Genomic DNA, 57,671 nt, shown 5'->3' with positions numbered 1-57,671 from the left:
CAAGGTTTGGCTTTGGGTGGCGAAATTAATACCTCAGCCATGTTTTTAGTTGAACACCACCCTGCTAAGCCGCTACTGGCTGGCAGTTTAGTGGCAGCCAGCGGTGCTTTGGGTATGTTTCTAGGTGCGGGAATCGCTGCCCTTTTGCAGCACAATACTATTTTATGGGCATGGCGGATTATCTTTGCCATTGTTGCCCTGGTATCGTTATGGGTTTGCCATCTACGCAAACGCTTATGTGAATCTCCCGAATTTCAAAGAAATACGCTTTCTATTAAAGAAATTTGGCCAATGCACTGGCGCGGGCTGTTTAATATTGCCATTGTGGGGGCTTATGTCGGTGTAACGGTCTATCTATGCAATGTATTTTGGGTATCCTTTGCCATCGATCAACAATTATGGAGTAAAACACAATGTGCTTGGACGGGTTCGATAGCGCAATTGCTCTCCGCTCTGCTTGCTGTGCCCATTGCCTATTTTTCTAAGCCATCATCTGTATACCATTTAATGCGGGCAAGCATGATGGTGATCACTTTAGCCGCTCCCCTCCTTTTTTTCTTTACGAGTAGTCTTATGTCAGTAGGCGTTTTGCTATCCGTTTTAGCTTATGCTTTGGCAAATGCCTTGCTTTGCTCCTCGCTCTATTATTTGCTTTATCTGCAATTGCCAGCCCAATATCGATGTCGTGGGGTTTCAACCGTTTGGGCTCTTGCTGCTAGTTTGGGGGCTGTAAGCTTGCCTGTTGCCGAGCAAGCAGTCCAGTTTGGGGCAATTTGGCTACCTGGCTTTTTAGTCAGTACAGTAGCTATTTTAAGTTTCTTTCTACTGCGCAAATACGAATATCAATATAAAAGCGCGCTCAACCTAGAAAGCATGGGTGGACAAATTTAATTCGAATACCCAGTCCTGATTTGGCCAGCTAATCTACAAATTATTTCATGAAAATGCAGTCTAGCCGTTATTAATACTATTGAACTACTGTTTATTTTCTGTTTATATGGATAAAAATAGGAATTGAATAGTAAGGAAGAGCTATGGCTGTGCCATTGAAGGCGTTGCGGATTAGCCAGCTAACTAAGGCTGAAGGACAAGAAATTACCCCATCAGGCCATGCTGTTGAAGGAGTTCAATTTACGGATATTGATGGCTCCGTAAAGAAAGGATTTTTCAAACCCCTTGCCGCTGATTATCCCGATCTTTTAGCCAAATATTCTGTTGCTGTAAGCGTTGCGATTCGTCTCGCCTTAGGGGATAGGGCTGCTGAAGACAGGCTTGTTTTTGATGAAACAGGTCAAAAAATAGTGGGTACGGTTTCGATTGCATTACCTGGTTATAAGCCTTTACTCAGTAAAGGAAGTAAATCAGTTCCTGAGGATCCACAGGAAAAAGAGCTTGTCTGCCCTTCGAAAGAAACCTTAATCAAACATAATGTTGCGGAGTTATTGATCGCCGCTTGGCGATATAAATGCGATGACCGCCATCCCGATAATTTTAGTCTGTACGGGTTAATCGATTGGGACATGTTTCTTTACCACATCACGCGCATCATGAAAGGGGGGCGGCTTATTGATGGATTTTTAAAACCGATTCCCAAAAAAGGAATGAGTTTAAAAGATCACGAATTAAATACGTTTCCCAATGTGCAAAACAGAACACATTGGCCAGCTAACGAAAGGCCGGGGAATTTTAACTACTATAAGCATCACTTAGCCGCCGAAGCATTTAAATCATTAGCGGGATCTACCGATTTCCAGGAACAAATGTTTGAGGCCCTGCTGAAGGAGTTACTTACTTTTGATCCAGAAATGTTGCGTGTACGCCTTGAAGAATATTTAGGTGATTTAACACTCGACTACAGTTCACTTGATTTTGCGAAAAAAACAGAGTGTGAGCAAGAATACCCCAGCATATTTAATAGCGAAACTGACAAGAAACTTTTTATTGATCATATGGTTGCTGTTTTTCAGAAAGAATTCGGCGAGTTTCGTGCGGCTGTTATCTATTATCAGGGTTGTAAAGATAACGGACATGGGACTGCTGTGTCTAGTTTTGCTAATTTTTTGCGCAATAAACCCTCAGCGTTTAAAAGGATTTATGAGTGGGCAGAAATGCAGAATCAAAAAATGGCAGAGCAATGGAAAAAAGCAGAAGGTAAATCGTTAAACACTGACTCCATTTTAGATGCTTACCATGTTGCCCCAGAGGGGCGCTACAACCTTGCAAGGATGAAAAAACATTACCACAAGATTTGGCGGGATTCACATTTTCTGGCGCTGAGTTCGTGCCTGGAGGAGGCAAAACTTCTCGCCAACAAATTGGCAAATGAGCTTAGGGCGGTGCCTATTCCAATGACTAAAAAAGAGCAACAAAGTGCGGTGTTCGATCCGAGTTTAGCAGAGGCTTGGATGCTTTTAGGCGAGCCGGAAAAAATGACGGAATCCTTGCAACTCGACTGTCATCCGGAAAATAATCTGCGGCGGGGGCTTATTGTCTTAGAGCAGTTTATCGAAGACCTTCATAGATGCTGCAGTGCTTACTACAAAATAAAGTTGGAGGAACTGACATCAGATAAAAATAATGCTTTCCTTGAAGAAATGATAAAGCTTATTCATGGCTGTGAAAAGGAGCTTTATTCAATTTTAGGCAAAGAGGATTTAAGTGTTTGGGCTCGCGATTTCACTACCATTGCTGATGATTTGCAGCGAATATATGGTGGATTAAATTTCCAAAGGCATTTATTTTCAAAAGACCAAGCTCTTGGTGCTGACGCCGAGCACGATTATCCTGCATTACTCAAGCGCAAGCACACTGATGAAGAGGTAGTAACTGCCTGCTTGACGGCATTATTTGAGTGGGCAAATAAACTTCCTGAGGGGCAACTCGATAAGTATATCCAGGCAATTATCGAGCAAGAGTATCAACCGAGTTTCTATAATTTTCTTTCAAACCGTAAGCGTGCAAGTTTAGTGCTAGGATTTTTATCCAGTTCAACGAGAGATAGCGGTGCTGATCGGTTGGGGACTATCTTAAGTGTGGGAGGCCTTGAAAGTAACTCTTTAAATACTCGCTTAATTGCCAACTTAATTCCGCAAATGCTCGCAGATACCGAGCAAGTTGATGTGAATTTGCTTAGTGTGCGCACTGCTTGCAATAAAGAAGAATTTGATAATTTTTATTATGCACAAAAGGCAAGGGAATTTGTGTTAAATGATCCGCGATTTAATCATATCCACGCAAAACGAAATGTCATCTTATTGCAGGAAGCAATGTATGATTGGGTCGCTAAATTGCCCAGAGAAAAGTTTCAAGCAATAGTCCTTTCCGCAGTAACCACTTATGAAGGGCCATGGTATTCGTATTATTTGAGTAATCGGGCAAGAGGAGAGACTGTTCGAAGTTATTTTGATGAAAAAAAATACCCTAATCTTAGCAATGAAAGAATCCTTGCGTTTATCTTTGCAGAAGGGGGGATAACCTCATCGTCTCTAAACCCGCTGTTATTTAAAATGATTTTAGCGGCGATGAAGGAAGATGTTAAAAAAACAAAAACGGTTTCTAAAGCGGCAAGTTCGGATTGGCGAGAACCCAGTAGCGATGTAGACAGAAAAAGAATTGAAGCGAAAAAAGCAATGCAGGACTTAAAGTACAATATCGTAATGCAAGCTGCCGTAAGTGAAGGCCCTTCCCCGTGTCCTTTCCTTACCTCTTTAGAGCCTTATGCAAAGGAGCGAACTTACACGATTGCTACTTCAGTTGATTGTGGCTCATACAGTGCGGACACAATACTTCAAACCCATGACGGGTTAGAGTTCAAGTCGCTCCACTAGGGAACTGCTATTCTTTTAAAATGACAGTACAACCTTTTTCAAGGTATCATTCATAACCAATTTATTTTTGATCCCAATCTTATGCTGAGTGATTATTTGAAAACGATGCCCCAATTTGTGGCGCCAAAATTAACCCTAACCCATTTTGCTGGTTTCATGGCTAATGTACAGATTCCATTGATAAAAAATGCGCTAATTCGTCTTTTCATTCAGCAATATGGTGTAGACATGAGTGAGGCAAAGGAAGAAAATCCTGAAGCCTACAGCACGTTTAATGATTTTTTTATCCGTCACTTAAAACCGGAGTGCCGGCCATTAGCACAGGCTGATATTGTCTCGCCTGTCGATGGTTTTGTCAGCGAACTTGGTGCAATTAAAAAAGGTCAAATCTTACAAGCAAAAGGCCGTTACTATACTGTTAGTGAATTATTGGCATGCGATGCAGGATTAAGTAAGAAATTTACGCAGGGCTGTTTTGCAACACTCTATCTTTCCCCTAAAGATTATCATCGCATTCATATGCCCCTTGATGCAAAACTCGTCAAGATGATTTATGTGCCAGGCAAATTATTTTCTGTACAACCTACCACTGCACGTGTGATTCCCCATTTATTTGCCCGTAATGAGCGCTTGGTTTGTTTCTTTGAAACAAAGGCAGGCCCCATGGCCATGGTATTGGTTGGGGCAACGATCGTGGGTGCTATTGGTACGCGTTGGCAAGGTGATGTTAAGCGTTCAAAGCACAAGCGCCATATTGACTTCGCTGAATTCAACAATTCGTCAATCCTTGTTAAGCAGGGCGAAGAAATGGGCTATTTTAAATTAGGCTCTACGGTGGTGCTCTTGTTTGCAAACAGCGAACAGGTGCATTGGCTAAACCATCTGCGTGCCGGCGACAAGATTCGCTATGGGCAGGCTTTTGGAAAAATAGAATAAAATAATGGTACCGAGAAGAGGACTCGAACCTCCACGGGGTCACCCCCACTAGCACCTGAAGCTAGCGTGTCTACCAATTCCACCACCTCGGCAATAGCTGGCTAACATACTTAAGATCGGTCTAGCTGTCAATATTTTGTTTTCAGTATTAGCCCGTTTCACTGAACAGTGGCCTTAAGAGGCTCTCTAGAAACCGGGATTTCTGGGGCTACATTACCTACCTGAGTTTTAAATTTGTCTAAACTCTCCTGTGCTTGCTGTGCCGCCGCTGCAACATTTTTCTCTGTGTCACCGGCAAAAAACTGCGGGCGATAGGTTTTAGGTTGAGGCGTTACCGCAAGGGAGAGCAACCACTCGAGTCCGCTTAAGACTTTTTCTATGAACGGTTGCACCCAACTTTTAAAATCATTAAGTTGAGACAATTGGCGCAGATTATTTTCATTAAGGTCGGTTTGCATAGCGGTTATGCACTTAGCGGCAAAACTTGTGGGTTCCTCGTACCCTTTTTCTAAATTTAAATAATTCAATATATGATTATTTAAATCACCTTTAACTTTAGAAAGGATATTGGTAGTAACTACACTGTCAGCTGAGCTTAGATAAGTATCAACAGTCCCTACCATTTGGCGAACTATGCTGACTTCCTCTGAGGCATTCCTCTTAGTAAGTTCTTTGACCTTCAAGGTCTCGGCTTCAAGTGCTGACGTACGTTGCAGCACCCGTCTTTTGAATTGTTCTAGCTCTGATTGACTTGGCAATTGATAAGTGAGAACCTCATCGTGATTGGGTCTACTGAGCGCTTTAAGTTCCGTTTGAGGAAAATCAGGCATTTTGCTCATTTGGCGCCGTAAGTCCTCTGTATTCGCTATTTCCTTGGGATGTCCAGGTATCACGGCTTTGGCCCCCTCACCCGAAGGTTGGAGAAGAGGACAAGCAGATACCGCTTCCCTGTATTCTTCCGCTTTTTGATTTGTTTCATGTAACAGAGCTATAATTTTTCTACATTCTTCAAGATAAGTATTGTTTACTGTAGCAACTTCCCGCTCTAATTCCGTTTTTAGTTCAGTTAGCACCTCTTTACTTTTCTTCGCATCTGATGCAATTTTAGTTGCCCTCATCCTTTCATCAGAAAATGCATCGACAGTTTTCTTGATGCTAGCTTTTATAGATTCAAGGTCTGGTGTTTTAATGTCTTGATATCGGGAGCATTTTCCAATCCCACTAACCAAAGTTTCTAAATCATCAACTAGGGAACGAATCTCTCGTGCCTCCTTCGCTATAAGCTCCTGCCTCTTCTTCTTCGTCCCTTCGATCTCAGTGTGTATACCCTCTATAATTTTACCTAGCTCTGTTTTGATTTCTTCAAGCTGATTTGAGGCGTTTCCTATGGCTTGAACTTGACCTTGGAGTATTTCGCTTAGCTGTAACTGGCTTTGAGATCCGGATAATTGTGCGAATTCAGCCTCTTTGCGTTTCACAACTTCATCAAATTCAGCGGATCTTTCTTTATAGCTCTTCACCAAGCGGGCAAGTTCACGATTCTCAGACCATTGTGGCTTTAAACTTACTTCAGCCTTAGCATTGGGTACCGGACTATCAGACGGGGTCTGACCGGTGAGCAACTCCTTAGCTGTCTTTATTCCCTTTTCTATGCTTCCCATGAAAGTGGTAGCGTTTTCTCCTTCTCGAGTAGGTGCCAGACCAGGTTCTTCTAGTGATTTAAGTGTGCTGTCAAATCCTGCGGTCATACTTTCTATTTTACTGAGAAGAAGTCCATAGCTATTTTTCTTCTCCTCGAGTATGCCAGTTAACTCTCGTACTGCCTGTTTACCTGTTTTTTCCTCCAGTATCGCACCTTTAGCTAAACTGTCATTCTGAATAACCTCAGCTTCAGAGGCAACAGCAGGTATTTCAGTGGGTATGGGCAGTGGACCCTCTTCAGAATGAATAGAGATAGTGCTTTTGGCCTCTCTTATGGTTTGGGTAGGAATCCGAGTAAGCGTTTCTTTAGAGGATACTGGAGGAGACTTTTGTAATGCGTCAACTTCATCAAGCTGTGCAAGTCTCTCAGTTATGTTTCTAGTGGCTTCGTCGATTCCTTTGTATGCGCGAGTGATATTTTCGAGGTATTCCTCTGCTTTTTCGACTTCTACTTCGCGGATTCTAGTGCGAGTCACTTTGCCTTTCTCTACCAGCCCATTGGGTAGTTGCCGATCTTGTGACTTGTATTTTTCCCAAGCTTCATTAAATTTTGTCATATCGATGGGGGTGGTATTTGTTTTTTTACGGTAAAACCAGTCGCGCAGGGGAGAAAACTCTTCCTCGAATTTTCCATAATTCTCAAGCTGTTGTTGGATTTCTAAGTTAAATTTTTTAATATCCTTTAATCGTCCTTGAATATACGGATCATCGGATAATTTGCCTTCCTTAAGCCCCCTTTCTTTTTCCTCAGTTTTTAGTTTTTCCTCAGTCTGTGCAGCATGCTTCAGCAACTCATTGATTGCCTCCTTTTTTTCTGTTATTTGTCTAACAAGCACTCTGTATTTCTCGTTTAATTCGTTAATGGTTTTCCTTTGTTGCAACTCGTCAAGGGTTGCGCTGCTGAACCTGGGTTTTTGTAGCTCTTTAAGTGCGTTGGGAGTGATTCCTGCGCTTTTGAATTCACCAATGGCTTTCTCGTCCAGAGTAATCCCTCTTTGTATTGTTGTGAGCGTTTCTCTACTAATTCCTGCTTTTTCAAATTCGCTAATGGTTTTTTGGCTAAGATTGGCCATCTTGCTTAATTCGTCAAGCGTTTCTTTGCTTGCCACTTTTTGTTGATACTCAGAAAGCGTTTCTGATGAGTAATAACCTGGCTTTTTACCTTGCTCTATTTCGATCTGCTGTTTAATTTCTTGTAACTCAGTGAATTGTTGCTCTATCTTTTGTAATTCCTTTAGAGCCTTCATACTCAGTTTAGTCTCATGTAATTCTTCAATGGCCTCTCTACTGACCTTACCTTTAAATTCATTAATGGTTTTTGCATTAATTGTTGCGAGATTTGATATATCAGAAAGTCGCATTCCTCTCTCTCGGAATTTATCAATTCTTTTTTGTGAAACGCCTGCTATCCTTAATTCTTCAAGAGCATCAGCACTGTATGTTCTGTTGTATACGATTACAACTGGTTTTTGCAATTCTTTAATTTTTTCTTCTGGAACACCAGCCTTCCTCATTTTTTCGAGCTCTTCAGTGCTGCGTTCGTGCACTACGGAGTTTTCTATTACTGCTTCCCTCTTATGGGACTTCTTACGCGCTTTGGTAGTGCTTTTGGTCACTGTAGGGCTTACCTCAGCAACGGGAGTTGGACCGTAAGTTGCGTCCATGAGGCGACGATATTCATCCCCCAGGCTAATCATGCCGGCAGTTGGATAAACTTTGCCAGTCGATTCTTCAAGCTGCCGAAGGTATTTTTTGAGTGTACCTACATAGACTTCAGCATTGGCCTGCATCTCGACTTTTTCCGGCATGGTTATTTCAGAGAAAACGTCGACTATTTTCTCTTTTGCTTTAAACAACCCACCAACCAAACCAGTAACAACTTTTTCTGCGACTGATTTAGAGGATGGTTCTGTAGGGGTGTTAATTTCTGGAGGAGTTAAGCTTTCAATCATTCCTTCAAGGAAGGCAACTTGTATCGATTTTTTAATGAAACCAAGATCATTAGCAATTTGCGCTAAAGTTTTACGGTCATTGGTGCCTTCCACTTGTTCAATATATCTCTTGATATCTTCAAAAGACTCGTCTCGTACTTTTACACGTTGGGGGGTGGTACTAAAAATGGAGTAATTGGAGTCAAGCAAGGAGTAAGTTAGTCTTAGATCAGCCAATAACTTTTCTCTCATATCTTCTGCAACAATTGGCTTAACTTCTGAAACGGTTTTGTGCCCAGTTTTTACAACAGTTGATTTAGGTTCTGTAGCAGTTCGTTTAACCTCTGCGGTGGTTGGTTTATCTTTTGTGACGGTTGGTTTAACTTTAGCTTGGGAAGCGGTCTGTTCTTTCTCCTCAAGCAATTTTTGGTGGTAGTGATGGAACTCTTTCACTGCATGGCGTAGCTTGGCAAGAGGAATTGTTCTAATCGTTTTAGTAGTAGGCTCATTCAGATCCTGTTGCCATTCCTTGATTGTTTCTAAAAAGAGCGATTCTTCGCTCGGTGATTCCAGACGGGATTTAATTGATGAAAATAGCCCAGTGCTTCGGGGAGATGGTAATGCACCCATTCTGCTAATCATGCCATCTATAAGAGCAATTTGAACCGACTTATTTAAAAAACCAAATTCCCTTTTTTTCGAATTTAGAAAAGTGGGATCATTGCTGTTTGTTACTTGTTCAATCAAATCTTTGACATCTTTCAAATAAGACTCGCGTGCTGAATCAGAACCCTCTTGAATAAAAATGGAATAGGCGGAACTATTGTCAGGGGATGGACTAATTAAAGAAAAAAGCCCAACCAGATTATTAAGCAAAACAGCTTTGATAATGGTGGGATTTTTTACCCATAGTGTGCTTATTTCCTGCTCAATTAGCCTTAATTCTTGTTCATCAGTGGCCTTTTTTGTTTTTTCGCTTAAATAGGCATATAGAGCGCGTACAGTCTCTCGCTCGTCTGCATTTTCTTCTGGAATGAATGCTACTAAGGATTGAATCTGTTCTAGGCTTTTAGTAATCTTCTCTTTCATAATTGCACCTGCCATTATCCTAAAATCCGTTTTAGATATTGCTTCCGTAAACTCATATATAAAGTTTATAGACTTAAGATTAGGGGAATATTAAGCAGCTCTAATTTTGAACAGTTCTTTTGTAAAGAATTTGCAAATCTATCACTAATGTCCTAATTTAAAATAAAGTTTTAGGGCAGCGGAAAGAAAGGAATTGATAACTTTCTTATTAGGAATAACTGTCAGTCACAAACGTTTGTTGGAAATAGGTGTCCATGCTAATCATAAGATTTCTCGAAAAAACAGTTGATTATGCTTTTGCTTTTTTGCCTAGAAAAATTCCTAAAAGCTTACCGCTTTCTAATCCCCGTCTCATTGCGCATCGTGGTGCACATAATAAAAAAAAAGGGATTATCGAAAATACCGACACAGCATTTGCTGAAGCGCTTGCTTTGGGCTGTTGGGGTATTGAATTTGATCTCCATGCCACTGCTGATGGGGTTTTGGTAGTTAATCATGACCCTACCTTAAAGCGTCTCTGGGGTAAAAATGTTGCAATAAGGGAATTAAGTTTTAAGCAATTAAGAGAATTAGTCCCAGAGGTGCCAAGTTTCGCCGAGGTAGTAGAGCGTTATGGTAAACGCTTGCATTTATTTATCGAATTAAAAGCCCCTTTTAATGCAGAAGCAAGTCTTTATCACGATCTACGCACCCTTACTCCCTGCGTTGATTACCATTTATTGACCCTCAAGGAGCCAGTGTTCGCCTCAATGACGTTGTTTTCATCCGAGGTCATGCTATTGGTTGCTGTGCACAATAATGTGAGTCAATTTGCAAGTCTTTGCTTGCAGAAGCAATACGGTGGTGTTTTGGGACATTATCTTTTATTTGATGATAACCAACTCGAAAAACTGAAGTCGGCAAAAAAGAAGGTTGGCGTAGGTATGGTTGATTCGAAATTCAGTTTGTACAGGGAATTAAACCGGGGTTTGAAATGGGTTTTTACAAATAATGCCGCCCCAATGGTGCAATATTTAAAAGAATTGCAGGAGTCCAGATAAGGCGATCACCCCGCTATGCTTAAGCTTTAGTCTTAGGCACAGCGAAGGATCTAAGCTTGTACAAAAAATTACTCCGTGTTCTAGGGGGCAACCATTTCCTCAGGCTTAACATACTCGTTAAATTGCTCAGCCGTTAGAAAGCCTAGCTTAACTGCGGCCTCCTGCAAAGAGATGTTTTCATGATGTGCTGTCTTAGCAATTTTAGCCGCCTTATCATAACCAATATGCTGGTTAAGCGCAGTCACTAACATCAAAGAATGATGCAAGTAATAATCAATGACAGTGCGATTTGCTTCCAGTCCCTCAACACAGAATTCCCGGAATGAACGGCACGTATCCGCTAAAAGATTTAATGAGTGCAGCACATTAAAAATAATGACCGGCTTAAAGACATTAAGCTCAAAATTACCTTGGCTGGCCGCAACGGCTACTGCCATATCATTTCCCATGACTTGCGCGCAAACCATTGTCATGGCTTCGCATTGAGTGGGATTAACTTTGCCGGGCATGATGGAGGAGCCAGGTTCGTTTTCCGGCAGAATCAATTCACCGATGCCACAACGCGGACCTGAGCCGAGCCAGCGAACATCATTAGCAATTTTCATTAATGCACAAGCTAATGCTTTGAAAGCACTATGAGCCATAACTAAAGGTTCATGTGAAGCCAAAGCGGCAAATTTATTCGGTGCGGAGGTGAAAGGAAGCTTGGTGATTGCCGCTATATTTGCCGCTGCTTTCACTGCAAACTGAGGATGGGTATTTAATCCTGTACCTACTGCAGTACCACCTAGTGCCAGTTCATACAACTCAGGCAGAGTTTGTTCAATGCGTTGCATGCAGGCATCTAGCTGCGCTATATAACCTGAGAATTCTTGTCCTAGCGTTAGAGGAACAGCATCTTGTAAATGAGTGCGGCCAATTTTCACGATGTCCTTAAAGCTACGCATTTTTTCGGCTAAAGCTTCACGCAAATCGCGCACGGCAGGTAGAAGTTTTGCATGAATAGCCATTGCCGCAGCGATATGCATTGCCGTTGGGAACGTATCATTTGATGATTGTGACATATTGACATGATCATTGGGATGAATGGGTGTTTTACTTCCCATGGTTCCGTTAGCCATTTCTATCGCACGGTTGGAAATGACTTCGTTTGCATTCATGTTTGACTGAGTACCGCTTCCAGTTTGCCAAACATGTAAAGGAAAATGTTCGTCTAATTTGCCTGAACATACTTCTTCAGCGGCTTTAATAATTAGCTCAGCCTTCTCTTGCGGGAGCTTGCCTAATTCAAGGTTGGTTAAGGCGGCTGCCTTTTTCAATATACCAAACGCATGAGTGACTTCACGCGGCATGATATCGCGGCCAATATTAAAATGATGGAGGGAGCGCTCCGTTTGCGCCCCCCAGTAACGGTCAGCAGGGACAGCGATTTCTCCCATACTGTCTGTTTCAATGCGAGTTTTACTCATAGTGCGTCGTCCTCTGTAAAAGTAATAGAGTTAGGTCTAAAAAATAAAGCGCTAAAATAGCACCAAGATTTTTTGCCGTATAGTAAAATTAAAATCTAAATTCGTTTTTTAGTGAGCCATTTGTGAGAGAAATCCGTATATACCAGGCTGGTCCTTATCACTCAGGCCAAACTATAGAGCTGTCACCCGAAGCCGGTCAACATGTAGGTGTTGTTTTGCGAATGCAGCCAGGAGATAAGATCACTTTGTTTTATGGTGATAATCGTGAATTTGATGCCATTTTGGTTGCAGTCCATAAGAAAAAAGTCAGTGTTCAGATTACTGCCGAACGAGAAATGAGTCGAGAGTCGCCAAGAGTCATCCATCTGGCACAAGCAATTTCCAAAGGCGAACGGATGGAGTTTGTCATGCAAAAAGCAGTGGAGTTGGGGGTGGCAAGCATAACCCCACTGATTACCGCACGGTCGGTAGTTAAATTAGATCAAGCAAGAATGGAGAAAAAGCTCAGCACTTGGCAAGCGATAGCTATAGCCGCTTGTGAGCAATCAGGACGTAATCAAATTCCTAAAGTGAAAGCGGCATTAACTTTGGAAGAGTATTTGCAAACAAACGTGGGGCAACTAAAATTCGTGCTAGACCCAAAGGGCGCTAATACCTGGCGAGATTACCATTTTAATCAATCTGAGCTTGCTCTACTTATCGGCCCGGAGGGTGGTTTTAGTCAAGAAGAGCTTAGGCAAATTTTCTCCGCTGATTTTAAACCATTAAGCTTAGGTCCGCGGATATTACGTACCGAAACCGCGGCAATAGTTGCGCTGAGTGTGTTGCAAGCTGTCTGTGGTGATCTATAATGTCCTGAGGTCACCTAATTTAATCAACCGAGGTTTCATTCATGAGCGCTAACATAAAGACAATAACTGACTCTAACTTTGAGCAAGAAGTATTGAATTCGGGTAAACCGGTCTTAGTCGACTTTTGGGCAGAGTGGTGTGGTCCCTGCCGAGCATTAACGCCAATCCTGGAAGAAGTCGCAGCAAACCATAGTGAGAATGTTGTCTTTGCAAAAATTAACATTGACGAAAACCCACAAACACCATCCAAATATGGGGTCATGAGTATCCCTACCCTTATCCTGTTTAAGAACGGTCAAGTAGAAGCTGTAAAAATGGGCTTGCTTTCAAAATCACAGTTAAGTGCGTTTGTTGAAAGCAATGTGTAAAGATTATTCATTTTTTTCTCCTTTCAGCTTATAATTTAAGCTGAGGAGAGAAAAATTAGTGGATCTCCTTAAAAAGCTGTGTTAGGCTGTTGTCTCAAATGTGTAGCCATTTTCTCAAGGTTGCCACTTCAAATTGCCCATTTCGCTGTACAACTGGGATTTTGTCAAACACAATCGTTGATAAGCAGTTGTCCTGATAGGGTGATAAATCTGGAAGATTTTGAGAGATTGTCTGTGGACTGGCTATAGATTAAGCCTACCCTGTTTGGGTTTAGCACAAACGGCTAATTCTCTGATAGAGGCTGATCTACAATGTGGACAGCGGCTTTCTAACCTGTCCTTCCAATATTAAATTATCCCGGAAATTTCATTTCGTTTAACCAACACATCAAGTGAGAAGTATGAATCTTAGTGAACTTAAGCAATTACCCATTGCCGAACTCGTCAATATCGCACAAGAAATGGGGGCTGAAAACACTGCCCGCATGCGCAAACAAGATATTCTTTTTGCTATCCTCAAAGCTCATTCACACAAGGGTGAAGATATTCTTGGTGGAGGCGTTTTGGAAGTATTGACCGACGGTTTCGGTTTCTTGCGTTCTGAAGATGGATCCTATCAAGCAGGTCCTGACGATATTTATGTTTCCCCAAGCCAAATCAGACGCTTTGGGTTACGTACAGGGGATACCATAACAGGTAAAATTCGGCCCCCGAAAGATAATGAGCGTTACTTCGCTTTATTAAAAGTCGATCAAATTAACTTTGATTCACCGGAAAGTGCAAAACGTAAGATTTTATTTGAAAACCTTACGCCGTTGTTTGCAACAGAACGTCTAGTTATGGAGCAAGGCAATGGCAGTACAGAAGATTTAACTGCTCGAGTCGTGGATTTATGCGCTCCATTTGGTCGAGGTCAACGCGGCCTTATCGTTTCTCCGCCGAAAGCAGGTAAGACCTTAATGCTGCAAAATATAGCGCATTCAATCGAGAAAAATTATCCAGATTGTTATCTAATTGTACTTTTGATTGATGAGCGTCCCGAAGAAGTAACTGAAATGCAGCGTTCGGTTAAAGGTGAAGTCGTCGCAAGTACTTTTGATGAGCCTGCTAACCGTCACGTACAAGTTGCAGAAATGGTCATCGAAAAGGCGAAGCGATTAGTTGAGCATAAACGGGATGTGGTTGTTTTATTGGATTCAATTACCCGTTTAGCCCGAGCTTACAACACCGTGGTTCCGTCATCAGGGAAGGTCCTGACTGGAGGTGTTGATGCCAATGCCTTGCAAAGACCTAAACGTCTTTATGGTGCTGCGCGTAATATCGAAGAAGGTGGCAGTTTAACGATTATTGCAACCGCGCTTGTTGATACCGGTTCGAAAATGGATGAGGTTATTTACGAAGAGTTTAAGGGAACCGGTAATATGGAAATCCACTTAAGCCGTAGTATAGCTGAGCGCCGAGTCTTCCCTGCAATTAATATCAACCGCTCCGGTACCCGCCGTGAAGATCTCTTACTAAGCCCAGAAGAGTTACACCGCACTTGGATTCTCCGCAAAATTCTGCAGTCCATGGACGAATGCGATGCAATTGAGTTCTTGCTGGAGCGTATGAAGAATCATAAGACCAATGCCGAGTTCTTCGAGGCAATGAAGCGGCAGGAATAGGAAAAGGACTAGGGAGTATTGGCAATTCGCTAGATAGTAGAATTGCTACCCCCCTTAATCACCGAAATTAATTTTCTTACAGTTTTTCATGAAATATGCTGACTTACGCGATTTTATTGCTCAATTAGAAACGCGAGGATTGCTAAAACGCATTGACTACCCAGTTTCCCCTCATCTTGAAATGACGGCAGTGAGTGATAGGGTTTTGCGTGCAGGCGGTCCTGCCTTGCTTTTTATGAATCCTAAATCAGGTTCTATGCCAGTGCTCACTAATTTATTTGGTACTGTTGAGCGTGTTGCACTTGGGATGGGAGAAGAGACCATCCTGGCTCTGCGTGAAGTAGGTAAACTGCTTGCGGCATTAAAAGAACCAGAACCGCCCAAAGGGTTTAAAGATGCTTTTTCCAAGTTACCCTTACTTAAGCAAGCGCTTAATATGGCACCAAAATATGTGAGTGATGCCGCTTGCCAAAAATACGTTTGGGAAAAAGAAGACGTCGATTTAACCCGCTTACCTATTCAAACTTGTTGGCCAGGTGATGCAGCACCACTTATTACATGGGGTTTAGTGACTACCAAAGGACCGCACCAAACACGAGAAAATATGGGAATTTATCGCCAACAATTACTGGGCAGAAACAAGCTCATCATGCGTTGGTTATCCCATCGTGGCGGGGCTTTGGATTATCAAGCTTGGCAGCAAGAGTATCCTGGCGAACGTTTCCCTGTTGCAGTCACTTTAGGTGCTGATCCTGCGACTATTTTGGCAGCCGTCACGCCTGTTCCTGATACGTTATCCGAGTATGCTTTTGCTGGTTTGTTGCGTGGTCAACGAACACAGCTGACTCGATGTTTAAGTCATGATTTGCATGTACCGGCTAGTGCAGAAATTATTCTAGAAGGATACATCGAACCAGGAGAAGAGGCACCTGAAGGACCTTTTGGTGATCACACGGGTTATTATAATGAAGTGCAGACCTTTCCAGTTTTCACTGTTGAGCGGCTTACCCACAGGGAGAAACCTATTTATCACAGCACTTACACAGGGCGTCCACCCGATGAACCAGCTATTTTGGGTGTAGCCCTCAATGAAGTATTTATCCCCTTGTTGCAAAAACAATTTCCTGAAATTGTCGATTTTTATTTACCGCCAGAGGGTTGTTCTTACCGTTTAGCAGTAGTAACCATCAAAAAGCAATACCCAGGGCATGCAAAACGGGTCATGATGGCAGTTTGGTCTTTCTTAAGACAATTTATGTACACTAAATTTGTTATTGTCTGCGATGATGATGTTGATGCACGTAACTGGCAAGACGTAATTTGGGCAATAACTACGCGCATGGATCCTTTACGCGATACGGTCTTAATTGACAATACTCCGATCGACTATCTGGATTTTGCCTCTCCCGTTTCCGGGCTCGGCTCAAAAATGGGTATGGATGCTACCTCAAAATGGCCAGGTGAAACCCAACGGGAGTGGGGAAAACCAATTACAATGGATGAAGACGTCTTACAACGAATCAATAATTATTGGCCAGAACTGGGATTAGATTGATGAAAAGAGCAGAGTGAGCTACTAGTATGAGTATCAAATCAGTTCGAGCCCAAGTTGACAGCATTGTCCCGCTTACTGATAGTATTTTGCAGCTTATTCTTGCGCCAGAGCACTATATTGATTATCAAGCAGGCCAATATTTGGAAATTGTCTCCGATGGTGAAGCGCTGAGTTATTCAATAGCAAATGCTCCTTTGGGCTCCCATAAATATGAGTTGCATATTCGCCATAGTGCAGATAATTTGTATAACCAGCACTTACTCTCTGAAATCAAACAATCTGGTGTCGTAACGATCCGTTTGCCGCTAGGGGATTGCTATCTGAATAAATTAGATGAAAGTAAACCTATTTTATTTATTGCAGGGGGCACTGGGTTTGCGCCAATTAAGGCGATGATAGAGCAGTTATTAGCAACAAGTGATAAACGTGCTTTCGAGTTATTTTGGGGAGCACGTTCGCAAAGCGATTTATATATGAATGAAAAGGTAAGCCATTGGCAATCACATGTTGCCCAGTTTCGCTACTTCTCTTTATTGTCAAATAGTTCAAAGGATACGCTAGCATCGATCGTGCTTGAACAGCATCAAATGGATCTTAAAAAATGGCAATTCGTCATTGGCGGCCCCTTTGATATGGTTTATGCCACAAGGGATGTTTTAGTTGCTCGAGGCGTCTCACCAAAACAATTATTTTCAGATGCCTTTAGTTTTGAAAAAAAGGGGATTAAGTGATGGAAACTTTGTATCAAATACTCGGACTTATCGCAGCAGGCCTTATTGTTTGGTTATTGTACCGCACAATAAAAGGGCGGCCTGAGCAATTCAGCCGAGAAAATCTCAGTAAAAGCTTTACGACAATGGGTTTTTTAGGTCTTATTTTAATCGCCTTCATCGCCTTTTTGGTTTTTATGCTTCGCCATTCCTGATTAAATTTTAAGATCTAATGTCGACTTGTGATCGCATGATACCTCCCTTGGTGTTCATTCAGGTATTGTTTAATTTGTGGGTTATCAATGGCAAGTTCGCTGGGGTCACTTTTTAAAAAGCATTCTTCGACATAAGTCATTTGATTACTGCCATCCACCAGCAAACGATACCAAGGGTTTCGAGTAGCAAATTCGTATCTATTCGCCCGAGGATTATAACGACCAGAAGCTTGAAAAAGAGGGTCAACATCAACGATAACGGCGCGGTAACCTAATTTTAGGTGTATTACACAATCACCTACATTAAATTTTGCCATTTTTTTCATCATGGTCTCCTGGTTTTAACCAGCTTGCTTACCACTTCAATATCGGTAAGTTTCGAGAAACCTTGAATGGTACCCCAAGAATCTTTCTGCGGTGTGTTAATGCGTAAGCGATAAGGTGATCGTCAACTAATTTTATCTTCCCTAAGCTTTACGGGTGAGATAACGCATAGTATGCCAAGAGTTTTCTCCTACGGTATCATAAAGCTTGCTTAATTCTTTTAAATCAAGATGAATATATAACGGGCTACTGAATCCTATGCCTAGGAAGATACAATCGACATTCCCTTGCATGATTTGGGATAAAACATAATCCTGATCAGATTTCAGAAGAATTTCTACCAAACCTGGGCCTTTAATTGGTGAGGCCAGCCCAGTTTCTAGGTGATAGATGCCTTGTCGTTGCGAAAGAATAAGGCAAGAACGTTTTGATTGCGTATGCTTTTTAATAAAAGCAAGCTCGTCAGGGACTGAAGCACAATTATTCGAGTGGCGTGTACTAAACTGGTGGATCATGTCCCTTGTCATTCGGGGCATTTGAGCCATAAATTTGATGCTGCAAATGAGTAAAAAACTCATTGCGGCAATGGGCAATGCGATTTGGGAGAGCGGCAACCTTCGCTCTTGAACGCCTTTAAGAACAGAATCCGCTGTAATCGTTAAGACTAAAATTGCAGGCCAACACACATTGATTAAATTATTTACATGAGAGCGGCCCTGGTAATAGACAAAAATACCTACTCCAAGCAGACATAGGTATAAAATAACCTCGGCACGGATACTTTCCTCAGAGCGCTTGAACCATACAGTTAATGTAAGAATAATGCCTAGTAAATAGAGGCCTAAAACCGACATCCAGGGGTGAATTTCACGCGGGATAGGCAACATGGCAAATCCCATACTATAAAACAGTTTTTGATAAGCAAATTGCCATTCCAAATGCAATGGTTGCTGGGCTTTATACCACATCATGCCTAGCAGAAAACCAATGACTACCCCGGTAATAATGACATGTAGCCCAATGATCGTTGGGTATTTTTTAGCATCAAGTGTATCGGTTTTATCTTTCTTAAATGCTAAGACAACGAATTGCGCGATAAGAAAAGCGGGGAAAGATAAAAAGATGAATAAACCTGTATCTGTATTCCAAAATAATCCAATGGCACTGACTAAAGAGACAACTGAGGCGCGTCCGATTGTTTTGTTACAGCAAAAATAGTAAAAAACAAGAACCGATAGCGCAGGCCAAAAAAATCGAATCGGCCAATATTGAAAATAGCGATCGTGCCATCCCGTGAAATGAATAACGGTGTCAAAGGTCACTAGAAGCAAACTGATGCCACCCAGCGTTAATACAGTTGGATTTTTAACAAGCTTGGTTAGCACAAAAAATAAACCGAGCAGGGAAATGATCTGTAAGCTTGCAAAAAATAGGGTCACGTTTAAAACAGTTGAACCAATTAGTTTAAAAATCGGGGCAATTAATTCAGGGTAAAGGCCATATTGAGAGGGTAAATCCACTAGCAATGTTTTCCCTGCCACTACTTGGCTCAAACTATATACGGCTGCATCCGCGTGAACTATCCATTCCCCAGCATTTGAGACAGAGTTAATACTCGCTATCCGCCATGATAATAATTGGATTAACATGGCTACTATAAAAATTGTCCATGTAATAGCATTGACTCGTGTAGAGGGGTGGGTAGGTGGCTGATTACGGATTCTAAGGCAAAAAAGGGTTGCTAAGCCTAAGCTGAAGAGCAATATTGTTGATTGCTTTTGAATGAAGAACTTCCTGCTGAAAATAATCAGTTGTAAAAAATCAGAGTTATATAAGGGAAGAAATAAAAGAAAAGCAACCAGAAATGGAATGGCGACTGAAAAAATTTTAAGGCTAGTCCATTTATCAAAGTATTCTTGGTGTCGAGCTAGAAATAACGCAAGTATGGGCAAAGTGAATACTAGAATGAGAAAGGTATTGCGCTCAACGGGCTCAGGGAAAATTGAACCAACACGAAATTCTTTAATAAATAGGTCTACATTGACAATGGTATTTTGGGGGAAAAGATTTAGCAGATAAACTAAAGCAAAGACAGCCGGGATAGCGATGCTTAAGACAAGAAGAAAAATGGTTTGGGTACGCAATACGGTTTGATGGTAGTTCGTTTCCACTTTTACTCCTTATTACAAATCATTTATAGTTGTTTGCTATTTACAAATGGATTTAAACCATACCTTATAGGGTTGCGCGAGCCACCATTTTAACGGCACATGCCCATTGTGTTTTTTAATGATTCTAATTGCTTCTTGATAATGGAGACGCCGATTATTCTTTGTTTTTGTGTGATCATGTTCTCGGTTAACCGCGACAAATTCATCCAAAAAATGCAAGGGACCAGAAGTTTTGAATAATCGCCACCATAAGTCATAATCCATCGCCATATGCAAACTTTCATCTAATCCGCCGACTGCTTCCCAAGCGGAGCGTCGGATTAGAGTGGCTGGTTGGGCAATAATACAACGCAAGGCAAGCCGGCGGGGGCTAAAAGGTTCCACCCAAACTGCTTGAGAAGTTTGATTTTTCTCAAGAAAATTCCATGCTTTTCCATATACGGCTGGAGCTGCAGGATAATGACCCATAGCCTCTAACAAATTGGCTAAACTTCCCGGGAGCAACCAATCATCACTGTTTAACCAACAAACGAACTCAGCTTTGCCTTTTGCAATCCCTTCATTAATGGCTGCAGATTGGCCTTGATCAGGATGGCTTCGCCATCCCGCCAGCCTATCTTCCCACTTGCGAATCACATCCACAGAGTTATCGGTTGAACCGCCATCAAGTACATAAACTTCAACAGGAACTTCTTGGGTGAAAATAGAAGTGAGCGCTTTATCAAGAAAGCGCCCTTGGTTGAAAGAGGGTACGGCAATGGTAATTAGCGGTTGATCAAGCATAGGCAATTTGTTCGGTTTTTAAAAAATCCTGATACGTTTTGGCGATGCCATTGCGTAAATCGGTACGGGCTTCCCATCCAAGGGTTCTCATTTTTTCTACATTTAAAAGTTTACGCGGGGTACCGTCAGGTTTAGTTTTATCAAAAACAATCTCGCCGGTAAAACCAACCACATCCATGACAATTTCGGCTAATTCTCGGATGCTAATATCTATTCCTGTGCCAACATTAAATATACCGTTTGCCACTTGTTTTCGCATTAGAAAAACACACGCATCAGCCATGTCGTCAACATAGAGAAATTCACGCATCGGCGTGCCTGAGCCCCACACAATAAGTTGCTTGTCGCCACGAATTTTGGCCTCATGAGATTTACGAATGAGGGCAGGCAAAACGTGGCTATTGTTTAAATCGTAATTGTCGTTTGGTCCATAAAGATTTGTGGGCATCACACTGACATAGTGTGTTCCATACTGGCTGTTGTAGCTTTCACACAACTTAATCCCCGCAATCTTGGCAATCGCGTAAGGTTCATTCGTGTATTCCAGGGGACCTGTTAACAAATAATTTTCTTGAATAGGTTGCGGACAATCCCTTGGGTAAATACAACTCGATCCAAGGAACAGTAGCCGCTGGATCCCTGCTTTCCAAGCTGCATGAATAACATTGGTTTGAATCATCAAGTTATTATAGATGAATTCAGCTCGGTAAGTGTTGTTTGCATGAATACCGCCTACTTTGGCAGCGGCTAAAAAGACGTAATCAGGCTTTTCACGTATGAAAAAATCAGCCACCTCGCTTTGATTAGTTAAATCAAGCTCGTCATGAGTCCGTACAAGTAAATTAGTATAACCAGCCTCTTTTAGTTTTCTTACAATGGCTGAGCCTACCATTCCTCGGTGCCCAGCAACATATATTTTAGGCGTATTCAATGCGGGCTCCTTATTCGTGATAATCGTAAGCCGCAAACCCATGACGCTTAACTAACTCATCACGCTTTGCCGTGTTCAGATCTCCATGCATCATTTCAGAGACCAACGACTTAAAACTTGTCTTTGGTACCCAGCCTAGCTTTTCTCTCGCTTTGGTGGCATCGCCTAATAAGGTAGCTACTTCTGAAGGGCGGAAATAGCGGGGATCGACTCGGACAATGACCTTGCCATGCTGGTCAATCCCGACTTCCTCAACACCCTTGCCTTTCCAAGTAATTTTAAGATCAATTTCTGCAGCAGCTGTTTCAAGGAATTCGCGCACACTGTATTGCTCGCCCGTGGCAATCACGAAATCTTCTGGTTCATCTTGTTGCAGCATTAACCACTGCATTTCCACGTAATCGCGTGCATGCCCCCAATCTCGTAGGGCATCAAGATTACCAAGATAGAGACAGTCTTGTAAGCCCAATTTTATCCGTGCAAGGGCACGGGTGATTTTTCGTGTGACGAAGGTTTCCCCGCGAAGCGGACTTTCATGGTTGAATAAAATGCCATTACAGGCATAAATGCCATATGCCTCACGATAGTTAACTGTGATCCAATAAGCATATAACTTAGCAACGGCGTAGGGACTACGTGGGTAGAATGGCGTTGTTTCTTTTTGTGGGACTTCGCGTACCAAACCATAAAGTTCAGAGGTAGAGGCTTGGTAGAATCGCGTTTTTTTCTCAAGCCCGAGCAATCTTATTGCTTCTAATAGACGTAGTGTTCCAATTCCGTCGGCGTTCGCAGTGTATTCGGGTGTCTCAAAGCTGACTGCGACGTGACTCATCGCGGCCAAATTGTAGATCTCATCCGGTTGAACTTCTTGAATTATACGAATGAGATTTGTTGAATCGGTCAAATCGCCGTGATGCAAGATAAAGTTACGATTCGCTGTATGTGGATCCTGATACAAATGGTCAATTCGGTCAGTATTAAATAAAGAGGCGCGGCGTTTAATACCATGCACGATGTAATTTTTTTCGAGTAACAATTCAGCAAGATAGGTACCATCTTGTCCTGTAACGCCTAAAATTAACGCTTTTTTCATTTTTTTCCTTGTGAATCATTTCAAGTTTTGGGAATTATATACTCAAGAAACGCCAAAATGCTATTTTTTAGCCGATTGTAGCGTTTCTTGAGTATTCCTATAACGGTGCTGCTGAAGCCCTTTCATTCTTTTGCAGCCCTATGGACTAGTTAAACCCGTCCGTATTTATCTTGAAAACGTACAATATCGTCTTCACCAAGATACTCACCGCTTTGTACTTCAATGATAACTAAATCAATAACCCCCGGATTTTCTAAGCGGTGCTTGTTGCCTGCTGGAATATAAGTGGATTCATTGGTATTGACAAAAAAAGTTTCTTCTCCATTCACTACTTTCGCCATTCCGCTGACAACAATCCAATGCTCACTACGATGATGATGCATTTGCAAGCTTAAACTTGCCCCAGGTTTCACTTTAATGCGTTTAATTTTAAAACAAGCACCCTCTTCCAAGACGGTATAACTTCCCCAAGGGCGATGCACGGTACGGTGTAGTTTGTGGGTATCGTGACCTTGATTTTTCAATTGATCATAAATGTGTTCAATGTCTTCAGCACGGGATTTATTGGCCACAAGCAACGCATCTGGGGTATCAATAATAACAAGGTCTTTGACGCCTACAGCACCCACTAAGCGGCTATCACTTTGAATATAGCAATTGCTCACGTCATGCAATAATGCCTCAGCTTCTATACGATTACCCTGACCATCGGCTGCCACTAATTCACTGAAAGAATTCCATGAGCCTACTGCGGTCCAGCTAAGGGTGCAAGGGGTGACAGTAACCCGGGCAGGATTTGCCATTAGCACATCTTCTATATTTTTTTCAGGTACATTAGAAAAGCAATTAGGTTCGAGCTCAAGGCGAAGGAAATCTTTTCCTTCAACTTGTTGCGATTGGTCTACGCAAGCCTTAACCGCTGACAAAATATTGGGGCAGTGCTCCTCCATGAATTGTAGGATGGTTCTTGTTTTGAATAGATAAATGCCAGAATTCCATAAAAAACGGTCTGCCTCTAAAAGAGTGGAAGCTTGCTCTAAAGTTGGATTTGGTAGGAAACGAACGGCTTTATCATTTTCAATTTCGATGAACCCATGACCGGTAGCCACGTCCTCAGGTTTGATTCCGAGGACAACCAACTCCCCTTTTGAGGCCGGGACAATCGCCTCAGAAACGGCTTGTTGGAAAGCGTCTTGATCGCTAATTAAGTGATTTGCACCCAATACAAGCATCAAAGTGTCTTCACCGTGTCTTTTAGCGGCGTGTAGTGAGGCTGCAGCAATAGCGGCGGCTGTGTTGCGCCTAAAAGGTTCCAAAATAAAGGAGGTTGAAACGCCGATTTGATTCACTTCGCGAAATTCGTCTTCGATTTTGAAGAAAAGCTCCCGGTTCGTAACAGTGAGTATTTCTTTGATTTCGGGTAGCAGCGCGCTGCGTAAGAATGCTTTTTGCAACAGACTATGCCCATCATCTAGTCGTATAAATGGTTTTGGGTGTGATTCACGTGAAACTGGCCAAAGGCGCGCCCCTTCACCACCGCATAGAATTGTAGGAATTAAATACATTTACTCTCCCTAGTCTCTATTTTTGTTGTTCAGGCATATCGCCCAAATGCTGCTTTAAGTACCGCTTATCGATATTGCTTTGGTATGCGTTTTTTAGCAGGTTTGCTCCAGTTTTCATTCAGATTGGTCAGATAAAAATAAAGACTTAACAAAAATTGCATTACTACCTTATGTGTCGTACTATCCGAACCATAAACTAAGTTCGGCTCTTTTTATCACTCAATTAAGGGTAAGTAAATAGGGATTGATTAATCTTTGCAAAAATAAGATGGAGTTCTACTGATGAGTTTGTTGACTTTTGAACGGTCATTGGCTAACAAGAAAATACTCATAACGGGACATACTGGTTTTACAGGAGGATGGGCTTGTTTGTGGTTACAATCCATTGGCGCAAAAATTGCGGGTTATTCTTTGCCTCCAGATACTCATCCTTCCTTATTTGCAGCTTTGGAATTGGAGGATTCAGTCCCGACGACGTTTGGCGATATTTGTGACTATCCCAGTTTTCTTTCAGCAGTAGAAAAATTCCAGCCTGAAATCATTTTGCACTTGGCAGCGCAGCCTTTAGTACGACGTTCTTACCATGAGCCTGTCCGTACTTTCGCTGTTAACTCTCAAGGTACGGCCCATGTGCTTGAAGCTGCACGATCTGTTAGGAGCGTACGCGCGGTATTATGCATAACCACTGATAAAGTTTACAAGAATAATGAGTGGTTATGGCCTTACCGTGAAGAAGACCCCTTAGGCGGGAAGGATCCTTATAGTGCTTCTAAAGCGGCCGCTGAAATGGTTATTCAAAGTTATGCGGCGTCCTATCCCTGGCAAGAGAATAAGGGACCCGCAATTGCAACGGCCAGAGGGGGGAATATTATCGGCGGTGGCGATTGGTCAGAAGATCGGCTAATCCCTGATTTTGTGCGTGCAATTCTCCAAAATTCTCAACTGACTTTACGCTACCCGCAAGCAACTCGCCCCTGGCAGCATGTATTAGCCTTGGTTCACGGATACCTTATGCTATTAGCCGGATTAGTTTCTGAAGATCCAACTCCTTATGCCCGCGCTTGGAACCTTGGGCCGCAGGATCCCCAAGCGTATTCAGTGAAAGATGTGCTTGAGCTGATGAGCAAACATTGGCAGCGGCCTGAATTGAATTACATGCAAAATCCCCTTCCAGAAGCGAATTCGCTTGCACTGGATAGCACTATTGCAAGGAATGTGCTTAAATGGCGACCCGTTTGGGATACCAAGGAAGTTATTGCCCAAACTGCTGCTTGGTATCGGGACTATTATGCTAATCCTGCGATGGCTCGGGAGATAACGCTAAAACAAATTGATGCGTGGCGGAAGGGAATTTATTCAAACGCCGCAATGGCAAATGATGTGGTTCATGCATAAAAAATGAGTAGAAGCTCAAATTTCCTCGACATTCCCGTGGGCTAGATGGAGAGAGTGAGCTTCAAAAATAAGGTAGACCAAAATCGAGTAATAAAGGACAAGCTATGCTCTTTACCACCCCCATTTTTTTATTCGTGTTTCTTCCTTTATTTTTGCTGGCCTATTATTTTACACCCTCTAAAGGACAAAGCCGAAATTTCATCGCTTTAGTCGCATCGATTCTATTTTTTTCGTGGGGTGAGCCAATTTATGTTTTTTTATTACTGTCGTTTGTTTTTATTGATTACGTGTTATCTAGGGCTGTAGCTGAAACATCTCCATTACCGTTACCGAAAAAAAAAATACTCTTATTTTTAGGAATCAGCATTAATGTTTTTGCATTAATCCTCTTCAAATACACTGGCTTTATCATTAAGGAAGTCTTGCTCCCACTCAATCTTTACAAAGGGACACCCCCTGAATCAACCGGTCCATTACTATTAGGAATCTCTTTTATTACCTTTCATAAAATAAGTTACCTGGTTGATAGTTATCAGGGACGAGCAAACCCGCCAAGAAATTTCTTAGATTGTGCGTTATACATTTTTTTATTCCCGCAGCTGATTGCCGGGCCGATCATCCGATACCATGACATTGGTTCCCAAATCCATCAACGAGTCCATACGAGCTCCCTTTTTTTAATCGGTTGTTTTCGTTTTTGCGTCGGCCTTGCAAAAAAATTATTTATTGCTGATCAAGTTGGACTAATGGCAGATAAAATTTTTGCTTTACCGATGAATCAGCTATCGTCCGCCTATGCTTGGACCGGATCGTTTGCCTATATGTTGCAAATTTACTTTGATTTTTCTGGGTATTCTGATATGGCAATCGGCCTTGGCTACATGATGGGATTTAAATTTCCCGAAAATTTTAATCGGCCCTACATTGCGAAAAGTATTACAGAATTTTGGCGTCGATGGCACATAAGCTTGTCAAATTGGATGCGTCTTTATCTGTATATTCCTCTAGGGGGAAATAGAGTCTCAAAAATCAGAACCTATTTAAATTTATGGATTGTCTTTCTAATTTCCGGATTATGGCATGGCGCAAATTGGACTTTTCTCGCATGGGGAGCCTATTACGGGTTCTTCTTAAGCATGGAGAAATATATTTCAGAAGTATCCCCTACATTTAAAAATTACCTACCTCCTTTATTACGATTTTTAGGGACGATAGTCATTGTTTTATTTGGGTGGGTTCTTTTCCGGTCACCTAATATTTCCTATGCCTTTAATTTTATAAGCCGTATGTTAGGACTAACTCATGAAGAAATATTAACTCAGCCTTGGGGGTTGATCATAGGTAATCGCGGTCTAACTCTCCTGCTTATAGGTGCGGCAATTGCCTTCTTTAATTTACCCCGAAGCAAGCAAACTTCTCAGTGGAGTTATGCTAATGCGGAAGGTGCTCTTGAATATGGCATTTCGAATGTATCGATGCTTTTCTTAGCTGCCTTACTTTTGTTATCGTTATCCGTGATGGCCATGTTAAGCGCTAGCCATACTCCCTTCTTATACTTCAGATTTTAATTATGAAAAATCAATACATAAGAATTTTTTATGCAGTTCTCTTCGTTGGGTTATTAGCATTGCCTGCGCTGGAGTATCATTTTCAATTTATCCCTGAAGGGTTACTTTATGGTTATGTTGAGCCTAAATCAAGCTTGGCCGAGGGAGAGAAACTAAGCTGGTTTAGAAGAACTTTGCAGCAACATTGGGAAGAAAATTTCGATGAACATGTAGGGTTTAAAGCTTATTTTATTCGATTGTTTAATGAGCTAACTTTTCGTTTATTTTCAGAAGCGCCCCGAATCAATTTATACTCGACAAAGCAGCATGGACTCTACAGCAAAATGTCAATTGACAGTTTAAATGACGAGTATATTAATCAAGAAAAATTAACAAAAAACTACATTGCTATGGCAAAAAAGCTTAAAGAACTTCAGCAATTACTGGAGGCCAAAGGGATAAGCCTGCAAGTGGTTATAAGCGGCTCTAAGCCTTACGTCCATTTTGATGATTTGGGAAAACGTTTTCTGGCTTATCCACATGCCGATATTTATTCTAAAATTGCAAGTTTAGGGCACGAGCTTGAGCTAATGGGTGTCAATGTCATTGATTCCGCCCCTTTCTTAAGGCAATTTAATCAAAAAACATCCATTGAAACCCATCCTGATTCTGGTGTGCATTGGAATTACTACGCAGGCTGTGTCGTTGCAAAAACGCTTTTACAAGAGGCTAAAAAAAATATGCCCGACATAACGCAAATCGATTGCGGCAAACCTGTTTATGGAGAACCTCATTGGGTGGATATCGATGGTTTGCTCTTATTGAATATATTATCAAAAGCCCATTTGGATAAGCCTAGTCCGTATCCGACTCCTAGCGCAATTTTGTCTACTCATTTCAAGCCCAAAGTACTTATCGTGGGCGATAGTTTTATGGATCAAATGGTTTATGCTTTAGATGAAGCAAAAGTTTATTCTAAATTAATCATATCGCGTTACTTTATGACACGACAAAAAGGAGTTATGGCTGATAACAATAATCCCACAGATTCCCCTAAACAAATCCAAGAACTGGTGGTTAAGGATGCTCTAGATAGTAATCTTGTCATTTTGCAAATGGTTGATTATAACGTACAAAGATATGGTTATGGATTCATTGAAGCCATGTTGGATGAATTAAAAAATAAAAGTTGACCTAGGACTGTCTTTCATCATTTATCATGAGAGAACACTATCCAGAAAGGTTGATAGCTAGCAATTTGTTTGTATCCAGGCAAGTTCAATTTAAACGATACATGGGGATCAGGGTAGGGCACAGCTATTATTTGATACTGATTAGTGGCTGCTCTTTCTTTCAAAGAAGTTAAATTATCAACTAACTCAATGCGGTTTCTATGATCCTCACCAAAAAAAGGTAAGATTGGAAAGTTGAGCTTACTCAATATTAGCGTGCGATCTGATTTTTCAAGACCAAGTCCTTTTAATCCGTTGGCTCCCGTCCAAAGATAAGGATGGAAGGCCAACTTGCGTTCCATTTCTGATTGAGCCATGGCGACTTTAAAAGGTACAGGAAATCCTTCCCCAATTTTTGAAAGCATGAAATAAACATTTGCAGCCACAATCAAAACCGAAAAAATAGCTAGCCCGTAGGCGTTATATTTTTTCAAAAAGAAATGCCGGTAAGGGTAGGCAAGCATAAAAGTTGCAAAGAGCATGAGATAAGGGCAAAAATAGCGAAAAGACCAAGAACTCGAAGGTAATGTAAGCAACAATAAACTAAAACCAAGGCCTAAAAAAAACAAAGTAAGAATAAAAGGCAATGATAACCGTGTTTTTAGAAAGTGAAGGAGGTTCTTGTTTTTTCGCCATAATCCATAGCCAAACCATGTTAGCATAGGTATACCAAGAAAACCTAAGCCATAAGTTAATATCCATGCGGTCTCTTGAGAAGATAGGTCAGGTAAACTTAAACCAGTTTTAACTATCCCATTTAGGTTATTAATCACATTACTAACAGATGGCACTGCAGATTCTACGTGTTTAAACGGATTACCATAGATAAACAAATTAATGATGTAACGGCTATTACCAGTGGCGAGAGATAAAATGCACCCTGAAAATAGCCAAAAAGTATCTTTTCGTCCTCTAAAGCCTACCCAAAGAAGTAAAATTGCCATCAAAATGACATAAGGGAGGACAGTTATTTTGGCTCCGCTAGCAATTCCTAAAGCTGTGAAAGCAAATAATAGATCCAATTCGTTATGGAGTTTGTTGTTTATAGTCAAAACACGTAAAGTGAACCCTAACGCTATAGCAAAACTCATTATCGCCAGCAGATCGCCATTAATGGTCATTGCTAATCCTAAAAGCACAGGTGTAGAACCCAAAAGTAGACCGGCAACAACGCGAAATCGGGCGGGCAAACCAAAAAGGCCACTTAACCAACTGTAACCAAGAATACAGAAAAGCCAAATTTCAACGTTACCAAAGGATACTGCCTGGTCATTATCGACCGCTAATTGGTAAAACAAGCCATTTAATTCACCATTCCACTCGTTACTGAATAGGTTAAAAGCTTGGGTTGGCTGAACGGTAAAGAGTGTCTTGTAATAAGCATAAAATTCATAATAAGCATAAAATTCAAGGCGAGTTAAACCATATATTACCCCGTCTAATGTTTGATCAAAAAAATAGATACTTCGGTAAGTTAAAATCGAGAAAATTGCAACCATCGTTAAAAATGCAATCGAATTTGTTGGGCTTAGAAAAAGTTTCCAGTCTGTTATTGAAAGGGTAGGTGCTTTTGTCTCTCTTGCGAGGAACAAAACAAAAACAAAATTTACTAGAAACATTCCAAGCCAAATACCACCAGCTGAAAGGCTATGAAATGCGGAAAGTAGTAGCATCCAAGCTATGAAGAAACACTGGATAACTAGCCAACTTCCTAGTAAACTTGCAAGAATATCTGGATATTTTTTTATTATTAGGCGCGCACAAAGTCCTATTGCAAGTAGCTTGAAGAAAAATACCAATAATAACATTGCAGCAAACTGACTCATAAGCACCTACCTATGCTAATTGCTCTATGACTAGATCTTGTAGTTGAATAGAGCCTTTACCCACGGACCATCCCCCGAGGCCAAAACCAAGCAACCCTTCCCAGTCGGGCTCTGTAACTGTAAAAATATTCGTAAATATTGTTGGCCTACTGTAGGTTGCCGGAGGGATTATGATTAATTTTTGGGCGCCCAACAGAGAAATATGGCCATTGCCTTCTTTTACATAACCTGCAATTTTTGCGGAAATTTGATAGGTTCCTTTTGATAGGTGTATTGGTGAAACTAGCGCAGAATCCACTAAGTGGTTTTTGCTACTTATAACAAGCTCCGATATTTGATAAGAAATTTTATTTTGCGGATCAGAATTCCAGATTTGCCATTGCTTAAAATTGGTTTTTGGTAAAGTCACAAGATCGTTGGAATAAGGGCGAATTTCAGTCAATTTATTGCTTGTAAATATCACTTTAATTTTTCTCTCTTCCAGTTTTGCCCTCGATTTTTCTGAGCTAAAGAAATTATCAGCAATAAAACGTTCATTGGCTGGTAGATAGGCGTCTTTTCGGTAAGGCCTAAAGTCCATATAAATTAAATGGCCACTAACAGCCGCTTTTTCCGCATCAGGTTCTATGAACAAAATTTTTTCATTAAAGGGAAGATGTTGCATTTTTCTCAATGTAAATTGCTCATTTAAATCTCGAGGGCTATAACTTGTCGCACAGAAATAACCAATTTGAACCATATTTAAGCAGCAGAAATAACCAAAAGGAATGCCTAATAACCACCAGTTTAGCCCTGCGGTTTTTTTAAGTTTATTCCAACACCAAATAAATCCCGTTGTAGCTGGCAAAATTAATAATAAATGCAAGAAAAGGGTTGTTTTAATTGAGAAATCAGTGTCGTGGGTAAAGATTAAGAAAAGTTGGCCAACTAGGAACATTAAGCCGTAACTTATGCTTGCCCGATTAACTTTTTTGAGAGAAAGGGAGAATAAGAAAAAAAGGAATCCAAGAGCGAGAATTCCTTCATTCAAAAAATAATATTGCCATCCAAAATGAATTGGCCATCCTAAAAGGCTAGCAGATTGGCCTGCCCAGTCTTTTGCTTCCCAGACAAAGTAGCCTGTTAATGAAATGAGCAAAGTTAAGGAAGTAAATTGTTTGCGGTAGTCTGAATAAGACTTAGAAAAAAGGTCCCAGGCAAAAAACAATCCAAATAGGATGTAGATAATGGGTATGAAAATGTACCCTGATAGTGCAGCACAACTTAAAAGTAATGGAAATAATATGCTGCGTGACCACGAAGATGGGCGTATTAAAAATAAACCATGCGCAAAATATGCATGAGCAGCAAAATAAATATTGGGGAATAAAGATTGTATCCACAAATAGGTTATCACTCCAAAAGTCAGATTTCCCATGGGAATGAAATAAAAAATTTATTGGAGTATCCGTTGCGAACAGAATAGGCGCTAAGCCCCCCGTAAAGGCGGCCATGAGTAAACCAGCGGCCCTTTGCCGATGAGTCAACCCAAATTTTTCCATGATCATTTCTAACAAACCCAAGGTTTGCCAAGCTACCCATAGCACCATACAGGAAAAAATGGGTAGAAATAGTTTTGCTTTTTCTAAACTTCGGGCAATTAATCCTAGAGGTAAATAAAAAGACAGATTATAGGCAAAAGTAAGTTGGGGAAAGTAAGGGTTAGGTGCTGGCCATTGGTGAACATGGGCCGCGGCAATAATCGCGGCAATTTGCTTTGGAAGATCAAATATTTCAGGCAGGTGAAATTTTGTGCATAACCCAATTAAACAGGGGCCATAAATAGATAAAAGAACACCTAGAAAAGCAAGTTTTATTGCAAACGCGGGCGTAAAACGAAATTTTCGTATATGAAATTGCGAATAATTGCGATAAAGAGATAGAGAGAGTGAAAAAGAAAGAATACAGGATAATAATCCTCCAAGTAGTAAGGATTTACAAATAACTAAAGTAAATAAACACAATAAGGCGGTTAGAGCGTATCCTGTAATAGATTCTATGGCATTAGGAAGAATATAGGCTTTTTTATCTTTGGTAGTTAGAGAAACCGATTGAAAGATCCATCGTATGCTATAGCCGCTAGTAAAAAGTAAGTGCACGACAAAAAAAAATGTGAAGAGGGATTTAGCGATATGCATTAATTCACCTTCCTTTGCGTTTATTCATAGTGCTATAGATGGAATTTCGGCCTTTAATTTAGAAAAGGCCTTAGATTGGAAGAATTTTAACTAAGCTAATTCATATTCCTTCAACTCGGGGACTTCTTTAGCACTATGATTCAGCAACTCAACAATTTTTCTTCCCTCACGAATCGCATAATTTGTTCCTCGATCCTCGGGATAAATCTGTGCCATAGTGGATATCAACGCATTTTTGTAGGGTGTTTCAGAACCTGGGACGTAACTTGAATAATTTCGCTCTGTAACAGGTTGGGCGTATTCAGCACGCCAGAGTTTGTATTCAATAATCCAAGAACGGTCGAGTTCTGGGAACATGCGCTGTAAATGTTGTAGGGCAAACTCCAAATACTGCTCTTCAGTGTAATGCCATACAGGATCTTCTACTGCAAGATAGCGTGATAAAAAGGCGATTCGTGTTCCATTGTAGTTGTCTGGTGAATCAAAATTGGTATGCTCGATTACCCCAACAAAAGGAAACCCAGGATCATTCACATTGGTCCAATAAATATCTGACAAACTGCGTTTCAATCGTAAGACTAAACATAAATTACCTAAATACTTCACTCTTCTTAAGCGTTTTACCCAGTTTGGATCGGCAACACCGTCAAAAATGTTTGCTATGATGCTGAACGAAGGAGTAAAAAGAAATTGTTTGCCAAATATTTCTCCTTGATTGGTAACAACGCTCTTTAAATAATTGCCATGAGTAGTTACACCTGTGACCCGTTCGTTAAAACTAACTTTACCACCGGCATTTTTGATCGCGGTGACCAAAGCTTCAGCAAGGCGGCCAAAGCCGCCTTTAAAATAGGCTAGCTCCTCACCGCCCTTTTTATCGCGAGTGCTACCACGCAAGACAAGTTTTTTCCAGAACCAAACTGCACTAACCTCCTCGGCAAATAGCGAAAATTTGGATTGTATTAATGGTTCCCATACGATCTTGTAGACTGTTTTTCCACAGAGGGACTCAAGCCATTCTCTAATGCTTAAATGTTCTATAGAGCGCCAATCTTTAACCATTCGCACTTGATACACTAAAAGACCTAAGCGAATCCGATCGACGAAGGATAATGCAGTGAAGCGGAGCAAATCCATGGGTGTTGATAATTTCCACATTTTGCCGTTGAAATACATGCCTGTGCGTGAGGGTAAGGTAATGATGTCCCCTTGCATACCCAATTCATTCACGAGCTCAGGAACATAAAGGTCGTTGTTAAACCAGTGATGATAAAATTTTTCAATGCGAACGCCATCGGCAAATTCAAAAGTTCCCGCTAAGCCTCCTGGGGTATCATCGGCCTCAATGATTCGAACTTTTTTTCCTTGTTTGGCAAGCACATAACCAGCAGTTAGGCCCGTGAAGCCGGCACCAATAATTACAACATCGTATTGATTCATCATCTAATCCTTAAAAACTCGCTTAAGCTTTAATGGTTTGTTTCTTTATCACTGCCTTAAACAATTCTGGTGTGAATAGGATAGCAATAACACCAGCTAAGGTAGTCGGTAACCAAAGTGATAAATGAGATAAAACCGCAAAACTTGCGGCCTGCCCTGCTGCCCCGCCTAGCAATGAAATGGCAGTAAAAGCTGCTAAATGAAAAGGACCAATATACCCTGGAGACGAAGGAACAAGTGTTGAAAAAGTCACTATGGCCATGACCATCATAGCTGGCGGAAGGCTGGTTTCTAAATGAAAGCCCATCAATAAGCACCAAAACAAGCCAGATTCACAAACCCAAACTATAATTGAAACCGCAAACAAGGCGGCTAGAACGCGCCATCTGGACATTGCTTCAAAACCAAAAAGCAAATTAGCAAGGGCTTTAAATAATTTTTCCTTTGTAGAATATGGCTTCCCATCAGTAGGGGTAAGGCCAGTGAGCCATCTGGCTAATCGTCCGCTAAATAAAAACATCATGGCTAATGCGAGGCTACCCAGAGTAACCATTGTTAGGACTGATTGGGCAAGCCACGTTGGCAATTGCGTACCTTTGGTGATGACTAGCCCGATCATTAAACAAGCAAACACGGTTAAAACATCAACTAAACGCTCCATGACTAGGCTGCTTGTTGCTGTTGCTTTATCCACGCCTATCGCTGAAGGGAAAACAAATGCGCGCACTACATCACCTAGTCTTAATGGCAAGAGGTTGTTAAGGGCCATTGAACCCAGGAAAGGTGCTGTGCAGGTTGCTAATTTGACGGGTGCTTTTGCTGCGCGTAGCATTAAAGTCCAACGAGCGACCCTAAAAAAATAGCCAATAGCTAAGGAAAAAAGGCCGTAAATTAAAAAAATCCATTGAAATTGGGATAATGCTAAACTTAGGCCTGATAAGTCCACTTTTCGTGCGATGAGAATCAGGCAAGCAGCGGAAATGAGAAGACCTAAAATATGTTTGCTCCAACCTCCGGTCTTGCCTGGGGATGCACTTAAGGCGTTAAGGGTTTCGGTATTTGACATTAGCATCCCCTACTGGATGGCATGAGTTGATTCATTGGCTACCCCTTCAAAATTTAAGCTCAGCTTCTTCAAAGTTGAGGCTATGTTCGATAACGGCGACTGGATCTGAGCGTAAAATAAGGTAAATACGCAGTAAATACTCTCCAATTACACCCAGTAAAATAGAGTTTAATCCTATCCCGAAGAAAACAAGAATATGGATACTGGCAAGGCCTTGTGGTAAATCAGGATGCAAAATACGTAAAAATAAATAGTAGATTCCCCCGAGGATGCTAATTGCCAGCATTACCATCCCGACAAAAGAGGCAAAGCGAAGTGGGACTGAGGAATGATTAAAAACAGCCGTCAACCCCAAGCGAATGAGGCGCGTCAAATTAAATTTGCTGTAACCAGCAACTCTTGCCTCCCGATCATAAGGAATCCCAATTTGTTTAAAACCCAAATTAGCAATCATCCCACGCAAATAGGGATTAGAAGTGCGTATTCCGGAAAGCGCGGTAATTACCTTGCGATCAACGAGTCTAAAATCGCCAGCATTCGGAGGAATAGGATGCTCGCTAATTTTATCGATTATCCAGTATCCGAATTGCCTAAATTTATTTAATAACCAATTCTCCTTCCTTCGTTTTCTGATGCCGTAGATGACGGCATATCCTTTTTGCCAGTACTCAAAAAAAGTCTCAAGCATTTCCGGGGGATCTTGTAAATCGGCGTCAATCTGCATTACCGCGTCGCCGCGGGTATGAAGGTAATTAGCGAGGATTGAGCGCTGGAAACCAAAATTTTTTGAAAATCGAATCGCCCTAATTCGCGAGTCTTTTTGCGCCAGCTCTGCGAGCTTTTCCCAGGTAGCATCATCAGAATGGTTATCGGAAAATACAAATTCCAAATGGCATTTCCCTGCCATACGAGCACCCAATTCAGCAAGACGGGCATAAAGTGTATCGAGATTTGCTGCTTCATTTAAAACGGGGATAGAAATGGAGATTAAAGGCAGCGCATTTTCTTGGGCTTCAACTTTCTCTAACTCAAACATGTTAGCTCCCCATGGATTTGTTTGCATAAGCATAAATAATCGACTAAAGCAGGAAGTGTTTCCCTAAATGCAATCGTGGTTAGGAAATCCGGGCGCTGAAATCTAAAATTGTAATTTTCTTTAATTGGAGCAGTTGAGGCTCCAATATTTAGCAAATGCAAACAATCAAAATATTTAAACACAAAATGGGCAATTTCTTTGAGTGAAACAGCCTCGCCATGACTAAGCTCGATCGCCCCTTTTACTTGGGCTGTGACGAGTAAATGAATCGCCTTAATTTCATCATGGAGGTGATGATATTCCCGCAGCTGATTCCCAGGAGACATGTTAAAGGGAGTTTGATTGAGGAGAGATTTTAATATTTGCCCTAGAAACATAAATGGACTGGGTAAACCGACACCATAAAGGGTATGCATACGAATATGAAGGGGAGGGTTCTCAAGAGATAAGCATTCAGAAACCAAATGACCCAATTTTGTTTTACTTAATATGTAAGGGTTGGATGTTTCTGTGCCGACCACTTTTTCCATTACTGTTCCAAAAGTCACTGTCCTTAACCCTACCCTATTTGCTCCTTCTATAATGTTTTTGGGAAGCAGGAAATTGATTCTATGATGTTCGTCATAGACCCTACTTGGATCGAGAACTCCAGCGGCGACATACACAACGCCATTCTCGCTATTTTTTTTCTTTTTTTCGAAATAGAAAGAGGCTGCATCTGCTCCATCGGGGTGCCACCAGCTGGCATAGGTTGATTGCTCTACCGCAACCGCTTGCGATGGAGATAAAAAATGAACGATGGTTTTTCCTAATCGGCCTGTAGAGCCTACTACAAAATCCATACTTTACCTTACCTACAAACCAATATCCTTTTGTCCGGTAGCAGGGCTTGTTCAGCAACTCCCATTCCTCGGACTCCAAATTTACAGCCGCAATCATCAGTTATACCGCGTATCAACGAACGATTACTTTGCCGCTCGAAATAGTACGACAGTAAGAATACTAATGCAATTTATCCGATAAGATTGTTAAAACTCGTTAAAGTTAATCAGTATAAATGATTCTGCTAGATTTCTTCTATCAAAATTAAATTTTGTCGAGCACTATTTGTGCTTCGCATGGTTAGCATAATTTATAATTTCCGCTGCAGTTAAGGATTTAGGTTCCCAACGAATAACAGGCATAATTTGATAAAAAAACACTTGATTATCTTCTCTGACCAAAAAGGGTTTAGCTCCTAAGAGCTTAGTCAGTTTTTCAATTAAACTGTTAGCATTGTCTTCAAACCCACGACGATCGATGTAAATGCCGGAAAAGCCTAAGCTGCGAATAATTTCCAATTGCTTTTCAATGGGTTCTTGAGCAAGAGAGCGGTAGAACAGATCGCCCTCTCTCCCTCTTATACTTCCTGTGCTCCAGCGTAGTGTCTTAGAGTTCAAATAGCCCCCCAGTAATTCATAATCAGGTAGATTAAGATACTGTCCATACTCAGGAAACCGAACATACGGAAGCTGATAAATCGAGGAGCCAGGAGGTAAAGTGGCCTCAATCTTTTTTATGAAATTTCTTTCCATGACAAATTGTTGTTGTGAGGATTGGGTCAGAGGTTGTAGAGTTTTTGGTGTTTGGTCAAATAGTCCGATGAATAAGATGCTTAATGGGATTAGTGAGCCCATCCACGCGTTTTTTGCAAAAAGAGATTCCACCTTTTTATTATGTTGGAGCATGACAAAAAAACCAATAAATGCCGCAAAAGAGATAAAAATACTTATCCTATTCCACGCTCTAATCAATGGTGAGACAAAAAGCGCAAATAAAACATTAAAGCTCCCTACCGTTGCAACCAATAAAAAGGTGAGTACCAAAATAGCGAGCAATCTAAGGCGAATATCGATTTGTTTGCCCAGCGAGGCATAAAATAAGCTAAAAAGGAGTATCAGGAAGCCTATAGAAGCAAAAAAGCCCAAAGCCGAGGTGGCTGCCGCCTCATTCATACCAAAATGAGTACCGTATAAGTTAATGTAATTTCCTAAACGTCTAATTCTGTGTAAAGAAGACGGAAAGAACAAGTGTACAATTTTTAATGAGTAGCGCTCAGTTTCTTCTGGGAGACGGAAAGCGGCTTCAAAATTCTTGCTGTGAGTGTGTTTGTACACCAAAGTAGGTAAAACATTCAGCGTGACGCCTAAAGCAACCAAGCTTGAAAGGGCAACGGCTGAAAAAAGTCCTTGAGATTTTTGATTTCTAAAGGAAGCGGCTACTCCAGCAACGATGAAAAGAAGAATGCCAAAGGATGCATAATAAACACCAAACGAACTCAATATGATTAACGGGAGCATTACTGTGACGATTTTTTTTGGCGTATTGAGAGGCCAAATGGAAAAATCGCCTAAAAAAATTTTCCAACCGTAAAAAAAATAGATTGGAACTACAAAATACCAGGTGTAGAAAACATGGCCTAAGCGCAAAAAGTGGAATGGCGCAAAAGCAAATAACATCCCTCCAACAAATGCATATGCTGTTCTTAGGGCAAAAGATTTCAGGGCTAAAAAGCTGAATATAAAAGCGAGTGGAAAACCAAGTAATATATAGAGATTTAAAGCACCATAATAAGTGCCAGTCAATGTTCCCAAGGCTTTTAAAATAATTAAATTTCCATTATCGGAGTGCGGGTAGTCTAAAAAATTTGAGCCGAAAGGATAGCCGCTATGAGGATTTTCAAAGAGCCAACCTTCTATAACCCGTTTAATTTCCCAAGAAGTAAAATTGATATCACCGCCATAAATATAGGGGTATTTTAGATTGGGTATTAATCCAGACGGCCATCCAGAAAATAGAATGCTTGCAAATAAAAAGCAAAAAATTGACCCTGCCAGTAATAGCTTCCAATTTAAGCGAAGAGGAAAAAGGAGTGATAGACTCTGAGGAAATTCGTCTTGTTGCATGGGATTCCTAACTAATTAATTCTCAGTTCCAAATTGATTTCTATTGAGTTAAGGCTTGGAATTATTTAAGCAGGTAAAAGGTTAACCTATTCAAGTAATAAGTCAAACGAATCTTTGCGCTATTAATAACCAGTAAGGATTTGACATTATCTTTTTTAAAAAGTAGGCTTTCGCTCATTATTCTGTCCCATGCCCCCAGTGATTCAAGGATACATTAATGAAAATCAAAGCGAGCGACTACATTGCAAAATTTTTAAAAACCCAAGGGGTAAAATTTATTTTTGAAATGTCAGGCGGGATGATCACTCAGATTTTAGATTCAATCCATCAAGAAGGCGGAATTGATATTGTCAGTATGCATCATGAGCAATCCGCCGCTTTTGCTGTGGATGCCTATGGGCGCTGCACTGGTAATGTAGCAGTCGGCATGGCGACAAGTGGTCCGGGCGCAACGAATTTAATTACCGGTATTGCCAGCTGCTACTTTGACTCCTCTCCAGGCCTTTTTATTACTGGCCAAGTGAATACACATGAGCAAAAGGGAGACAGAGGCATTCGTCAACTCGGATTTCAGGAAACGGATATTGTTTCAATGGCACAAATTATTACTAAAAAAAGTTATGCCATTACTTCTGCCGATCAGATTGAGCCAACATTAAAAGAAGCTTATGAAATTGCAATTAGCGATAGGCCTGGGCCGGTACTTATCGATATCCCTATGAATTTACAAAGAGCAGAAATTGAGGTTGGTCAAATCGGAAAAATTGAAAGAAAGAAAATTGAGGCCTCTGTAGATAATGGAATTTTTGACGTGCTATTAGACGCAATCATGCAAGCTAAAAAACCACTTATTTTAGCAGGCGGCGGTATCCATGGTGCTGGTGCTAGCGAAGCTTTTTTGCGCCTGGTTGATAAATTGCAAGTTCCTATTGTTACCTCTCTTCTTGGTGTGGACACCATTGACTTTAATCATCCCCTACGTGTTGGTTTTATTGGTAGTTATGGCAATCGCTGGGCAAATATCGCTTTGGGGCATTGTGACTTGTTAATTGTGGTTGGCAGTCGTTTGGATATACGTCAAACAGGGGCAGATGTCGAATCTTTTCGTAAAAATAAAAAAATATTCCACGTGGACTGCGATGCTAGCGAAATTAATAACCGGGTTAAAAGTTGTGTGCCTATTGTTATGGACGCTGCTGATTTTATTGCTGAGATGTTACAGATCCTTGGCGATAAGGCATTAACCCTTAAAAAATCTTGGCTTGATGAAATCTTGCAACAGAAAAAAGAATGGCCTGATAGTAACGAGTTGCGCAATATAACGGGTATTAATCCTAATCAATTTATGCATTCTCTTTCGCAAAACTCGCAAAACTCGCAAAAGGCGAAAGGATATGTTGTCGACGTGGGAAATCACCAGATGTGGTCTGCTCAGTCGCTCGAAATCAATGCAAATCAGTTTTTCATCACTTCTGGTGGAATGGGTGCCATGGGGTTTGCACTTCCCGCTGCAATTGGCGCTTCTCTAGCCCATAATAAGGAGCCTGTCATCGTTATTGCTGGTGACGGATGTTTTCAATTAAATATCCAAGAATTACAGACAATAGTGCGGAATAATATCCCGCTTAAAATGGTTGTCATTAACAACAATTGCCTCGGTATGATCCGACAGTTTCAGGATAGCTATTTTAACGGGCGGTATCTATCGACTTACTGGGGATATAGCGCGCCTAATTTTGAGGCTGTTGCAAAGGCCTACGGCATTCCTGCAAAAACAATTTCAACCCCAGATGAAATTGGATCTAATTTGGAATGGTTTTGGGAGTGTGAGGGAGCAACCTTATTGCAAGTAATGATTGATATGCGTGCAAATGCTTATCCTAAAATTGCGTTTGGGCATCCTATTACCGAAATGGAACCTATGATAGCTCCCGTTGCCATGGAGGCGACTTAATGATGTGCTGTTTGTAAAGCGTTAAACGCGCTTAAAAACAAGATGTTTATTTAAAACAAATCCTAAGGCTGCGGAAAGAATAAAGGAGACAAAGCCTGCAATGTAAAAGTCATATAGTTCTTTTAAAAGGGAGATAATACCAATATTGAAAAAGTATAAAAAAACATAAACGCCGATAAACTTAAAAATCAGTAAATTATTCGCGCTATTAAAAACAAGCCTGCCAATTGTTTTAAAGTTAAATAAAACGCCTAAAACAGTTGCCAGAAATAAAGCTTTGGTATATTGCATCCCTAAAAAAATAAAGATTGCATATAATAAATAACCAAATAAAGTATTTAAAATACCTACAAAAATATACCTTATAATTTGTTGTTTTGAATCCATGTCGTTTTAACAAACCTCTCTGTACAAGATCTTTGCGTACCATTCTTTCGTAAGGTTTATTGCATCCATTAATTTAATGTGAGGAGTGAGTTGTAGTTCGGTACGGGCTCGACTAATATCAGGAACATAACGTTCTACACAGCTTTTTTCGGGTTTGGGCTGCATTACATTAATCCCTATTGAGTTTGCAAAGGCCTCTGCTACTCGATGAGCGACCTCAAGAAGGCTATAGTCTTCGTCAGAACCTACGTTATAAGGATAGGCTGTCTTCCCTTTAAAAAGGACGGTCCATAACCAAATGGCTAAATCAGCGGTATATAAATAAGAGCGAAAAGGTGTGCCGTCACCTTTAATTTGAATGGGTTCCCCGTCCAAGCCATTGCGGATGAAATTACCGATTGCAAAATGGCCATCCAAAGGCAAATAAGGCCCAACGAAAGCAAAGCAACGGGCAATTTTTATATCTAATCCATATTGACTTGCGTATAAATAACCTAAGTGCTCCGCGGTACATTTCCCTAGGGCATAAGTTGATTTTGTATCGGTCAAGTAAGAGAGGCTAGGATAAGATTCAGGCATATGAGTAACGTTCGAAGGTTGTTTTCCATAAACAGCACCGGAGCTGACTAATAAAAATTTTTTAGCTTTGCAGTATCGAGCAAATTCCAAAGTATGCTTGGTGCCTTGGACAATACCATCAAAAACAGTTAAAGGTTCATTGGTAATTAATTTGGCATTGGTGTCAGTGGCTGCATGAATGATATGCGAAAAATGTCCTTGGGGATACGTGAAATTTCTGACATCGCCCTCGTAAAATTTTACACAAGGTTGATGATACAAATAAGGATATTTATGGGCAAAATTATGAATATTCCGTGTTAATACATAGGCTTCTGCATTAAGGTCGAGCTTTTTATTAATCCAAAGAAAGCTTTCAAGTAGCCAACAACCAAAAAATCCTGTTCCACCTGTAATAAAAATGCGTTGATTGCGTAATTCTTCCCAAAAAGAAGATGTCTTACTAAGGACGTAATCTAAATCGTTGGCTAACGGGTTCTTCATATCATTGTGAAAAGTTGATTCGTTCTTTTTCTACGACTAAAGGTCGTTTGATCACTCGCGTATGTATAGATGCAATATACTCACCCAGTAAACCAATGAAAAAGAGCTGTATTGATGAAAAAAAGAAAAGGCCAATTAAAATTGGCGCCACCCCAAGATTGAAGCTATTCCAGAAAAGCAATTTCAAAATGAAAAACACACATGAAATCAAAAAGCTAAGCAGTGATAGCGAAAAACCGGCCATGGTTGCCAAACGTAAGGGGATTTTAGAATGACTGGTAATTCCTAACATTGCCATATCGTATAACGAATAAAAATTATTCTTGGTCACACCGCGTGCGCGTCGGGGCTGATTGTAAGGAACTTCGGCAATTTCAAGTCCGATCTCCGCAATTAAACCACGGAAGTAAGGGTAAGGATCTTTGTAGTTGCGTAAAATATTAACTACTTCTTTGTCATATAATCCAAAGCCTGTAAAGTTTTTTATGAGTTTTACATCAGCGATTCGCGTGACGAAATTATAATACGCCCGACGAATAGTAAACATCAGTTTGGATTCCTGACTTTCAGGTTTAACACCCACTACAATCTTATAGCCTTCTTCCCATTTTTTGATGAATTCTTTAATCATCGTTGGAGGATCTTGTAGATCGGCAACAATCAGTATGGTTGCATCCCCATTTGTTTCTAATATGGCGTGATACGGAGAGCGAATGTGGCCAAAATTTCGAGCGTTAACGATGATTTTTGTATAAGGATCCTGTTCAGCAATCTTTCTTAAAATGGCTACAGTGTTGTCCGTAGAGGCATTATCTATAAAAATATGTTCATAACGGTAATTGGGAATTTCGGCAAATATTGCTTTGACTTGTTTATGGATTTCTTCAACATTTGCTTCCTCATTATAACAAGGGGTAACAACACTGATTAATTTCATAAAATTCCCAATTAATTAAGTCTTAAATAAACTTGGATAAGCCCACTGGGCCTATCCATTAGTTGGTATTAGGCTACCACTTCCTTTCCAGCATGTTCTTTGGCAAACAGCTCAAATGACTGATGGATATGATTCATCATTTCAGCAGTTAATCCATGATGGCAGCCAAGCAAAATTCCACCACGCATCACTTGGTCGGCATTAGGATAACCGTTAGCTGACTCACGGCGTTGAATCTTGCTAAATCCTGGTTGACGCAAAATATTACCTGTAAAAACTGTTCGGGTTTGTATGTTGCGTTTCTCGAAGAATATTTGCAGTTCTTTGCGGGAAAACGGTGCGCTATCTTTAATTGTCAGCGGGAATGCCAACCATCCTGTTTTTGAATTGGGTAGCTGTTTAGGTAGAATAAACCAGTCTTTGTACTGGCTAAAAAATTGAGTGTGTTGCTCAAAGGCGTGTTCACGAGCTGAAATATTTTGAGGCAGTTTGCTAAGTTGAACTAAACCAAAAGCAGCGCCCATTTCAGAGGGTTCAAGGTTATAACCTAATGCTTCGAACACAAATTTTGCGTCGTAGTCAATGCCGTCCACTTGAATGTTAAAACGATTCTCAATGGCTTCAGATTCAACAAACAAGGAAGAGCTTCTGCCCCAGCTGCGTAACAATTTGGCTCGAGAGGCTAGGCTATCTTCATTGACACACAACATTCCTCCATTGCCTGCACAGTTGACCACGTGCGAACCGTAAAAGCTGGTAGTACTTATATCGCTGAATCGGCCTACAGAGAGCCCATCAATCGTAGCTCCCAGGGTATCTGCCGAATCTTCAATAACAATTAGATTATGCTTATCCGCAATTTCTCTCAGCAGCTTCCAATTGGGCAGATTGCCTAACAAATTGGGGATCATCATTGCCTTAGTTTTAGGCGTTATCATGGCTTCTACTTGATTTGCATCGATATTAAAAGTACCCATTTCAACGTCAACGAACACAGGAATTAAGCCATTCCTGATGAGAGGGGCGACGGTCGTTGAAAATGTTAAGACCGGTGTAATCACTTCGGAACCTGCAGGCAGGTCTGCTATTTCAACAGCCAAATAATTAGCGGAAGAACCGGAGTTAACCATAATCCCGTGTTTTTTCTTAAACAAAGTTGCTACTTTATCTTCCATCTCACGCACATGTTTTCCCATTTGGGTTGAGGTGCGTAATACAGAGACAACTGCTTCAATTTCTTCTTCACCGTGTACTGTTTTTCCATAAGGTACATGAATAAATTGCTGAGTGCCCATTTATTTTTCTCTCTTAAATAATTAAATCATTTGCTTCCGAATCACCAAGTTTTCCAAGGCGCTTTACCGGATTCCCATAATTCTTCTAAATAGTTTTTATCCCGAAGGGTGTCCATTGGGTGCCAAAAACCATCATGATGAAAAGCAGATAATTCCCCTTCTGCAGCGAGACGCTCTAAAGGATCTTTTTCCCAAATCGTATCGTCGTCTTGAATATAATTGATAACTTGGGGTGATAAAACAAAGAAACCACCATTAATCCAGCCACCATCGCCTTGAGGCTTTTCTTTAAAGCCGGTAATGCGCTCATTATCCATTATAAGGGAACCGAAACGGCCAGGAGGTTGAATTGCAGTTAAAGTGGCTAATCCTTTTTGCCTTTTATGAAAAGCGATCAGTTCGCTGATGTTTACGTCGGAAACCCCATCACCATAAGTAAGACAAAAATCTTCGTTGCCTACATGATTAGCGATTCGCTTTATGCGCCCTCCTGTCATGGTTTTTTCACCCGTTTCCACCAAGGTAATTAGCCATGGCTCAGCGTTATTTTGATGGATTTCCATTTTATTATTGTTGATATCTAAAGTGACATCAGACATGTGTAAGAAATAGTTGGCAAAATACTCTTTGATGACATACCCTTTATAGCCTAAGCAAATGACAAAATTATGGATATTATGAGTAGAATATAATTTCATAATATGCCATAGAATGGGTTTGCCGCCGATTTCAATCATAGGCTTCGGACGTACCGATGTTTCTTCACTTATTCGGGTGCCTAAGCCGCCTGCTAAAATCACTGCCTTCATAAAACCTCCTTATATACTACGAAACTTAAGCGCCTAAAGATATTGGTGCCCGAGTTAATCGCCTATTTTTTCATCTCTAATAAATATTAAGCTTTGTCTCAAACCTAAATTGCTGAGACTAGCAGGATATGGATGCTAATTTCGTTTCGATTGCTCGCTACTGTGGATAGATTATTGCCGGGGATTATACTGATTTTCGGCGATATTTCACCTTATTGTATTATTACTGGCATAAAAATTTTTCTGTTGTTCTAATTTGAACCCCATCCATCTCTTTTTCGAGAGCTTGTACAGTATAAGGCAAACGATTATTATAAGAAATCCTTAACAGAGATACATATCAAAGGGAATCCTAACCTAATGAAATTAGAGGGATTTTTCTTTAATTTGTACCCAATTTACTATGGATTATCATGGTCCCGGCTTTAGATAGATTAAAAACAGCGATTCCTGGGCAAAAATCGATTTCTTTTTCTCCTGAAATTGAATCTTTAAGAGGTGTTGCTTCTCTCGCGGTTGTCATGGGACATCTTTATTTATTCCTTTTTATGCCAATCCTTGGGTTTAACATCAATTCTTCACATGAAAGTATTCTCAATTTGCTCGTTGCAGGTATTTTCGATCCGCAACCTGCTGTATTGCTTTTTTTTACAATTAGCGGATTGGTTCTAGGGCGACAACTTAGAAAAGAGCCGATAGTCGATTTTTTTTCGTTTCTAGCTTATCTTTGCCGACGTGCTTTTAGATTAATTCCGCTGATGTGGACAACTACAATTCTTGCCTTTTTCCTATGGAATTCGATGAATAGGCTTGACCCTTCGGTTTTACGAGCAACACTGCTTCTTAACGATATAGGCATTAATGTCCCCCTGTGGTCACTTAAAGTCGAATTGTATTGCAGTCTTATATTTCCGATCATTTTTTTATTATTTGAGTTTGGGGGCAAGCTCATTAATCTTCTTCTTTTCGCGCTATTTACTACGCTGAGTTTTTATTGGCATGAGCCTATTTATATTCAATTTTTAGTTTTTTTCCATGCAGGTTTATTGGTTGACCGCATTGCAAAGGCCACTTATTTTATACCTCAGGGGATAGCTACTTTGCTTCTAGGTTTAGCCATTACGGTGTTATTATTGGCTCCTGAATTTAGCATCGGTAACCGAAATTGGATGCACGGTTATTGGCAATCTTGGGTACTTCCCGAAATAGTGGCATGCCCGTTTATTTTATTGTTTATTGCTTCTCAGCCAAGCTCTAATTTTAATGCTTTTCTAAGGCTCACACCGATCAGATATCTAGGCAAAATTTCATTTAGTATTTACTTGATCCATTTCCCTGTCTTTTTATACATGAAAAACTATTATCCTTTAACTGGAACACTTCTTAACTCTCTCGGCTTTTTGATTAGCTATTTAACGGTAGTTATTACTCTTTCAAGCCTCACATTTCGGTGGATCGAGATACCTTCGAATGAGCTTGGTAAACGGTTAAGCTCATACATTCTAAAAGCAAGCAGACGAACTGCTCTCTTGACTGAGTAAGGGAGGGTAACTTCTTACATCCTCGCGACTTGTCGCGAGGATGTAGAAAGGACAAGTTACTATCCAATCTTGCTAGCCCCAGGGGGTAACCTTCACATCAAAAATTCTGAACGCAGCTAGACGACTATCACTTTCTCCTAATTGTTGCGCAGCACCATTACTTTTTACACGTAATTCTTTAATTTGTGAGGGGGGGATATCCAAAATTTCCTCAAACGTCTTTAGATCTCCAGCTTTGTTATTCTGCAGTATAAAGACATGTTGTTTTTTATTAGTCTCAGTAACACTGATTGTTACGGTATGATCCCCAGTTGTGAAATATTTAAAATAAAGCTTTGTATGGGTGAGTTCGGATGATGAGAATAATCGCTTAAATCGAAAGCTTATTTGATGCTTTACCCAATACCAGAAATGATCATAATCTTGTTCCCGATCATAGCCACCGATAGCTGATACGATAATATTATCTTCGTGTCCATCAATTGTAGTTATTTTAATAAATTTTTCACCTACTGAATCTCTTTCTACTAGACAATCACCTAGGGCAGGTTTGCCATTTCTCATGTTTTTAGGAAGACTGTTGATAATATATCCATCGCCCCTCCAGTCAGATATAAGTTTCTGATCAGCTAAAAAGAGAGACAACATTTGTCGGAATTTATGGTTGACTTCAGTGAGGTCGAGGTAAATGGATCGATTTTCACACTTACTTATAATATGATCACGTGTGTCCTTATAAAATTTCTCGAGGTTTGGGACTCCTAAATAATAAGCCATGACATGCTGCATGCGCTCCTTTGACCAATCAATATTGTAGTGCACAAGAGTCGAAATGAGAATTGCCAAGGTTAATCCACACAAAACTTTCCATTTTCTAAATAAAAGCGCAAGTCCAGAGATAAGTACTACCGAAATAAATGGAGAGGACCAATTCGCAAGTTTAAATTGACTCCAACTTTGGCCCGTACCGACTGAAAAGGGATTGGCAACAAAATAACGAAAATAAAGAATACCTATCGAAAAAAGAAGTAGGGTAATCAGAGAAGGCAGCATGACACTTTGACGTAAAAATCGGGTATGTCGTCGTTTATAGAGAACTATCGCCATTGCCAAGGCAAATAATATCACTAACGAGATGACTGTCGCAGGATGATTAGTTTGTTCTTTTGTCCACTGATAGATATCCCATGCGCCGCCATGAACACCTAATTGATGGACAACATAACCTGTTAACGGCCAATCGACCGGTGTGCCAACGACGGATTGTGTCTGTTGATAAATAGCCCGAATAACCCGTGGTAACTCAATATTTATAAATAGCAAACTGAGGCTTGAGCACATTACTCCGTATCTAAGATAGGGGGTAGGCTGACGCGTTTTTATTGTATAAGTTAAAGTTGATAATACTATTGCAGCTAAGACAAACACGATCAATTCAGAATATGCAACACAGCATGCAGCAAATAGGAGAGATACCAAGACGGCCGACAAGAACTGTTTGGGCCATGAGAAATTTCTATTAACGATTTGGGGAAGCACTGCTCCAAATAAAAAAATAACGGCTCCACCCATTGCTAAGCCTACAGTCTGAGGGAAGAAACCGTATAAACAACCAAAAGTTAATCCACCAAAACCTAAGCACGGCAAGCTTAAAAAGCCTAGGCAAAAAATACGATTTAGGCGAGTTACCGTTAAGGAAATAACTAAACCCAATGATAGGCTGCAGATAACGAGCGCGGCCAATATGACACTAGGATAAATCGAATAAGCCCAACGGTAATGTAAGACAGCTTGGAAAAAGGCAAGGAGATAGGACGCCCCCATGCGATATCCTTGGGTTTGGTACATACTGACCTGTGTTGAGGCAGGAGTGATCTCAGTGGGCGGGATGGAAGAGCCAAAGGCGTGATGCTGAAGCCAGTCGCTATGGGCTAAATAAGTGAAGGCATCGTTATGTGCATCATAACCTCCATAAGTAAAGAGCTGTGCAAGCATGGGGGTAGCACACAAAAGGGCAAAAATACTTATTAGTGCCGTATGCTGTAATGTTTTCCAAAAATTTCGCTCGAAACCTAAGGCTAGAAAGCTTAAAGCAAAAAATGCAAAAGGTGCAGTGAGCGATTCGCCCAATGGGGTTAAACGGCCGATAAGGGAAGCTGCCAAAATAATAGAGGCAAGCCCTAATGCTGGAGAGAGATAAAATTTAACAAAGGGCCTTAATTTAAAGGGACTTAGGTTAGCCAGTTGGCGTCCTATAACTGTGCAAACAAACAGGATAAATACAAGGGTGGCGCAATTAACAAAAAAAATATGGTGATGACTGAACATATGCTATGCCTATTTTCTAAAATTTTCCCCAGCCAAATAAAGTTCTTGCAAATTGTTTGGATACTTTTTTATTCCAATACAGTGTTGACCATAGCGATGAAAGGAAAAGAGAATATAAAAATTTATTGGGATTTTGTTCTCTGATAACTTTTGCCTCAACCGCAGCATGGGCATAATTAAATAGCCAGCGATCAGGAACTTTACCAAATTTCTTCTTAAACATGTCATTAATTTCGCGATGTACTTTAACCTTAGCACCAAGTGTTTTGGTTTCTGCATATAGTCGGGAACCTGCCAATTTTTTCCGCAAATAGGCAAAGCGGACATTTGCTTTACCCAATCGCAACCAATACTCGTAATCCATGCAGTAATGCAGTGATTCATCAAGTAAGCCATGTTGCTCTATTACTCGACGTCGGAAAAAAAGTGCCGGTTGGCAGATAAAGCAAACTTGCTTGAGCCGTTCAAAATCCCAAGGTTCAGTAGGATAGGGTTCAAATGGTTGATCATGAATATCAATGTGATCAGCCATACCGTAGACCACATCGATTTCTGGGTAGGTTTTGAAAAAGTTGAGGACAGATTCGATTGCGCCTGGGTAATAGATGTCATCTGAGTTAAGCCAGCCTATAATTTCACCGTCTGTAGCAAGGATGCCTTTATTGACAGCATCAGCTTGTCCTTTGTCTTTAGCCGAAACCCAGCTTTTTAGGGACGTGGCGGATTTAAGGATGTCTTGCGTGTTATCGGTACTTCCTCCGTCAAATACCACATGTTCAATTTCGCCTCCTGTTTGATTCGCTACGCTTAACAGCGTACGCTCAATGAATTGCCCTTGATTAAAAGAAGGAGTGATAACACTTATTTTCATGCTGATTTCTTCTCCGTTATGAGTTGCACGGAACCGCCATTACGTATAACTCTGCATCGTTGGACTTGCAAAGAAAGCTCGCGCTGGTCACTGTTACTATATCCAGTTTCTGCAGGAATAAAAGTGGGTTTCATTTTAATTTCCAAACATCCACCCTCAGCAGATAAGGGCAAAGTCAATACCGCCTTTTTCCCGCGGCGCACTTCAAGTGGAGCGGCTTGTGCTTTCCCATCGCGAAGTGCTTTTACAACAATTTTGGATTGGGGTGTCCAGTCTGGCACAAACAATTCCATTTCTAGTATTTGTTTGTCTGTGCTTGGGGCTACTTGAATATTCATCCGTGAACCAACCCAGCCATCTTCATAGGTACCCGTTAATTGATCCTGTTGCTCATTCTGTCTTAGCGCATACTGAAAAAGATACCAATACTCTTTGGCCATACGAGAAGAATCTTCAAACAATTTTGCCCGTTCTATACCAGCCTTAATAAGCTGCTCACATAAATCTTTATCATGTTGTAATGAGATAATTGCCTCGGCAATTTGAGTAGGAATACGGGGATTGAAGAGAATGGCTGCATCAGCTACAACTTCAGGCAAAGAGGTAACGTTACTGCAGGCAACTGGAATACCGGCTGCCATTGCTTCAATAACGGGTAAGCCAAAGCCTTCGTACAGCGATGGGAAAATAATCCCGCTAGCATTGGCCATTAACACTGCCAAATCCTCATTAGTAAGGTAACCTGGGAAGATAACCCGTTCATCAAGACCCATAGATTGCGCGGCATCGGCTAAAAAAGATAAACGAGCATTTCCAGCGCCGGTACACACCAATTTAACATCAGGTGCTAATCCATTTTTACAGGCTATTCCAAAAGCAGTGAGCAGCATTTCATGATTCTTATGCTTCCAAAAATTCGCGGGGTAAAGTAAGTATTGCTTTGCAGTTATGTCCAACTGGGCCAAGATCATTTTATCCTGAGCTTCCTCGGGCATAATGCGCTGAGCCATTTGCAAATAGATAGTGCGTATCTTTTCGGGCTTAAGATTTCCATGAGTGATTGCAGACTGGCGTGAGTACTCCGAAATCGCTGTCAACATGGAGGCTCGACGACAAGCTTCTTTAAAAGTGTGATCTCGGTGAGCAACATCCTCTGCCGTAAAAAACTCTGGGTAAGTTTTATATTGCAAATCATAGATTGTGCACACTGTCGGGATTCCTACTTCGTAATATGTCGGTGCAGTAAACGGGCAAAAAAGTAAATCGGCCCCTAGTTCCTTTAGCAAAGAATGCGTTCCTCTTCGTTTAAGGAAGAGACTTAGGCGATAGCCTAAAAAAGACAATTTTCGCGGTTTATAAGGCAGTCTACGTGCAACGGCAAGGAGTGCTCGAAACAAAAAGGAGTCCCTTACTGGTGTATTAAGAACCATTTTGCATTTTATGTTGTGGCTTTCCAAGCGTACCAGCTCATCGTGCGAAGCTGCCTGGGTAAGTAATATGAATTGCGTATTAGGGGCTAAGTCTGCCAACTGTTTGATCAATTCTAAAACAAAGATTTTTGCTCCTCCATTTTCGCCTCCCGGAAGTATTGGAGTCAAATCGATAGCAATTGTTTTAGTTGTGGGTGTAACTATAACAGCTTGATTTCTTAACGTTTTCTTAAAATTTATTAGTTCTGGCCATTTGACCAGCCCGGCAAATAAGCGAAAAATTCGGCGTGATAACAAAGTGTGCAGATTAACTTCATAGATGGTATTTTTTTCATTACTACGTTGAAGTTGTGTTAAAAATTCATCCTGCTGGATTTGGATCTGATCTCTATATTCAGCATGATCAGATTCCAATTTTTGTATAATCGATGTTAGGCTTTGAATTTGCTCCCATCGCGCTGAACGATCAAATTCAGACTCTTCTAGTCGTTTGATTAATTGTAACTCTCGCTCCCGCAAATCAAGTAAGCTTAAGACAAGCCTGCTTTTAGGATTAGCGAGCAATGCTGATTCAATTTGTTCATTCGAGTTAATTTCAAATGGGTTTCGGCTTACTGCAAAAAACATATCATAATGAGCAAACATCGCAGGTTCAAACTGGATATGAGGCATACCAAGCTGTTTGAAAAATTGAGTTGCTGAATCTTTAGTGAACATGTAAATATGCTCGTCTTTATTGAGTAGTGGGAGAAATTCCCCATTACTTTCAACGAGTTCCTCGTATTTCATTTCCTCTCTAAATTGAGGTGTTTGAATAAAAAGAATGCCATTAGGTTTTAGTTTACTAATGCAATATGAAATCGTTGCTTTGGGATCTGGCAAATGTTCAAAGACATCCATTAAGGCAATGACATCAAATTTTTCTGTAAGATTCAGATCTTGCAAAGGGCCTACAGATAAAGGAATATCAAAAGTAGTTCTACCGTAATTGACGACCCAGGGACTCAACTCTACTCCTGAGGCATCGTAGCCTGTTTGTCGCAGTAAAGCGACAAAACTCCCATGGCTGCAACCTAATTCTAAAATTTTGGCAGAAGGTAATTTATACTTTAGTAGAACTTTTAACCAATGGAGGTTGCGCTCACTTAAATCCGAACGGGAGCGAGTGAAAATATCGGCATATCCTAAATTTTGAGTCTGATGATTTAGCCAATATTGTTTACCATAAAAATCAGTTTCATCATTTTTGACTAATAGAGCTTCGTCAGCAAGGGGAGTTTGTAAGACTAACGTCTTGCAACTATTACAGATCGCGTAGTCTTTGTTGAAAAAAGAGAAGGAAGTACTATCACACCAGCATTTACGCAATTTTAATCTCCTTTAGCCTCTTACAAATGTCTTCATATTAACCGATTAGTTGTCTGATAAGTAACACGGTCGTTTGGGTTTTTGAGCTCGCTCGATTGTTAAACTCATCCTTTTAAGCATTCGATGTTTTGACTGGGTCTTAAGGGAACACCATATTTTTTAGTTCTTTTCGCTTAGGTGATGCTAGTGCTTCTTCATAAAGCTCCAATAATAACGCTGCACTCTGTTCCCAGCTAAATTGGCGGGCTTGTTTCCGAGCGCTTTCACTTAACCTTTCCCTCTCGGATGGATTTGAGGCTAATCGCAACATGGCTTGCGTCCAATCTTCGACATTTTCGGGGGAAAGTTGGATCGTGGCTTGCCCTGCTATTTCAGGCATGGAGGTAGAAAGGGAGTTCACAGTAGGTGCGCCGAACTGCATCCCTTCAAGGATAGGTAAACCAAAGCCTTCAAATAACGAACAATAAAGATTGACATAGCAGTTTTGGTAAAGCCAAATCAACTCTTCATCTGAAACGTAGCCCGTAAAAATAACATGGGATTCAATCCCTAATTCACGGAGATATTTTTTAAAATCATCCATAAGCCAACCTTCCCCACCGGCAAAGACAAGTGGCATTGGCTTTCCGTTTAACGCAAGATACCGGGCGTAAGCTTTGGCTAAACAACGCTGATTTTTTCTTGGTTCAATAGTCCCCACATTCAACCAGAATTCACCTGAAGCAATATGCTTAAGTGCCTTAGGGCACTTGCCTTCTAGTTGATCTTTAGTAAAGCGGGAGCAGGGATAAATGACACGGATGCGATCTTCGGGAAAATGGGGGAATATGTTTAAGTAGTGATCCCTTGATGCTTTCGAAATCGCAACAACCCAATCCGCGGCTAGTGAAGAATTAAAAACACCACTAAAGCAACCTAGGCGGTTAGCTTCAGTAGTCCAATCCGGATTCACAACGAAGCCCATGTCATAAAAAGTATAAATAAGACGACTGGACTTGAGGTGGGTTGGACACCAAAAATTATTGGAATGTACAATATCTGGCGTGCCAAGAGAATGCTCTAAGTCTTGTTTAGACCAAAATGCGGAGGCCGATTCACGGGTCAAGTGCCGAGGGCCATAATGTCCTTTTTTATAAGGATTTTGAATAGGCATTAACGCATCGAAAAAAAAGTCACCAAAGCTTGGGTAAAGTGAATAGCGGTGTTCAGGAGCGATTCCCAGCATTGCTTGTATCATTGCATGGGCAAAGAAGCCACATCCTGCTTTACTACTGCCTGTTTGGGAAATATCAAAGCCAATATGCATATTACTAGTGGGCATGAAATCCTATCCTCAAAAGTCTTCCTTTTATTTGTTTAATAACCAGTCTCATTGATCAATAATTTAGTCGGCATTGTGATGAGAACGAGATAGTATAACAGATGATATAAAAAATCTCATAGTTGTTATCCGAATTGAGTGGTATCTGTTATGAAAATCAAACCAGCAGTTAATTGACTTTTTTAAATGAAAAAAGTACTCTGGCGGGCATTGTAATAAATAGAGCAGCAAGGATGACGCTGGTTCTGTTTTAGTTGAGGTATTTTTCGATTATTAACAAAATCACCTCCTTAAGCGCTCTAATCCATTCTTTATTGTTATCGCAGCTTTGAGAGCCGCTTAGACAGGCTTATAAGGGGCACTGTATGCGTAGCGCTTTAATAACAGGTATTACCGGGCAAGACGGCTATTTTTTAGCCGAATTGTTACTCCATAAAGGATATCAAGTATCCGGATTCGCGCGTAGCCAAGAAACATTACATACTGCTCAATTACCCGATAATGTGCAGATGTTTTTCGGTGATATTGCAGAGGAAGCTGACATTACCGCGGCTATCCAACAAACAAGACCTGATGAAATTTATAATCTCGCCTCACAATCCAGACCAGGAGAATCATGGGCGCATGCGGCAAAAACCCTCTGTGTTAATAGTTTGGGGGCAATCCGTTTATTTGAAGCGGTAAGGACAGTATGTCCAACGGCAAAAGTGTATCATGCCTCTTCATCCGAGATGTTTGGGCAAACAAGCATTTCTCCTCAAAACGAAGAAACTCCGTTCAACCCTACCAACCCTTACGCTGCGTCAAAAGTTTATTCGCATCAAATGGTTCGCATCTATCGTGAGAGCTATGGACTATTTATTGCCAGTGGCATTTTGTTCAATCATGAAAGCGAGCTTCGCCCTTTGCACTTTGTGACGCAAAAGGTGGCTTATGGTGCTGCTTGTGCAGCATTAGGAGTTATGGATTCACCTGATAGGAATGAAAGAGGATTGCCAATCGTATCTCAAGGGAAGTTAGCTCTAGGTAATTTTGAAATTGCTAGAGATTGGGGATATGCTCCTGATTATGTTAGGGCCATGTGGCTAATGTTGCAGCAGGATGAGCCTGCTGATTTTGTAATTGGCACTGGACAACTCCATACGTTAAGGGAATTGTGTGAGGTCGCTTACCATTATGTGGGTAAGGACTGGCGCAAACACGTGATCAGCGATCAAGCATTAGTTCGCCCATTGGAAACTACCCAGACTGTGGCGGATCCTTCAAAGGCCCAGCGCCTTTTGGGATGGAAACCTTCGGTGAATTTTGAAGAAATGATTCAAAGAATGGTACAAGTGCAAATCAAACAGTTGTCGCAGGCGCTAGATCTTAAATCAGCTGTTGAGCTGTAAGCCTATCTTGCTACCTTAAAATATCTACGTGCCATGACTTGTTCGCGGCATCCAGAAATATATGGCTTTTCACCTTGAACTACTAGAACGCGGATAAGACGCTGAATATCGGGTTTTCCGATATCAAAATTGAAGTCTAGCATTTGCAATTTATTTGCGCTTTCGTGCCGCGAGAATGAGACCAAGCTCATAGAGTAAACAAAGCGGCACAGCCAACATAATTTGGGACACTACATCGGGCGGTGTGAGGAGCATCCCCACGATGAATGCAGCGACAATGACATAGGGTCTGATTTTTTTCAAAACAGATAAATCTGTCCATCCTAAGCTCACAAAGGTTAGGCAAAGAAGCGGTACTTGAAAGCAAAGGCCAAAGAGCAACAGCATCCGGGTAATAAAATCAAGGGCCTCAGACATATCCGGCATGAGTCGAACACCCGCGGGCACTGCTTTGACAAAAAATTGAAACATATAGGGTAAAATTAAATAAAAACAAAATAATACACCTAAGCAAAATAGCAGTAAGCTGGTCATGATCATGCTGCGAAGGCTGCAGCGCTCATTTTTATAAAGACCTGGGGCAGCAAAACGCCAGAGTTGAAGTAAGGCAAAGGGGGCACAACAAAGCATTGCTGCATCCGCGGCGAGTTTTATTGGTATGAAGACAGGAGAAGTAATTTGTATAGCAATTAAAGGGTCTTGATTGGGTAGCGCATTTAGCAAAGGTTTTACTAGGGCATGAAATAAACTATTGGCATAGAAAAAAAATAATAAAAAGAGGACAAGAAAAAGTGAGAGTACATACAGAGCACGTCTACGAAGTTCCAGCAAGTGGCTTAACATAATCAATTTACTCTTGGAAAATAGCTAAGCAGTGCAAGTGCAACGTGGACTGCTTAAATACAGCACAATAAAAATGATTCTCTGCTTAGAATTGTACCAGGATAATTATCAGATGAAGAGAGGTGATGGAATTCTTGCTTCAGTTCTGTAGACCATAGTGGACGCCTCTTGAGGTACTTTAGGCTTCTTAATTAAATTAAGCTTGCACACCGTATCTCTGAATCTGGCCCCTTACTGTTAGTGTTAGCTGAGCAAGAATTACCATCTATGTCTTAAAAATAAGCCATGCTCGCAGAGATAGCAATTTTAGAATTGTTAATTTTGAGAAAATCTCCGTTTCTTTACAAGAAACTTAAGAAGCAAGCATATTTTCTTTAAGAGAAATAGTATAATCCTCTGTTTCCGAGGACGAGGTAATAGAACCAATTAGAGTTCACTACAATTAAAAAATGGCTAATACAAAACAATCTTCTACTACATCAAGTAATCTTCCTCAAATTCTCCTTGTTGAGGATAACCCTGTTGCTTTGCGCTTTGTAGAATCGATCGTTTCACAAGCAGGATGCCATTTTGTCTCTGCAATGGATGGCGAACAGGCTTTAGCGTTGGCAAAAAGCGCTATTTTTGACCTGATTATTACGGATATAGAGTTACCAGGAATTTCCGGGATTGAATTGACCCATCTAATTCGTGAATGGGAAAAATCATTGAAAAAATCGCCAATACCCATCATTGGATTAACTGCCCACACACTGTGTGAGTCTGAAGAAAATTGCCTACAGGCTGGAATGAATAAGGTACTCAACAAACCCCTTTATTTACATCAAATGAGAGAGTTACTCAGTCAATATATTCGGATTATTGAAAATTAATAAAATCGGTAACTAATCTATATCCTGATTAACAAGGAATACAATTTTTCAAAAATGCTCAATTTTAAGCAAAAACAATCAAATAAATCCCAAAAATTCCGCAAAAAAACTAGTTTTTTGTGCTAAGAAGGCTTTTTTTTACGAAATAAGAGATATACTAGCAATAAAATCAAGTATTTCCTCGATGATGCTACACTTTGTAGCAAAAAGAGGTATAATTTCCGCTTGTTTTTTAGGTGAAATCAAAGTGAGTCATCGTCCCCGAAAACGCTTTGGTCAGAATTTTTTGCTGGACAAGCATGTTATTAACAAGATTCTCGATGTCTTGCATCTGCAAAAAGAGGATAAAGTCGTAGAAATCGGCCCAGGGTTAGG

Annotated in this window: 44 protein-coding genes and 1 tRNA gene (2 of these 45 cut by a window edge); 18 read left to right on the top strand and 27 right to left on the bottom strand. The window is 40.8% G+C overall.

Annotated features, from left to right (window positions below; translation table 11 throughout):
- The 3 genes from LMI_RS14585 to asd all read left to right on the top strand — a co-directional run.
- Nucleotides 1-891, top strand: the 3' portion of a protein-coding gene (locus LMI_RS14585; RefSeq protein ID WP_045100435.1) for an MFS transporter. It extends 345 nt beyond the left edge of the window; the window shows 891 of its 1,236 coding nt (coding positions 346-1,236); its start codon lies beyond the left edge, outside the window; it ends in the stop codon at nucleotides 889-891.
- A 143-nt stretch (nucleotides 892-1,034) separates the two neighbouring features.
- Nucleotides 1,035-3,827, top strand: a complete 2,793-nt coding sequence (locus LMI_RS14580) for a hypothetical protein (RefSeq protein WP_045100434.1) — start codon at nucleotides 1,035-1,037, stop codon at nucleotides 3,825-3,827.
- 81 nt (nucleotides 3,828-3,908) lie between these two features.
- Nucleotides 3,909-4,763: an archaetidylserine decarboxylase gene (asd, locus tag LMI_RS14575; protein ID WP_045100433.1), complete on the top strand. Its 855-nt coding sequence runs from the start codon at nucleotides 3,909-3,911 to the stop codon at nucleotides 4,761-4,763.
- 5 nt (nucleotides 4,764-4,768) lie between these two features.
- On the opposite strand, the gene LMI_RS14570 is transcribed toward asd, so the two are convergent.
- Together LMI_RS14570 and LMI_RS14565 are read right to left on the bottom strand one after the other, a co-directional pair.
- Nucleotides 4,769-4,855 (bottom strand) — tRNA-Leu (locus tag LMI_RS14570).
- A gap of 66 nt (nucleotides 4,856-4,921) precedes the next feature.
- Nucleotides 4,922-9,484: a V-type ATP synthase subunit I domain-containing protein gene (locus tag LMI_RS14565; protein ID WP_143000980.1), complete on the bottom strand. Its 4,563-nt coding sequence runs from the start codon at nucleotides 9,482-9,484 to the stop codon at nucleotides 4,922-4,924.
- A gap of 254 nt (nucleotides 9,485-9,738) precedes the next feature.
- Between LMI_RS14565 and LMI_RS14560 the strand changes: the two genes are divergently transcribed.
- Complete coding sequence (locus LMI_RS14560; protein WP_045100431.1) at nucleotides 9,739-10,524, top strand: glycerophosphodiester phosphodiesterase; 786 nt, start codon at nucleotides 9,739-9,741, stop codon at nucleotides 10,522-10,524.
- An 80-nt stretch (nucleotides 10,525-10,604) separates the two neighbouring features.
- On the opposite strand, the gene fumC is transcribed toward LMI_RS14560, so the two are convergent.
- Nucleotides 10,605-11,993, bottom strand: a complete 1,389-nt coding sequence (fumC, locus tag LMI_RS14555) for a class II fumarate hydratase (protein ID WP_045100430.1) — start codon at nucleotides 11,991-11,993, stop codon at nucleotides 10,605-10,607.
- A gap of 122 nt (nucleotides 11,994-12,115) precedes the next feature.
- Between fumC and LMI_RS14550 the strand changes: the two genes are divergently transcribed.
- From LMI_RS14550 to LMI_RS14525, 6 genes are all read left to right on the top strand, one after another.
- Nucleotides 12,116-12,844, top strand: coding sequence for a 16S rRNA (uracil(1498)-N(3))-methyltransferase (locus tag LMI_RS14550; RefSeq protein ID WP_045100429.1), 729 nt, complete (start codon nucleotides 12,116-12,118; stop codon nucleotides 12,842-12,844).
- Between the two features lie 41 nt (nucleotides 12,845-12,885).
- The gene (gene trxA, locus LMI_RS14545) at nucleotides 12,886-13,212 is read left to right on the top strand and encodes a thioredoxin (protein WP_045100428.1); all 327 of its coding nucleotides are present in this window, start codon (nucleotides 12,886-12,888) and stop codon (nucleotides 13,210-13,212) included.
- Between the two features lie 401 nt (nucleotides 13,213-13,613).
- On the top strand, nucleotides 13,614-14,876 hold the full coding sequence (rho, locus tag LMI_RS14540; protein ID WP_045100427.1) for a transcription termination factor Rho: 1,263 nt from the start codon (nucleotides 13,614-13,616) through the stop codon (nucleotides 14,874-14,876).
- 88 nt (nucleotides 14,877-14,964) lie between these two features.
- Nucleotides 14,965-16,431 carry a 4-hydroxy-3-polyprenylbenzoate decarboxylase gene (gene ubiD / locus LMI_RS14535; protein ID WP_045100426.1) on the top strand — a complete coding sequence of 489 codons (1,467 nt, stop codon included), beginning with the start codon at nucleotides 14,965-14,967 and terminating at the stop codon, nucleotides 16,429-16,431.
- 26 nt (nucleotides 16,432-16,457) lie between these two features.
- The gene (locus tag LMI_RS14530; protein ID WP_045100425.1) at nucleotides 16,458-17,162 is read left to right on the top strand and encodes an NAD(P)H-flavin reductase; all 705 of its coding nucleotides are present in this window, start codon (nucleotides 16,458-16,460) and stop codon (nucleotides 17,160-17,162) included.
- Complete coding sequence (locus tag LMI_RS14525) at nucleotides 17,162-17,356, top strand: hypothetical protein (RefSeq protein ID WP_045100424.1); 195 nt, start codon at nucleotides 17,162-17,164, stop codon at nucleotides 17,354-17,356. Before LMI_RS14530 ends, LMI_RS14525 begins: the two co-directional genes overlap by 1 nt.
- A 14-nt stretch (nucleotides 17,357-17,370) precedes the next feature.
- On the opposite strand, the gene hspQ is transcribed toward LMI_RS14525, so the two are convergent.
- The 6 genes from hspQ to LMI_RS14495 all read right to left on the bottom strand — a co-directional run bounded on the left by hspQ (nucleotide 17,371) and on the right by LMI_RS14495 (nucleotide 24,223).
- Nucleotides 17,371-17,682: a heat shock protein HspQ gene (gene hspQ / locus LMI_RS14520; RefSeq protein ID WP_045100423.1), complete on the bottom strand. Its 312-nt coding sequence runs from the start codon at nucleotides 17,680-17,682 to the stop codon at nucleotides 17,371-17,373.
- A 141-nt stretch (nucleotides 17,683-17,823) separates the two neighbouring features.
- Nucleotides 17,824-19,851 carry a hypothetical protein gene (locus LMI_RS14515; RefSeq protein ID WP_045100422.1) on the bottom strand — a complete coding sequence of 676 codons (2,028 nt, stop codon included), beginning with the start codon at nucleotides 19,849-19,851 and terminating at the stop codon, nucleotides 17,824-17,826.
- Nucleotides 19,852-19,887: 36 nt separating this feature from the next.
- Nucleotides 19,888-20,634, bottom strand: coding sequence for a glycosyltransferase family 2 protein (locus tag LMI_RS14510; RefSeq protein WP_045100421.1), 747 nt, complete (start codon nucleotides 20,632-20,634; stop codon nucleotides 19,888-19,890).
- Nucleotides 20,627-21,565: a GDP-L-fucose synthase gene (fcl, locus tag LMI_RS14505; RefSeq protein ID WP_164493055.1), complete on the bottom strand. Its 939-nt coding sequence runs from the start codon at nucleotides 21,563-21,565 to the stop codon at nucleotides 20,627-20,629. The genes LMI_RS14510 and fcl overlap by 8 nt, the downstream gene beginning before the upstream one ends.
- A 10-nt stretch (nucleotides 21,566-21,575) precedes the next feature.
- Complete coding sequence (gmd, locus tag LMI_RS14500; protein WP_045100419.1) at nucleotides 21,576-22,658, bottom strand: GDP-mannose 4,6-dehydratase; 1,083 nt, start codon at nucleotides 22,656-22,658, stop codon at nucleotides 21,576-21,578.
- 149 nt (nucleotides 22,659-22,807) lie between these two features.
- Entirely contained in the window at nucleotides 22,808-24,223 is a 1,416-nt protein-coding gene (locus tag LMI_RS14495; protein ID WP_045100418.1) for a mannose-1-phosphate guanylyltransferase/mannose-6-phosphate isomerase, read from the bottom strand.
- 282 nt (nucleotides 24,224-24,505) lie between these two features.
- Between LMI_RS14495 and rfbG the strand changes: the two genes are divergently transcribed.
- The 3 genes from rfbG (at nucleotide 24,506) to LMI_RS14480 (ending at nucleotide 28,358) form a co-directional block, all read left to right on the top strand.
- Nucleotides 24,506-25,618 carry a CDP-glucose 4,6-dehydratase gene (rfbG, locus tag LMI_RS14490; protein ID WP_197540467.1) on the top strand — a complete coding sequence of 371 codons (1,113 nt, stop codon included), beginning with the start codon at nucleotides 24,506-24,508 and terminating at the stop codon, nucleotides 25,616-25,618.
- Between the two features lie 104 nt (nucleotides 25,619-25,722).
- Nucleotides 25,723-27,186, top strand: coding sequence for an MBOAT family O-acyltransferase (locus LMI_RS14485; RefSeq protein ID WP_045100416.1), 1,464 nt, complete (start codon nucleotides 25,723-25,725; stop codon nucleotides 27,184-27,186).
- 2 nt (nucleotides 27,187-27,188) lie between these two features.
- Entirely contained in the window at nucleotides 27,189-28,358 is a 1,170-nt protein-coding gene (locus LMI_RS14480; protein WP_045100415.1) for an alginate O-acetyltransferase AlgX-related protein, read from the top strand.
- Between the two features lie 17 nt (nucleotides 28,359-28,375).
- Here the strand turns inward: LMI_RS14480 and LMI_RS14475 are convergent, their stop codons facing one another.
- From LMI_RS14475 to LMI_RS14440, 8 genes are all read right to left on the bottom strand, one after another.
- A complete protein-coding gene (locus LMI_RS14475) occupies nucleotides 28,376-30,223 on the bottom strand; it encodes a hypothetical protein (protein WP_045100414.1) in 1,848 nt (615 codons plus the stop codon).
- 10 nt (nucleotides 30,224-30,233) lie between these two features.
- Nucleotides 30,234-31,361, bottom strand: coding sequence for a hypothetical protein (locus tag LMI_RS14470; protein ID WP_143000981.1), 1,128 nt, complete (start codon nucleotides 31,359-31,361; stop codon nucleotides 30,234-30,236).
- 40 nt (nucleotides 31,362-31,401) lie between these two features.
- On the bottom strand, nucleotides 31,402-32,400 hold the full coding sequence (locus tag LMI_RS14465; RefSeq protein WP_045100412.1) for a hypothetical protein: 999 nt from the start codon (nucleotides 32,398-32,400) through the stop codon (nucleotides 31,402-31,404).
- Nucleotides 32,401-32,490: 90 nt separating this feature from the next.
- Nucleotides 32,491-33,843, bottom strand: coding sequence for an NAD(P)/FAD-dependent oxidoreductase (locus LMI_RS14460; protein ID WP_045100411.1), 1,353 nt, complete (start codon nucleotides 33,841-33,843; stop codon nucleotides 32,491-32,493).
- A 19-nt stretch (nucleotides 33,844-33,862) separates the two neighbouring features.
- Nucleotides 33,863-34,906 carry a lysylphosphatidylglycerol synthase transmembrane domain-containing protein gene (locus LMI_RS14455; protein WP_045100410.1) on the bottom strand — a complete coding sequence of 348 codons (1,044 nt, stop codon included), beginning with the start codon at nucleotides 34,904-34,906 and terminating at the stop codon, nucleotides 33,863-33,865.
- Nucleotides 34,907-34,952: 46 nt separating this feature from the next.
- A complete protein-coding gene (locus LMI_RS14450) occupies nucleotides 34,953-35,942 on the bottom strand; it encodes a glycosyltransferase family 2 protein (RefSeq protein WP_045100409.1) in 990 nt (329 codons plus the stop codon).
- Nucleotides 35,930-36,784, bottom strand: a complete 855-nt coding sequence (locus LMI_RS15550; protein ID WP_045100408.1) for an NAD-dependent epimerase/dehydratase family protein — start codon at nucleotides 36,782-36,784, stop codon at nucleotides 35,930-35,932. Before LMI_RS15550 ends, LMI_RS14450 begins: the two co-directional genes overlap by 13 nt.
- 261 nt (nucleotides 36,785-37,045) lie before the next feature.
- Entirely contained in the window at nucleotides 37,046-38,887 is a 1,842-nt protein-coding gene (locus LMI_RS14440) for a hypothetical protein (RefSeq protein ID WP_052679601.1), read from the bottom strand.
- Between the two features lie 217 nt (nucleotides 38,888-39,104).
- Here LMI_RS14440 and LMI_RS14435 point away from each other — a divergent pair, with 217 nt between their 5' ends.
- Nucleotides 39,105-40,841 (top strand): thiamine pyrophosphate-binding protein, encoded by a 1,737-nt coding sequence (locus LMI_RS14435; RefSeq protein WP_197540466.1) that lies wholly within the window; start codon nucleotides 39,105-39,107, stop codon nucleotides 40,839-40,841.
- 21 nt (nucleotides 40,842-40,862) lie between these two features.
- Here LMI_RS14435 and LMI_RS14430 read toward each other — a convergent pair whose 3' ends face one another.
- From LMI_RS14430 to rfbF, 5 genes are all read right to left on the bottom strand, one after another.
- Complete coding sequence (locus tag LMI_RS14430) at nucleotides 40,863-41,228, bottom strand: GtrA family protein (RefSeq protein ID WP_045100407.1); 366 nt, start codon at nucleotides 41,226-41,228, stop codon at nucleotides 40,863-40,865.
- A gap of 6 nt (nucleotides 41,229-41,234) precedes the next feature.
- On the bottom strand, nucleotides 41,235-42,290 hold the full coding sequence (locus LMI_RS14425) for an NAD-dependent epimerase/dehydratase family protein (protein ID WP_045100406.1): 1,056 nt from the start codon (nucleotides 42,288-42,290) through the stop codon (nucleotides 41,235-41,237).
- Between the two features lies 1 nt (nucleotide 42,291).
- The gene (locus LMI_RS14420) at nucleotides 42,292-43,227 is read right to left on the bottom strand and encodes a glycosyltransferase family 2 protein (RefSeq protein WP_045100405.1); all 936 of its coding nucleotides are present in this window, start codon (nucleotides 43,225-43,227) and stop codon (nucleotides 42,292-42,294) included.
- A 68-nt stretch (nucleotides 43,228-43,295) separates the two neighbouring features.
- Nucleotides 43,296-44,522, bottom strand: a complete 1,227-nt coding sequence (locus LMI_RS14415; protein WP_197540465.1) for an aminotransferase class I/II-fold pyridoxal phosphate-dependent enzyme — start codon at nucleotides 44,520-44,522, stop codon at nucleotides 43,296-43,298.
- A 41-nt stretch (nucleotides 44,523-44,563) separates the two neighbouring features.
- Nucleotides 44,564-45,331, bottom strand: a complete 768-nt coding sequence (rfbF, locus tag LMI_RS14410; protein WP_045100404.1) for a glucose-1-phosphate cytidylyltransferase — start codon at nucleotides 45,329-45,331, stop codon at nucleotides 44,564-44,566.
- Between the two features lie 413 nt (nucleotides 45,332-45,744).
- Between rfbF and LMI_RS14405 the strand changes: the two genes are divergently transcribed.
- Complete coding sequence (locus LMI_RS14405; protein WP_045100403.1) at nucleotides 45,745-46,872, top strand: acyltransferase family protein; 1,128 nt, start codon at nucleotides 45,745-45,747, stop codon at nucleotides 46,870-46,872.
- A gap of 72 nt (nucleotides 46,873-46,944) precedes the next feature.
- Here the strand turns inward: LMI_RS14405 and LMI_RS14400 are convergent, their stop codons facing one another.
- From LMI_RS14400 to LMI_RS14385, 4 genes are all read right to left on the bottom strand, one after another.
- Complete coding sequence (locus tag LMI_RS14400; protein ID WP_045100402.1) at nucleotides 46,945-49,200, bottom strand: hypothetical protein; 2,256 nt, start codon at nucleotides 49,198-49,200, stop codon at nucleotides 46,945-46,947.
- Nucleotides 49,201-49,216: 16 nt separating this feature from the next.
- On the bottom strand, nucleotides 49,217-50,071 hold the full coding sequence (locus LMI_RS14395) for a glycosyltransferase family 2 protein (RefSeq protein WP_045100401.1): 855 nt from the start codon (nucleotides 50,069-50,071) through the stop codon (nucleotides 49,217-49,219).
- A complete protein-coding gene (locus LMI_RS15175) occupies nucleotides 50,068-52,869 on the bottom strand; it encodes a glycosyltransferase (RefSeq protein ID WP_082050765.1) in 2,802 nt (933 codons plus the stop codon). Before LMI_RS15175 ends, LMI_RS14395 begins: the two co-directional genes overlap by 4 nt.
- A gap of 139 nt (nucleotides 52,870-53,008) precedes the next feature.
- Nucleotides 53,009-54,190, bottom strand: coding sequence for a glycosyltransferase family 4 protein (locus LMI_RS14385; protein ID WP_197540464.1), 1,182 nt, complete (start codon nucleotides 54,188-54,190; stop codon nucleotides 53,009-53,011).
- Nucleotides 54,191-54,555: 365 nt separating this feature from the next.
- Between LMI_RS14385 and LMI_RS14380 the strand changes: the two genes are divergently transcribed.
- Nucleotides 54,556-55,581: a GDP-mannose 4,6-dehydratase gene (locus tag LMI_RS14380; RefSeq protein ID WP_045100400.1), complete on the top strand. Its 1,026-nt coding sequence runs from the start codon at nucleotides 54,556-54,558 to the stop codon at nucleotides 55,579-55,581.
- A 150-nt stretch (nucleotides 55,582-55,731) separates the two neighbouring features.
- Here LMI_RS14380 and tatC read toward each other — a convergent pair whose 3' ends face one another.
- Nucleotides 55,732-56,424 (bottom strand): twin-arginine translocase subunit TatC, encoded by a 693-nt coding sequence (tatC, locus tag LMI_RS14375; protein WP_045100399.1) that lies wholly within the window; start codon nucleotides 56,422-56,424, stop codon nucleotides 55,732-55,734.
- A 449-nt stretch (nucleotides 56,425-56,873) separates the two neighbouring features.
- Between tatC and LMI_RS14370 the strand changes: the two genes are divergently transcribed.
- A complete protein-coding gene (locus tag LMI_RS14370; protein ID WP_045100398.1) occupies nucleotides 56,874-57,296 on the top strand; it encodes a response regulator in 423 nt (140 codons plus the stop codon).
- 247 nt (nucleotides 57,297-57,543) lie between these two features.
- Nucleotides 57,544-57,671, top strand: the start of a protein-coding gene (gene rsmA, locus LMI_RS14365; protein WP_045100815.1) for a 16S rRNA (adenine(1518)-N(6)/adenine(1519)-N(6))-dimethyltransferase RsmA. 643 nt of this gene lie beyond the right edge of the window; 128 of the gene's 771 nt are visible here — the first part of the coding sequence; it begins with the start codon at nucleotides 57,544-57,546; the stop codon falls past the right edge of the window.

Source organism: Legionella micdadei, assembly GCF_000953635.1.
GTDB classification, from domain to species: domain Bacteria; phylum Pseudomonadota; class Gammaproteobacteria; order Legionellales; family Legionellaceae; genus Tatlockia; species Tatlockia micdadei.
This window is presented reverse-complemented; position numbering and strand designations above follow the sequence as displayed.

What these genes read in the sequence shown, in the direction of transcription:
- LMI_RS14580 (WP_045100434.1), top strand. Translation starts at nt 1,035, where the DNA reads ATGGCTGTGCCATTGAAGGCGTTGCGGATTAGCCAGCTAACTAAGGCT.
- asd (WP_045100433.1), top strand. Translation starts at nt 3,909, where the DNA reads ATGCTGAGTGATTATTTGAAAACGATGCCCCAATTTGTGGCGCCAAAA.
- LMI_RS14565 (WP_143000980.1), bottom strand. Translation starts at nt 9,484, where the DNA reads ATGAAAGAGAAGATTACTAAAAGCCTAGAACAGATTCAATCCTTAGTA.
- LMI_RS14560 (WP_045100431.1), top strand. Translation starts at nt 9,739, where the DNA reads ATGCTAATCATAAGATTTCTCGAAAAAACAGTTGATTATGCTTTTGCT.
- fumC (WP_045100430.1), bottom strand. Translation starts at nt 11,993, where the DNA reads ATGAGTAAAACTCGCATTGAAACAGACAGTATGGGAGAAATCGCTGTC.
- trxA (WP_045100428.1), top strand. Translation starts at nt 12,886, where the DNA reads ATGAGCGCTAACATAAAGACAATAACTGACTCTAACTTTGAGCAAGAA.
- rho (WP_045100427.1), top strand. Translation starts at nt 13,614, where the DNA reads ATGAATCTTAGTGAACTTAAGCAATTACCCATTGCCGAACTCGTCAAT.
- ubiD (WP_045100426.1), top strand. Translation starts at nt 14,965, where the DNA reads ATGAAATATGCTGACTTACGCGATTTTATTGCTCAATTAGAAACGCGA.
- LMI_RS14530 (WP_045100425.1), top strand. Translation starts at nt 16,458, where the DNA reads ATGAGTATCAAATCAGTTCGAGCCCAAGTTGACAGCATTGTCCCGCTT.
- LMI_RS14525 (WP_045100424.1), top strand. Translation starts at nt 17,162, where the DNA reads ATGGAAACTTTGTATCAAATACTCGGACTTATCGCAGCAGGCCTTATT.
- hspQ (WP_045100423.1), bottom strand. Translation starts at nt 17,682, where the DNA reads ATGAAAAAAATGGCAAAATTTAATGTAGGTGATTGTGTAATACACCTA.
- LMI_RS14510 (WP_045100421.1), bottom strand. Translation starts at nt 20,634, where the DNA reads ATGCTTGATCAACCGCTAATTACCATTGCCGTACCCTCTTTCAACCAA.
- gmd (WP_045100419.1), bottom strand. Translation starts at nt 22,658, where the DNA reads ATGAAAAAAGCGTTAATTTTAGGCGTTACAGGACAAGATGGTACCTAT.
- LMI_RS14495 (WP_045100418.1), bottom strand. Translation starts at nt 24,223, where the DNA reads ATGTATTTAATTCCTACAATTCTATGCGGTGGTGAAGGGGCGCGCCTT.
- rfbG (WP_197540467.1), top strand. Translation starts at nt 24,506, where the DNA reads ATGAGTTTGTTGACTTTTGAACGGTCATTGGCTAACAAGAAAATACTC.
- LMI_RS14485 (WP_045100416.1), top strand. Translation starts at nt 25,723, where the DNA reads ATGCTCTTTACCACCCCCATTTTTTTATTCGTGTTTCTTCCTTTATTT.
- LMI_RS14480 (WP_045100415.1), top strand. Translation starts at nt 27,189, where the DNA reads ATGAAAAATCAATACATAAGAATTTTTTATGCAGTTCTCTTCGTTGGG.
- LMI_RS14475 (WP_045100414.1), bottom strand. Translation starts at nt 30,223, where the DNA reads ATGAGTCAGTTTGCTGCAATGTTATTATTGGTATTTTTCTTCAAGCTA.
- LMI_RS14465 (WP_045100412.1), bottom strand. Translation starts at nt 32,400, where the DNA reads ATGCATATCGCTAAATCCCTCTTCACATTTTTTTTTGTCGTGCACTTA.
- LMI_RS14460 (WP_045100411.1), bottom strand. Translation starts at nt 33,843, where the DNA reads ATGATGAATCAATACGATGTTGTAATTATTGGTGCCGGCTTCACGGGC.
- LMI_RS14455 (WP_045100410.1), bottom strand. Translation starts at nt 34,906, where the DNA reads ATGTCAAATACCGAAACCCTTAACGCCTTAAGTGCATCCCCAGGCAAG.
- LMI_RS14450 (WP_045100409.1), bottom strand. Translation starts at nt 35,942, where the DNA reads ATGTTTGAGTTAGAGAAAGTTGAAGCCCAAGAAAATGCGCTGCCTTTA.
- LMI_RS15550 (WP_045100408.1), bottom strand. Translation starts at nt 36,784, where the DNA reads ATGGATTTTGTAGTAGGCTCTACAGGCCGATTAGGAAAAACCATCGTT.
- LMI_RS14440 (WP_052679601.1), bottom strand. Translation starts at nt 38,887, where the DNA reads ATGCAACAAGACGAATTTCCTCAGAGTCTATCACTCCTTTTTCCTCTT.
- LMI_RS14435 (WP_197540466.1), top strand. Translation starts at nt 39,105, where the DNA reads ATGAAAATCAAAGCGAGCGACTACATTGCAAAATTTTTAAAAACCCAA.
- LMI_RS14430 (WP_045100407.1), bottom strand. Translation starts at nt 41,228, where the DNA reads ATGGATTCAAAACAACAAATTATAAGGTATATTTTTGTAGGTATTTTA.
- LMI_RS14425 (WP_045100406.1), bottom strand. Translation starts at nt 42,290, where the DNA reads ATGAAGAACCCGTTAGCCAACGATTTAGATTACGTCCTTAGTAAGACA.
- LMI_RS14420 (WP_045100405.1), bottom strand. Translation starts at nt 43,227, where the DNA reads ATGAAATTAATCAGTGTTGTTACCCCTTGTTATAATGAGGAAGCAAAT.
- LMI_RS14415 (WP_197540465.1), bottom strand. Translation starts at nt 44,522, where the DNA reads ATGGGCACTCAGCAATTTATTCATGTACCTTATGGAAAAACAGTACAC.
- rfbF (WP_045100404.1), bottom strand. Translation starts at nt 45,331, where the DNA reads ATGAAGGCAGTGATTTTAGCAGGCGGCTTAGGCACCCGAATAAGTGAA.
- LMI_RS14405 (WP_045100403.1), top strand. Translation starts at nt 45,745, where the DNA reads ATGGTCCCGGCTTTAGATAGATTAAAAACAGCGATTCCTGGGCAAAAA.
- LMI_RS14400 (WP_045100402.1), bottom strand. Translation starts at nt 49,200, where the DNA reads ATGTTCAGTCATCACCATATTTTTTTTGTTAATTGCGCCACCCTTGTA.
- LMI_RS14395 (WP_045100401.1), bottom strand. Translation starts at nt 50,071, where the DNA reads ATGAAAATAAGTGTTATCACTCCTTCTTTTAATCAAGGGCAATTCATT.
- LMI_RS14385 (WP_197540464.1), bottom strand. Translation starts at nt 54,190, where the DNA reads ATGCCCACTAGTAATATGCATATTGGCTTTGATATTTCCCAAACAGGC.
- LMI_RS14380 (WP_045100400.1), top strand. Translation starts at nt 54,556, where the DNA reads ATGCGTAGCGCTTTAATAACAGGTATTACCGGGCAAGACGGCTATTTT.
- tatC (WP_045100399.1), bottom strand. Translation starts at nt 56,424, where the DNA reads ATGTTAAGCCACTTGCTGGAACTTCGTAGACGTGCTCTGTATGTACTC.
- LMI_RS14370 (WP_045100398.1), top strand. Translation starts at nt 56,874, where the DNA reads ATGGCTAATACAAAACAATCTTCTACTACATCAAGTAATCTTCCTCAA.